Source organism: Rhodococcus sp. 06-235-1A (genome assembly GCF_002258785.1).
Classification (GTDB): domain Bacteria; phylum Actinomycetota; class Actinomycetes; order Mycobacteriales; family Mycobacteriaceae; genus Rhodococcoides.
The window spans coordinates 401,802-459,472 of record NZ_NOYI01000013.1; the positions used below are offsets into that span (position 1 = coordinate 401,802).

Annotated in this window: 53 protein-coding genes and 1 riboswitch (2 of these 54 cut by a window edge); of the genes, 34 read left to right on the top strand and 19 right to left on the bottom strand. The window is 65.5% G+C overall.

From position 1 onward, the window contains the following. A protein-coding gene (gene ctaC / locus CH275_RS14965; protein WP_179276165.1) for an aa3-type cytochrome oxidase subunit II crosses the window boundary here: on the top strand, nt 1-477 show its 3' portion. The gene continues 603 nt to the left of window position 1, outside the view; 477 of the gene's 1,080 nt are visible here — the last part of the coding sequence; its start codon lies off the left edge, out of view; the stop codon is at nt 475-477. Between the two features lie 18 nt (nt 478-495). Further along, entirely contained in the window at nt 496-912 is a 417-nt protein-coding gene (locus CH275_RS14970) for a cytochrome c oxidase subunit 4 (protein ID WP_094679096.1), read from the top strand. 289 nt (nt 913-1,201) lie between these two features. Here the strand turns inward: CH275_RS14970 and CH275_RS14975 are convergent, their stop codons facing one another. From CH275_RS14975 to ctaE, 5 genes are all read right to left on the bottom strand, one after another. Next, nucleotides 1,202-1,477: a helix-turn-helix domain-containing protein gene (locus tag CH275_RS14975; RefSeq protein ID WP_094679097.1), complete on the bottom strand. Its 276-nt coding sequence runs from the start codon at nt 1,475-1,477 to the stop codon at nt 1,202-1,204. 215 nt (nt 1,478-1,692) lie between these two features. After that, the gene (gene qcrB, locus CH275_RS14980) at nt 1,693-3,468 is read right to left on the bottom strand and encodes a cytochrome bc1 complex cytochrome b subunit (protein ID WP_094679098.1); all 1,776 of its coding nucleotides are present in this window, start codon (nt 3,466-3,468) and stop codon (nt 1,693-1,695) included. Continuing rightward, nucleotides 3,465-4,676, bottom strand: coding sequence for a cytochrome bc1 complex Rieske iron-sulfur subunit (gene qcrA / locus CH275_RS14985; RefSeq protein WP_256991033.1), 1,212 nt, complete (start codon nt 4,674-4,676; stop codon nt 3,465-3,467). Before qcrA ends, qcrB begins: the two co-directional genes overlap by 4 nt. Next, nucleotides 4,673-5,521, bottom strand: a complete 849-nt coding sequence (gene qcrC, locus CH275_RS14990) for a cytochrome bc1 complex diheme cytochrome c subunit (RefSeq protein ID WP_094679099.1) — start codon at nt 5,519-5,521, stop codon at nt 4,673-4,675. Before qcrC ends, qcrA begins: the two co-directional genes overlap by 4 nt. 83 nt (nt 5,522-5,604) lie before the next feature. Further along, entirely contained in the window at nt 5,605-6,216 is a 612-nt protein-coding gene (ctaE, locus tag CH275_RS14995; protein ID WP_032379071.1) for an aa3-type cytochrome oxidase subunit III, read from the bottom strand. Nucleotides 6,217-6,367: 151 nt separating this feature from the next. Between ctaE and CH275_RS15000 the strand changes: the two genes are divergently transcribed. After that, the gene (locus CH275_RS15000; RefSeq protein ID WP_094679292.1) at nt 6,368-6,844 is read left to right on the top strand and encodes a hypothetical protein; all 477 of its coding nucleotides are present in this window, start codon (nt 6,368-6,370) and stop codon (nt 6,842-6,844) included. Between the two features lie 50 nt (nt 6,845-6,894). Next, nucleotides 6,895-7,956, top strand: coding sequence for an anthranilate phosphoribosyltransferase (gene trpD, locus CH275_RS15005; protein ID WP_094679100.1), 1,062 nt, complete (start codon nt 6,895-6,897; stop codon nt 7,954-7,956). A 9-nt stretch (nt 7,957-7,965) separates the two neighbouring features. On the opposite strand, the gene CH275_RS15010 is transcribed toward trpD, so the two are convergent. Both CH275_RS15010 and CH275_RS15015 read right to left on the bottom strand, forming a co-directional pair. Continuing rightward, complete coding sequence (locus CH275_RS15010; RefSeq protein ID WP_008715704.1) at nt 7,966-8,241, bottom strand: Lrp/AsnC family transcriptional regulator; 276 nt, start codon at nt 8,239-8,241, stop codon at nt 7,966-7,968. Between the two features lie 89 nt (nt 8,242-8,330). Continuing rightward, complete coding sequence (locus tag CH275_RS15015) at nt 8,331-10,046, bottom strand: DEDD exonuclease domain-containing protein (protein ID WP_094679101.1); 1,716 nt, start codon at nt 10,044-10,046, stop codon at nt 8,331-8,333. Between the two features lie 147 nt (nt 10,047-10,193). Here CH275_RS15015 and CH275_RS15020 point away from each other — a divergent pair, with 147 nt between their 5' ends. The 5 genes from CH275_RS15020 (at nt 10,194) to CH275_RS15040 (ending at nt 15,234) form a co-directional block, all read left to right on the top strand. Further along, on the top strand, nt 10,194-10,475 hold the full coding sequence (locus tag CH275_RS15020; protein WP_094679102.1) for a hypothetical protein: 282 nt from the start codon (nt 10,194-10,196) through the stop codon (nt 10,473-10,475). 115 nt (nt 10,476-10,590) lie between these two features. Next, nucleotides 10,591-10,753: riboswitch (cyclic di-AMP (ydaO/yuaA leader) on the top strand. Nucleotides 10,754-10,769: 16 nt separating this feature from the next. Continuing rightward, entirely contained in the window at nt 10,770-11,324 is a 555-nt protein-coding gene (locus tag CH275_RS15025; RefSeq protein WP_179276154.1) for a C40 family peptidase, read from the top strand. Nucleotides 11,325-11,605: 281 nt separating this feature from the next. Beyond that, entirely contained in the window at nt 11,606-12,694 is a 1,089-nt protein-coding gene (locus tag CH275_RS15030; RefSeq protein ID WP_218828791.1) for an NlpC/P60 family protein, read from the top strand. 28 nt (nt 12,695-12,722) lie between these two features. After that, a complete protein-coding gene (locus CH275_RS15035; protein ID WP_179276155.1) occupies nt 12,723-14,087 on the top strand; it encodes a hypothetical protein in 1,365 nt (454 codons plus the stop codon). Between the two features lie 22 nt (nt 14,088-14,109). Next, nucleotides 14,110-15,234, top strand: coding sequence for a glycosyltransferase family 4 protein (locus tag CH275_RS15040; protein WP_094679104.1), 1,125 nt, complete (start codon nt 14,110-14,112; stop codon nt 15,232-15,234). A gap of 25 nt (nt 15,235-15,259) precedes the next feature. Here the strand turns inward: CH275_RS15040 and CH275_RS15045 are convergent, their stop codons facing one another. Further along, nucleotides 15,260-17,065, bottom strand: a complete 1,806-nt coding sequence (locus tag CH275_RS15045; RefSeq protein WP_094679105.1) for an AMP-dependent synthetase/ligase — start codon at nt 17,063-17,065, stop codon at nt 15,260-15,262. A gap of 236 nt (nt 17,066-17,301) precedes the next feature. On the opposite strand from CH275_RS15045, the gene CH275_RS15050 reads away from it, so the two are divergent. The 6 genes from CH275_RS15050 (at nt 17,302) to CH275_RS15075 (ending at nt 21,966) form a co-directional block, all read left to right on the top strand. After that, nucleotides 17,302-17,694 carry a polyketide cyclase / dehydrase and lipid transport gene (locus CH275_RS15050; RefSeq protein ID WP_094679295.1) on the top strand — a complete coding sequence of 131 codons (393 nt, stop codon included), beginning with the start codon at nt 17,302-17,304 and terminating at the stop codon, nt 17,692-17,694. A 130-nt stretch (nt 17,695-17,824) separates the two neighbouring features. Further along, nucleotides 17,825-18,259, top strand: a complete 435-nt coding sequence (locus CH275_RS15055) for an SRPBCC family protein (RefSeq protein ID WP_094679106.1) — start codon at nt 17,825-17,827, stop codon at nt 18,257-18,259. A 35-nt stretch (nt 18,260-18,294) separates the two neighbouring features. Continuing rightward, nucleotides 18,295-19,515: an ArsA family ATPase gene (locus tag CH275_RS15060; protein ID WP_179276167.1), complete on the top strand. Its 1,221-nt coding sequence runs from the start codon at nt 18,295-18,297 to the stop codon at nt 19,513-19,515. Nucleotides 19,516-19,573: 58 nt separating this feature from the next. Then, nucleotides 19,574-20,026, top strand: a complete 453-nt coding sequence (locus CH275_RS15065; RefSeq protein WP_094679107.1) for a hypothetical protein — start codon at nt 19,574-19,576, stop codon at nt 20,024-20,026. A gap of 58 nt (nt 20,027-20,084) precedes the next feature. Then, entirely contained in the window at nt 20,085-21,059 is a 975-nt protein-coding gene (locus tag CH275_RS15070) for an ROK family protein (protein WP_094679108.1), read from the top strand. Nucleotides 21,060-21,237: 178 nt separating this feature from the next. Then, nucleotides 21,238-21,966 (top strand): lysophospholipid acyltransferase family protein, encoded by a 729-nt coding sequence (locus tag CH275_RS15075; RefSeq protein ID WP_094679109.1) that lies wholly within the window; start codon nt 21,238-21,240, stop codon nt 21,964-21,966. 21 nt (nt 21,967-21,987) lie between these two features. On the opposite strand, the gene CH275_RS15080 is transcribed toward CH275_RS15075, so the two are convergent. Then, the gene (locus tag CH275_RS15080) at nt 21,988-23,280 is read right to left on the bottom strand and encodes a glycosyltransferase 87 family protein (protein WP_094679110.1); all 1,293 of its coding nucleotides are present in this window, start codon (nt 23,278-23,280) and stop codon (nt 21,988-21,990) included. 80 nt (nt 23,281-23,360) lie between these two features. Here CH275_RS15080 and CH275_RS15085 point away from each other — a divergent pair, with 80 nt between their 5' ends. Beyond that, nucleotides 23,361-23,852 carry a polyadenylate-specific 3'-exoribonuclease AS gene (locus CH275_RS15085; protein ID WP_094679111.1) on the top strand — a complete coding sequence of 164 codons (492 nt, stop codon included), beginning with the start codon at nt 23,361-23,363 and terminating at the stop codon, nt 23,850-23,852. Nucleotides 23,853-23,897: 45 nt separating this feature from the next. Beyond that, the gene (locus CH275_RS15090; RefSeq protein WP_094679112.1) at nt 23,898-25,283 is read left to right on the top strand and encodes a class II 3-deoxy-7-phosphoheptulonate synthase; all 1,386 of its coding nucleotides are present in this window, start codon (nt 23,898-23,900) and stop codon (nt 25,281-25,283) included. Between the two features lie 49 nt (nt 25,284-25,332). On the opposite strand, the gene pknB is transcribed toward CH275_RS15090, so the two are convergent. Next, the gene (gene pknB, locus CH275_RS15095) at nt 25,333-27,315 is read right to left on the bottom strand and encodes a Stk1 family PASTA domain-containing Ser/Thr kinase (RefSeq protein ID WP_094679113.1); all 1,983 of its coding nucleotides are present in this window, start codon (nt 27,313-27,315) and stop codon (nt 25,333-25,335) included. Nucleotides 27,316-27,510: 195 nt separating this feature from the next. On the opposite strand from pknB, the gene CH275_RS15100 reads away from it, so the two are divergent. Continuing rightward, nucleotides 27,511-27,882 (top strand): Rv2175c family DNA-binding protein, encoded by a 372-nt coding sequence (locus tag CH275_RS15100; RefSeq protein WP_094679114.1) that lies wholly within the window; start codon nt 27,511-27,513, stop codon nt 27,880-27,882. A gap of 9 nt (nt 27,883-27,891) precedes the next feature. Here the strand turns inward: CH275_RS15100 and CH275_RS15105 are convergent, their stop codons facing one another. The 4 genes from CH275_RS15105 to CH275_RS15120 form a co-directional block, all read right to left on the bottom strand. Continuing rightward, entirely contained in the window at nt 27,892-28,860 is a 969-nt protein-coding gene (locus CH275_RS15105) for a phytoene/squalene synthase family protein (RefSeq protein WP_094679115.1), read from the bottom strand. Between the two features lie 7 nt (nt 28,861-28,867). Then, a complete protein-coding gene (locus CH275_RS15110; protein WP_094679297.1) occupies nt 28,868-30,511 on the bottom strand; it encodes an alpha-(1->6)-mannopyranosyltransferase A in 1,644 nt (547 codons plus the stop codon). Nucleotides 30,512-30,669: 158 nt separating this feature from the next. Continuing rightward, nucleotides 30,670-32,253, bottom strand: a complete 1,584-nt coding sequence (gene crtI / locus CH275_RS15115) for a phytoene desaturase family protein (RefSeq protein WP_256991034.1) — start codon at nt 32,251-32,253, stop codon at nt 30,670-30,672. A gap of 11 nt (nt 32,254-32,264) precedes the next feature. After that, the gene (locus CH275_RS15120) at nt 32,265-33,374 is read right to left on the bottom strand and encodes a polyprenyl synthetase family protein (RefSeq protein WP_094679116.1); all 1,110 of its coding nucleotides are present in this window, start codon (nt 33,372-33,374) and stop codon (nt 32,265-32,267) included. A gap of 198 nt (nt 33,375-33,572) precedes the next feature. On the opposite strand from CH275_RS15120, the gene metF reads away from it, so the two are divergent. Beyond that, on the top strand, nt 33,573-34,499 hold the full coding sequence (gene metF, locus CH275_RS15125) for a methylenetetrahydrofolate reductase [NAD(P)H] (protein ID WP_256991035.1): 927 nt from the start codon (nt 33,573-33,575) through the stop codon (nt 34,497-34,499). A gap of 6 nt (nt 34,500-34,505) precedes the next feature. Here the strand turns inward: metF and CH275_RS15130 are convergent, their stop codons facing one another. From CH275_RS15130 to CH275_RS15150, 5 genes are read right to left on the bottom strand one after another with little or no spacing between them, the layout of a single operon-like run. After that, nucleotides 34,506-35,702 (bottom strand): glycosyltransferase, encoded by a 1,197-nt coding sequence (locus CH275_RS15130; protein WP_094679118.1) that lies wholly within the window; start codon nt 35,700-35,702, stop codon nt 34,506-34,508. Then, a complete protein-coding gene (locus CH275_RS15135) occupies nt 35,699-36,433 on the bottom strand; it encodes an LppM family (lipo)protein (protein ID WP_094679119.1) in 735 nt (244 codons plus the stop codon). Before CH275_RS15135 ends, CH275_RS15130 begins: the two co-directional genes overlap by 4 nt. A 48-nt stretch (nt 36,434-36,481) precedes the next feature. Continuing rightward, on the bottom strand, nt 36,482-37,345 hold the full coding sequence (locus CH275_RS15140; RefSeq protein ID WP_094679120.1) for a carotenoid biosynthesis protein: 864 nt from the start codon (nt 37,343-37,345) through the stop codon (nt 36,482-36,484). Further along, entirely contained in the window at nt 37,342-38,949 is a 1,608-nt protein-coding gene (locus CH275_RS15145; protein WP_094679121.1) for a phytoene desaturase family protein, read from the bottom strand. Before CH275_RS15145 ends, CH275_RS15140 begins: the two co-directional genes overlap by 4 nt. A gap of 4 nt (nt 38,950-38,953) precedes the next feature. Continuing rightward, nucleotides 38,954-39,571 carry a GNAT family N-acetyltransferase gene (locus tag CH275_RS15150; protein ID WP_094679122.1) on the bottom strand — a complete coding sequence of 206 codons (618 nt, stop codon included), beginning with the start codon at nt 39,569-39,571 and terminating at the stop codon, nt 38,954-38,956. 195 nt (nt 39,572-39,766) lie between these two features. Between CH275_RS15150 and CH275_RS15155 the strand changes: the two genes are divergently transcribed. The 15 genes from CH275_RS15155 to ftsZ all read left to right on the top strand — a co-directional run. Then, nucleotides 39,767-40,222: an SAV_6107 family HEPN domain-containing protein gene (locus CH275_RS15155; protein WP_094679123.1), complete on the top strand. Its 456-nt coding sequence runs from the start codon at nt 39,767-39,769 to the stop codon at nt 40,220-40,222. A gap of 228 nt (nt 40,223-40,450) precedes the next feature. After that, the gene (locus tag CH275_RS15160; RefSeq protein ID WP_094679299.1) at nt 40,451-40,888 is read left to right on the top strand and encodes a DUF3040 domain-containing protein; all 438 of its coding nucleotides are present in this window, start codon (nt 40,451-40,453) and stop codon (nt 40,886-40,888) included. Nucleotides 40,889-41,438: 550 nt separating this feature from the next. Next, nucleotides 41,439-41,870, top strand: a complete 432-nt coding sequence (gene mraZ, locus CH275_RS15165; protein WP_094679124.1) for a division/cell wall cluster transcriptional repressor MraZ — start codon at nt 41,439-41,441, stop codon at nt 41,868-41,870. Between the two features lie 219 nt (nt 41,871-42,089). After that, nucleotides 42,090-43,121 carry a 16S rRNA (cytosine(1402)-N(4))-methyltransferase RsmH gene (gene rsmH / locus CH275_RS15170; protein ID WP_094679125.1) on the top strand — a complete coding sequence of 344 codons (1,032 nt, stop codon included), beginning with the start codon at nt 42,090-42,092 and terminating at the stop codon, nt 43,119-43,121. After that, nucleotides 43,118-43,921: a hypothetical protein gene (locus CH275_RS15175; RefSeq protein WP_256991036.1), complete on the top strand. Its 804-nt coding sequence runs from the start codon at nt 43,118-43,120 to the stop codon at nt 43,919-43,921. The genes rsmH and CH275_RS15175 overlap by 4 nt, the downstream gene beginning before the upstream one ends. Next, entirely contained in the window at nt 43,918-45,774 is a 1,857-nt protein-coding gene (locus CH275_RS15180; protein ID WP_094679126.1) for a peptidoglycan D,D-transpeptidase FtsI family protein, read from the top strand. Before CH275_RS15175 ends, CH275_RS15180 begins: the two co-directional genes overlap by 4 nt. 173 nt (nt 45,775-45,947) lie before the next feature. After that, nucleotides 45,948-47,549: a UDP-N-acetylmuramoyl-L-alanyl-D-glutamate--2,6-diaminopimelate ligase gene (locus CH275_RS15185; RefSeq protein ID WP_094679127.1), complete on the top strand. Its 1,602-nt coding sequence runs from the start codon at nt 45,948-45,950 to the stop codon at nt 47,547-47,549. Next, nucleotides 47,546-49,063: a UDP-N-acetylmuramoyl-tripeptide--D-alanyl-D-alanine ligase gene (locus CH275_RS15190; protein WP_094679128.1), complete on the top strand. Its 1,518-nt coding sequence runs from the start codon at nt 47,546-47,548 to the stop codon at nt 49,061-49,063. Before CH275_RS15185 ends, CH275_RS15190 begins: the two co-directional genes overlap by 4 nt. Then, nucleotides 49,060-50,145: a phospho-N-acetylmuramoyl-pentapeptide-transferase gene (gene mraY, locus CH275_RS15195; protein WP_032394385.1), complete on the top strand. Its 1,086-nt coding sequence runs from the start codon at nt 49,060-49,062 to the stop codon at nt 50,143-50,145. Before CH275_RS15190 ends, mraY begins: the two co-directional genes overlap by 4 nt. Before the next feature lie 3 nt (nt 50,146-50,148). Then, a complete protein-coding gene (gene murD / locus CH275_RS15200) occupies nt 50,149-51,621 on the top strand; it encodes a UDP-N-acetylmuramoyl-L-alanine--D-glutamate ligase (RefSeq protein ID WP_094679129.1) in 1,473 nt (490 codons plus the stop codon). Beyond that, the gene (gene ftsW / locus CH275_RS15205) at nt 51,606-53,198 is read left to right on the top strand and encodes a putative lipid II flippase FtsW (protein ID WP_373453717.1); all 1,593 of its coding nucleotides are present in this window, start codon (nt 51,606-51,608) and stop codon (nt 53,196-53,198) included. The genes murD and ftsW overlap by 16 nt, the downstream gene beginning before the upstream one ends. After that, nucleotides 53,195-54,337, top strand: a complete 1,143-nt coding sequence (murG, locus tag CH275_RS15210; RefSeq protein WP_218828792.1) for an undecaprenyldiphospho-muramoylpentapeptide beta-N-acetylglucosaminyltransferase — start codon at nt 53,195-53,197, stop codon at nt 54,335-54,337. The genes ftsW and murG overlap by 4 nt, the downstream gene beginning before the upstream one ends. Before the next feature lie 102 nt (nt 54,338-54,439). Then, nucleotides 54,440-55,894, top strand: coding sequence for a UDP-N-acetylmuramate--L-alanine ligase (murC, locus tag CH275_RS15215; protein WP_179276168.1), 1,455 nt, complete (start codon nt 54,440-54,442; stop codon nt 55,892-55,894). Next, nucleotides 55,891-56,685, top strand: coding sequence for a cell division protein FtsQ/DivIB (locus CH275_RS15220; protein WP_094679132.1), 795 nt, complete (start codon nt 55,891-55,893; stop codon nt 56,683-56,685). Before murC ends, CH275_RS15220 begins: the two co-directional genes overlap by 4 nt. Before the next feature lie 172 nt (nt 56,686-56,857). Continuing rightward, on the top strand, nt 56,858-57,671 hold the 5' portion of the coding sequence (ftsZ, locus tag CH275_RS15225) for a cell division protein FtsZ (protein WP_094679133.1). The gene runs 461 nt beyond the window's last position; only the first 814 of its 1,275 coding nucleotides appear in the window; it begins with the start codon at nt 56,858-56,860; its stop codon lies beyond the right edge, outside the window.

Sequence of the window (57,671 nt, forward strand, 5' to 3'; positions counted from 1 at the left end):
GACCTGTCGTACCTGCACTACAACAAGATCGAGACTGTCGGATCGAGTGACGAGATCCCGGTCCTGGTATTGCCGACCGGCAAGCGAATCGAGTTCGTGCTTGCGTCCTCGGACGTCATCCACGGGTTCTGGGTTCCGGAGTTCCTGTTCAAGCGTGACGTTCTCCCCAACCCGGAAGAGAACCATTCCGACAACGTCTTCCAGATCAGCGAGATCGAACGCGAGGGGTCCTTCGTCGGCCGGTGCACCGAAATGTGTGGCACCTTCCACTCGATGATGAACTTCGAGGTTCGCGCAGTCTCTCCCGAGCGTTTCGAGCAGTACATCGAACTGCGCAAGCCGCTGTCCGAAGGCGGCGAAGCTCTGACCAACGCGCAGGCACTCGAGGCCATAGGCGAGAGCCCTCTGGCTACGAGCACCTCACCGTTCGAGACCGACCGCACCCTCCGTACCGCCGCTGTCGCCGAAGGCAACTGACCAAGGAAGCATGCTGATATGAAAATCGAAGCCAAGATCTTCGAGATCCTCACGGTGTTCTTCCTGCTGGTCGGCATCGTGTACGCATTGTTCACAGGGCTGAGCCGTACCGGAGTGGAGTGGGCCGGAGTCACCGCGATCTTCCTGTCGGTAGGCCTGACGTTGATCGTCGGTACCTACTTCCGGTTCGTCGCTCGACGCCTCGACACCCGTCCCGAGGACTTCGATGATGCCGAGGTCAGCGACGGCGCAGGCGATCTGGGCTTCTTCAGCCCCGGCAGCTTCTGGCCGATCGTGCTCGCAGGTGCCGCGTCCATCACGGCCCTCGGATTCGCCTTCTTCCAGCCGTGGCTGATCGCAGTGGGTGTCGTCTGCGTCATTCTCGCGGCCGCAGGTTTGGTCTTCGAGTACCACGTCGGTGCCGAGCGCCACTGATCCGGACTCGAGACCCGACCCGACTAGGGCCCCGACCCGTTCTCACGAACGGTCGGGGCCCTTTTCTGTGCCATCGGGACGGTCGGATGCATATCTGCGACCACAGCACGGGGGATCGTGGCTTACGGGGGTCAGGGGACCGGGTTCAAGCGACCGGGTTCAGGCGACGGGCATCGGGCGACGGGGATCGGGCGGAGACCACAGCACGGTGATCGACCAGCGAGGTCATAGAACAGCGCGGTCATAGGACACCAGAACGTTGATCCAGCCGAGTTGGGTGTCGCGGTCGTCAGGACGCGTCTGCCTCGGAATGCCTCGGCGTCGAGTCCGAGGCCAGGTGGGCCACTGTGTCCAACGAGATGTTCAATGCCCCGCACAGTGCCGCGACGGTGAAGAAGGCAGGGGTCGGGATTCGACCGGTCTCGATCTTCCGGAGAGTCTCGACGGAGATGCCGGCGGACTCGGCGACATCGGCCATGGTTCGGCTTCCTCGGTAACGCCGTAGAGCTGCACCGAGCCTGGCGCCGCGGGCGAGTTCACTGGGTGTGAGGGGAATGCGGACCATGTATCGATAGTAATACCGGTGGACGTACCCACGGAACCTCGTCGTCGAGGCGACCGGGGCCGACGTGCGGAGTCGTCGTGATCGGTGCGGTGCCCATACTCCAACGGGGGAGGGGAGTGGCCGTCGAGTGGCGCGCCCGCGTTCGTTGACTCGGACCGGATACACGAAGAAGGGCGGCACCGTTGCCGGTGCCGCCCTTCTTGGATACTCAGGTGTCAGCGATCGCTGTCGCTGTCCTGTCGACCCGAAGCAATTGCCGTGTCTTCGTGGCCGTTGCCGTTCGAGTGACCATTGCCATTGGAGTGGCCGTTCGAGTGCCCGTTGCCATTGCCATTGGAATGGCCGTTGCCATTCGAGTGGCCGTTCGAGCCGTTGCCGAGAATTCCCGCCTGGTAGTTGCGGAGCATCGCGAGCTGCTCGTGTTCACCCTTGTGCAGTGCCTCTTCGAGAGCCTTGCTCTGCGCCACCGGGTCCGGCGTGAACAGCGATCCCGAGCCGGGCTTGCCGGCCGAGCCGAGCTTGTTCATCTTCTTGGGTACCGGCGCGCCCTGGTAGTCGAGGGGAATCGGGTGTCCGTGATCGTCGACCGGTCCGAGCGGCTGGTGGATTTCCACGTACTGGCCGTGCGGGAGTCGCTTGATGATTCCGGTTTCGATTCCGTGTTCGAGTACCGCTCGATCGCTGCGCTGCAGACCGATGCAGAACCGGTAGGCAACGAAGTAGGCGATTGGAGGCAGAATCAGCACGCCGATTCGTCCGATCCAGGTCATGGCGTTGAGCGAGATGTCGAACTTGTACGCGATCAGGTCGTTGACGCAGGAGAGCGTCAACACGACGTAGAACGCGATGGACATTGCGCCGATTGCCGTACGGACCGGAACGTCGCGGGGACGCTGCAGCAGGTTGTGGTGTGCAGTGTCACCGGTGAGACGCTTCTCGATCCATGGGTAGGCGATCATGACCGTGAACACGAGGCCCATGATCACGGCGACCCAGAACACGGCCGGGATGGTGTAGCGACCGGCGATGTAGATCTCCCACGCCGGCCACAGTCGGGCCAGACCGTCGGTCCACATCATGTAGAAGTCGGGCTGCGAGCCTGCGGAGACCTGTGACGGGTTGTACGGACCGAGGTTCCAGATCGGGTTGACCTGAATCAATCCGCCCATAGCAGCGATGACACCGAAGGTGACGGCGAAGAATGCACCGGACTTGACGGCGAACACCGGGAGGATGCGAACGCCCACGACGTTCTTCTCCGTGCGGCCGGGTCCGGGGAACTGCGTGTGCTTCTGGTACCAGACCAACGCCAGGTGAGCGGCGATCAGAGCCAGGATGATGGCGGGCAACAGCAGCACGTGAGCGACGTACAGACGCGGGATGATGATCGTGCCGGGGAAGTCGCCGTCGAAGATCAACCAGTGCATCCAGGTACCGATGATCGGGATGCTCATCGTGATGCCGCCGAAGGCCGCCCGCAGGCCGGTGCCCGAGAGCAGGTCGTCGGGAAGCGAGTATCCGAAGAAGCCCTCGAACATCGCCAGGATGAGCAGCAGGCAACCGATGACCCAGTTGGCCTCGCGGGGACGACGGAACGCACCGGTGAAGAAGATGCGTGCCATGTGCACGATGATCGACGCCGCGAACATCAGCGCTGCCCAGTGGTGAATCTGTCGCATGAACAGACCACCGCGCACCTCGAACGAGATGTCGAGGGCCGTGGCGTACGCACGCGACATCGTCACACCGTTGAGCGGGGTGTACGCGCCGTCGTAGACGACCTCGCTCAGTGACGGATCGAAGAACAGGGTGAGGAAGACACCGGAGATCAGCAGAATCACGAAGCTGTACAACGCGATCTCGCCGAGAAGGAACGACCAGTGGGTGGGGAACACCTTGTTGATCTGTCGGCGTAGACCCGGTGCCAGGTGATAGCGGCTGTCTACGTCGTCAGCCTGCTTGGCTGCGAGGGTTTGCAATGAAGGACTCATGAATCACGCTCCGGTCGACGTTCCCAGAAGGCGGGGCCCAGTGCTTCGTGGAAATCGGCTCTGGCCACTAGGTATCCCTCCTCGTTGACTGTGATGGGAAGCTGAGGCAGCGCGCGCGCGGCCGGTCCGAAGATCGGCTTGGCGTACTCGAGCGCGTTGAACTGCGACTGATGGCAAGGGCACAGAATGCGGTTGGTCTGCTGCTCGAACAACGATGTCGGGCAACCCAGGTGCGTGCAGATCTTGGAGTAGGCGTAGTAGTCGCCGTAGTTGTAGCTCTCCTGGCCCTTGCGCTTGACGACCGTGCTGGCGGCGTCGGGACGGAGGCGGATGAGCATCACGGCGTTGCGAATGCCGCGCAGGGACACGAGCAGATCGTGCTCGCTCTCGCGGTCCGCTTCGCGGAACGGGAAGACGGTCTCCATGGCACCAGCGTCCAAGTCTTCTGGCCGAACGAGAACGACATCTTCCGGTCGCCCGGTGTCTCGTCGGAGGTAGATGGTCTCTCCATCGTAGCGAGGAGTCCAGCCGGATACCCACAACGGAGAATCTTCGCCCTTGGCCCACGGGTTCTTGATCAGACCACCGAGGGGGAGCAGAGCCATCACGCCGAGTGCGCCACCGCCGAAGAGCAACGATCGCTTGATCACCTTGCGTCGAGCGATCGTCGAGGTGTCGAACGAGTCGCCCAACTCGGCCACCAACGTCTTGCGGTCCGTCTCGGAAGAACTGCCGTCGTGGCGGTCCTGGATGGAGACCTCTTCGGGGATGAACTTCTTGGTGAACTGCACCGCACCGACGCCGACCGCGAGAATCGCCAGACCCATCGTTGCGCCGATCAGCGGGGTGTACAGCGAGTACGCCACGTAGTTCTCGTCACCGATCCCGGCGTACTGCCAGGGCCAGAAGAGATAGATGCCGATGAAGGCGACTGCGGACAGACCGGCGATCGCGAACCAGATCGCAACGCTGCGCTCGGCTCGCTTCTCCGCGCGAGTACCTTCCACAGCCCAACGGTTACGACGGAAGGCGACGTCGACACCGTCGAGATTGGTGCCGAGCGCGACCAGTTCGTCGCGGCTCATCGCGGCGAGTTCCTCGTCGGTGTACTTCTTGTCCGCGTTCACGCCTTCGGCACCGGATGCATCCTTGCGTCCGGACTCGTCGTCGTTGTTCGCGTCCTTACGGCCGGAATCGCCGTCGGTCATGATCTAGCTCCGATCCACAATGTTGCGCCGACGACTGCGGCAATTCCGACGACCCACAGGGCGATCATCTCGGTACCGGGACCGAAACTTCCGATGCTCCAACCGCCTGCGGGAAGCGTTTCCTGGGCCGACTTGACGTACGCGATGATGTCCGACTTCTCCTCGATCGTCAGCTGACGATCGGAGAACTTCGGCATGTTCTGCGGTCCGGTGACCATGGCGGTGTAGATCTCCTGCTCGTTGGCAGGGCCGAGGGACGGTGCGAACTTGCCCGAAGACAGCGCGCCGCCCTCACCGGTGAAGTTGTGGCAGGAGGCGCAGTTGAGCCGGAACAGCTCGCTTCCGCGTCCGATGTCGTCACCGCGCAGAGATTCCTGAGCGACCTCGCCGTTGTCGTCGAGGATCACCGTGGGTCCGCCGCCGTTGGCCTGGATGTAAGCACCGAGAGCGTCGATCTGCTTGTCGTCGAACTTCGGTGGCTTGCGCAGTGCCTGTGCCTCGTTGCGCACGGCGGGCATACGGCCACTCGACACCTGGAAGTAGACAGCCGCTTCGCCGACGCCGATCAGGCTCGGTCCGCGATCCTGGACGCCCTGCAAGTTCGCTCCATGGCACGTCACGCAGGACGTGTCGTAGAGCTGCTTGCCCTCACGGATCAACGCAGCCGAGTCCGTATCGGCGGTAGCGACCTGCGGGGTTGGGGTCAGGGCCGAAGCGAGGAATCCCGCGCTCAGGAGGCCCATCATCAGAACGAGAGCACCTGTGATGCGTCGGCGCGTCTTACGCTGCCGTCGCGTCTTGGAGGCGGCCTTGTCGACGGATGCTGCTGGGGGAGATGTGCTCATCTTCTATCCCTTGTCGTGTCGGGACGGACCGAACGTCGGGGGCTGAATCCGTTCGCTCGTTATCTTTGGCGTGCTGACTGTCACTAGCGGATGAAGTAGATCGTCGCGAAGAGGGCAATCCAGACGATGTCGACGAAGTGCCAGTAATACGAAACGACGATGGCGGCCGTGGCCTGCGCGGGCGTGAATTTGCTGACAAGAGTCCTGGTGATCAGGAAGACGAACGCGATCAATCCGCCGATCACGTGCAATCCGTGGAAGCCGGTGGTGATGTAGAAGACCGAGCCGTACACACTGCTCGACAGCGTCGTGCCCTCGTGCACCAGGTGGTAGTACTCGTACGCCTGGCCGGACACGAAGAACGCGCCCATGGCCAGCGTGATGATGTACCACCGTCGAAGGCCGAAGACGTCTCCACGCTCAGCGGCGAACACGCCCAGCTGGCACGTGAACGACGACGCGATCAGCACGGCCGTCACCGGAACGGCCAGAGTGAGGTTCAACTCGGTCGGTTCCGGCGGCCAATTTCCGTTCGCCTGGGCGCGCGCGACGAAGTACATCGCAAACAGCCCGGCGAAGAACATGAGTTCACTCGACAGCCACACGATCGTGCCGACGCTGACCATATTGGGACGGTTCAGCGAGTGCACGCGTTGGGTGATTGCCGATCCTTGAGTCCCTACAGCGCTCGTCACAAAGAGAAGTATGACCCGTCGTAGTACGGAAGGCATATCCGGGTCCGCTGTTGGCGCGTCGCGTGTCAACGAATCCGCGAGCGATGTTGTTCCCGTGCAGGTCGAGGGCCCCGTACGGGCCGGTAGGGTCCAGTCGTGCAAGGCTGGCCTCATGGCAAAGAGCACCGAAGGCGGGTGGTTTCGGCGGCTGTTCTCGCGGGCAGCCGCAGAACGTCTGGACCCCACGCGCGACGATCTGGTGATAGTGGCGAGTTGCTTCGACGATGCGCAGGCATGTTCGGCTGTGCTCGAGGACGCGGCTCGAACACAGCCGGTGTGGACGGCGGCGTCGGACGTGCTGCTCCGGCATCATTTGCTGCTACCCGCACATGAAGTGGAGGACGCCGCGTCCGTCGCGGCGCAGGACGGCTACGAAGTCGGCCCGAACGTCGAACTGCCGAACAGTCCCGGCTATCGCCCTACGGTCGACGACGGCGTCCCACTCGTCCTTCAACGTGTGCAGGTGCTCGACGCACTGCACTGCTCGCAGGAGCGTTCGCGTATGGCCGGCCTCGCCCAGCGTCGAGCAGGAGCCGTGTTGGGGTGGGATGCATTGCAGCCTGCGCCGACCGACGCAGCGTCTGGCTAAGCTTCCACCGCACCAAGGCCGCCGCCACGGACCGACGAACGGAACCAGCCATGAACGCACCGACCGCAGACGATCAGCCGCGAACCTGGCGTCGAATTCTCGGCGCGTTGACCACGCACACCGACCTGTCCAGCGCCGACACGGGGTGGGCCATGGACGAGATCATGGCCGACAATGCGACGGCCGCACAGATCGCAGCATTCGGAGTCGCACTCAGGATGAAAGGGCCGACTCCGGCGGAGGTGAGTGGGCTGGCCGAGTCCATGCTCGCGCACGCGGTGCTGGTGGATACCGACACCGACGCCGTCGACGTCGTGGGCACCGGAGGTGACGGAGCCGACACCGTCAACATCTCGACGATGGCCGCGATCGTCGTTGCCGCCAGTGGAATCCGAGTGGTCAAGCACGGCAACCGCGCGGCGTCGTCCAAGAGCGGCACGACCGATGTGCTCGAGGCGCTCGGTGTCCGGGTGACGCTGGGAGCCGACGCGGTCGCGTCGAGCGTCGAACAGGTAGGTATCGGATTCTGCTTCGCGCCGATCCACCACCCGGCACTGCGCTTCGCCGCGGCACCGCGCAAGGAGATCGGCATCCCGACGGTGTTCAACGTGCTGGGGCCACTGACCAACCCGGGCCGCCCGCGCGCAGGCCTGATCGGCTGCGCCTTCGAGAGTCTGGCTCCCGTGATGGCCGACGTGTTCGCCGGCCGCGGTAGCTCGGTGCTGGTCGTGCGCGGCAACGACGGACTGGACGAGATCACCCTCTCCACCACCACGACCGTGCACGTGGTGTCCGACGGCTCGGTGACCGTCGAAACCATCGATCCACCCGACTACGGAATCGACCGAGCACCCATCGAGGCACTCCGAGGCGGCGACGCCGAGTTCAACGCAGCCGTGGCGCACCGAGTCTTCGCCGGTGAACGAGGACCGGTTCGTGACGCAGTACTACTCAACGCAGCGGCGGCCATGGCGGCACATCACGGGGTGTCGGATGACCTCACCGCCCGAATGAAAGCCGGATTGGCAACCGCTGCAACGACTCTCGACTCAGGAGCCGCCGCGAGGCTACTCGCCGACTGGGCGCGCTGCACCACGGCGTTGGCCGACTGACGAACGGGCCTACTCGCCGATCGAGAACCCGGCATCGACGTCGGCACTCGAATAGGACTGAAACGCGATGTGGGTCGTGGTGTTTCGCACACCCCGCACCCGGTTGATGTGCTTGGTGATGACCTCGGCGATCGAGGCGTGATCACGTACCTTGACGATGGCGATCAGATCGACATCTCCTGCACACGAATAGACCTCCGACACGCCATCGACATCGGCAACAGCCTGCGCGGCCTCCGGAATCAAGTCTGCCTCGGCGTCGATCAAGACGATGGCATTGATCATCTGTGCTCCTCATGCGTCCCGAACTCGATGTGCGACGAGCTCCACCCAACCCTAGTTCCACGACTCGTTCCGCGGGCTCCACTCCTGCCTCAACGGTCGTTCCGCGGGCTCCACTCCTGCCGCGCGGCTTCTCTCGCCGTTCGACACCACCCTTCCCACGAACCCGCAGACCGCGCGGGGCTGCAGTAGCCACTGCTGGTGCGGACGATACGAACTCCATCGGTGCGCAGCCACGACGCGATGAGTCCGACCTCCTCAGGCGGCGCACCTCGCAGCGGCGTCGTATCGGGGAGCACCGTTTCGGCGGATGCGGTGATGGCGTCGACGACGGGCATCGGGTGTACCCCACGCGGTGCGACCGCAGCGCCTGCCAGGCGACCGAAGCGGACCACGATCAACTCCCATCCACCGTCTGCCGTCCGCCGTGCCGCAACGAGTTCGGCAATGGCGGCCACCGCCGACGATCGGTGCATCCTGCGTAGCGCGTCGACGGTGATCGTGATCCGGTCTCGCAGGCGTGCGGCAGTCTCGTAGAGCTCGCGGTCCGCGAGTTCGCCTACTCGCCGGCGCATGGAATAGAGGATCGCGTCGTCCTGGCCGCACACGAGCGCCAGAAACTGTGTCGGTGCGGCGGAGTACTCGTCCGCCGTCAACGGCCCGGACAACGCCGCTGGGCAGCCGCCGACATCGGTCGACGGGCAGCTGTCGCCGTGCCGAACCGAACGAGCCAGACGACGAGTACACGTGCGCAGACGACAGAACTCCGCCACCAGCGCGGCCGCCTCCGCGGCATCACCACGAACCGAGAACGGTCCGAGACTGTTGGGTGTCGGCGAGCGGACGATCGACAGACGCGGGAACGCCTCGTCGGTCAGGGTGATCCACCACCCCTTCTTCGGAAACTTCGAGCGACGGTTGTACGGCGGAATGTGAGCAGACAGCAAGCGCAGTTCTCGGACGCCGGCTTCGAGCGCGTGTGCACATTCGACATGATCGACTCGAGTGGCCAGGGAGACCATCTCCTTCATCCGACCCCTGGTCTCCGAACCGGTGAAGTAGTTGCGTACCCGGCGCTTGAGATTGTTCGAGGTACCGACGTACAACACCTCGTCGGACGGACCGCGAAACAGATAGACGCCGGGTGCGCCGGGCAGGTGCGCGGCCAACCCCCGTTTGGCCCGCTGGCCGGCAGACACGGCCGGAAGGTAGTCGACCAACTCGGCGTAGCTGTGGACTCCCTGATTGCCCACGCGTTCGATCAGGCCGTGCAGAACGTCGACGGTGGCGCGAGCGTCGTCGAGCGCTCGGTGCGTCGGCCGAGTGCCGGACCTGAACAGTGTCGACAGCGCCGAGAGTTTCACCGACGGTGCCTCGTCGCGCGTGAGCACTCGGCGAGCCAGCTTGACGGTGCACAGCACCTGGAACCGAGGCCACGCTATGTCGAGGCGACTGGCGGCGGCCTTGAGGAACCCAGTGTCGAACCCAGCGTTGTGGGCCACCAACACCGAGCCTCGTGCGAATTCGAGGAAGCCCGGCAGCACCCGTTCGATCCGAGGCGCGCCGATGAGCATGGCCGAGGTGATGCCGGTGAGTTCGACGATGTACGGCGGTATCGATCGACCCGGGTCGATGAGCGTCGCGAACTCACCGAGTATCACGCCACCTCGAACTTTGACTGCCCCGATCTCGGTGATGGCCTCGGTGTCTGCGCTGCCGCCTGTGGTCTCGAGGTCGACGACGACGAACGTGGTCTCGTGCAGTGGGGTGTCCAGTTCGTCGAACGTCAGCTGGATGGGCAGGCTCACCCGAACAACGTTAGGGCCGACGTCCGACAAGAACGTTCATCACGCCGACGAACGACGTCGTGTCACGAAACCTGTCGGTGGTCGTCGCTATCTTTCGTTCGATCGGCTGATTCGGCGGCCGGAAACAGCAAAGAGACAAGGATCACAATGATCATCGACTGCAGTGACTGCCTGGTCCGTGACATCGCCTGCGCGGACTGTGTCGTGACGGTCCTTCTCGGGGCACCGGGGATGCCGGCGAGGTCGGATGGACGGTGGGTGGGACCACCCTCTCGTATCACCCTCGAGCAGGAGGAACTCGGCGCGATGGGGGTGCTTGCAGATGTCGGTCTCGTGCCCACGCTCAAGCTCGTGGTGAACGACGACGGCACCACCGAGGTTCCGTTGTTACCGACTCGTGACACACCGGGAGATCAACGCGCCGGCTAGTGAGAATCCGGCCGAATTCGCCCGCTTCGGCGAGTTGGGGTCGACACGGGGGTATGCCATTTCGTAACCTTCCTGAGACCTTGCGGAGTCTCGCCAGTCCAAACCGGAGTGGCGTCGCAAGTCACCGCCTAATCGTTCACTCGCGAGAGTGTTCGTACCGGGAACCCGATATCTACTGGGGTGAATCCCACTGAGCCACCGACGGTGGCCTGTGGGTAGGGCTGCTCTTCCCAGCCCGAACCCGTCAGCTAACTCGGTCGGCGGACGATAGGAAGAAACGGAGCACCATCTTTCGTGGCGTCACAACTTTCCAACCGATCATTGCGTCGAGTTCTCGTAGCCGGAGCGCTCACGGCAGGCGTGGTCATCCTTCCCGCTGCACCCGCAATGGCGGCCCCCCTCACCATTCCCGGCGTCGGAACCTTCGAGATTCCCGACATCCCGGGCCTTCCTCCCCTCAACATTCCGGGTGTGCCCGCACCGGGCGCTCCGTTGGCTCCCCAGGTCACCCCGGCAGCGAAGGCCGTTCAGGCTGCTGAGTCCAAGATCGGAGCTCCGTACGTGTACGGCGCTTCGGGCCCGGATTCGTTCGACTGCTCGGGCCTCGTTCAGTGGGCCTACAAGCAGGCCGGCATCAGCCTGCCCCGTACGAGCTACGACCAGGCAGCCGCGGGTACACCGGTCTCGCAGGCCAACCTGGCTCCCGGCGACGTCGTTTCGTTCTACGGCGGCTCGCACTCGGGCATCTACATCGGCGACGGCAACGTCGTGCACGCATCCACGTCCGGCGTCCCGGTCAAGGTTGCTCCGCTTGCCTCGATGCCGTTCGACGGCGCTCGTCGTTACTGATTCGAGCGAGCAACGTTCGCTGTGAACGTCCGACAGGGTCGAACCGGGTAATCGGTTCGACCCTGTTGTCGTATCCGGAGCCGGATGCGTGCGACACGCCGGTCCGGTGGACAGCGGGGCGTCCAGTTCGTAATCTGATCGAGACCTGGCCGATGTTTACTTTGTGACCTGTCACCTAGAACCTCCATCGATTTCGGGCCGTGTTCACGTCCGCGCCCGAACGAGCATGAGTAGGGTTCGCTATCGGTCTACTTTTCCAACCGTTGCCTCGCCGAGGCGGCATGTGTGAGGACGGAGAGTCGCTTTCCGTGGCGATATCGAGATCTACCCGAGTGTTGCGGCTGGCCCGTAACGCGGTTGTTGCTGTCACGTTGGCCGCATGCCTCGCCGTGGTGCCGGCGACGACGGCCCTCGCACAGCCGGGATTCGACTCGGCGTCCGACGCACAGACCAAGCTGTCCGAGCTCTCACGTGAATCCGAGCAGACCAACGAATCTCTGCACAACGCTCAGATCGATCTCGACGCCAAGAATCAGCAGCAACTCGACGCGCAGGTCGTCGTCGACCAGAGCCGCGCAGCACTCGATGCAGCGCAGGCGCAGTTGGCGCAGCTGAAGCCGGCCATGGACAAGGTCGCCAACGTCAACTATCAGGGTGCGCGAACCAATCGACTGTTTGCCGTCATGGTCAGTGACTCGCCACAGCAGCTGCTCGACCAGATGTCGGCTCTGGACGTGATCTCGGCGGAGACCGCCGACCAGGTCGCTCGGTTCAAGCAAGCGAGTTCCGATGCCGTGGCGGCCGAGCAGGCCGCGACGACGGCCGCCGATCAGGCACGTGTCGCCGCAGAACAGGCCAAGGTCGTCAGCGACGATCTTCAGGCCAAGCAGAGTGAACTTCAGGGGCAGATCGCCGAGGTGATGGCCGCATACAGTGCACTCACGTCCTCGGAGCAGCTCGCTCTCGCCGGATCGGCCCTACCCGAGGGCTTCGATCCCACGACGATTCTGCAGAGTCTGACTCCCGGGTCCGGTGCCAGCGCGCTACAAGCCGGCCTGACCCAGATCGGCAAGCCGTACGTGTGGGGCGGAACCGGACCGGACGGCTTCGACTGCTCCGGACTGGTCGTATGGGCATACAAGCAGGTGGGCAAGACGCTCCCGCGGTCGAGCCAGGCACAGGCCGAAGGCGGAACGCCGGTGGACCAGAAGGATCTGCAGCCGGGAGATGTCGTGTTGTTCTATCCGGACGCGTCGCACGTCGGTATCTACGCCGGCAACGGCAACGTTCTGCACGCCTCCACGTTCGGAGTCCCCGTCAAGGTGCAGTCGATGGCATCGTTCCCGTACTACGGGGCGCGTCGATACTGAGGTGCCTCCACGATCGACGAAAACCTGCATGAAACCCTTGTCCGGGATTCGCGTCCTGGTCCGATCCGCGCGAACTCGCTGGATCGCAGTCGTGCTCGTCGCAGTGGTCGCACTCTCGGTCGTTCTCGTTCTCGGCGACGACAGCGCTGACGGTACATCCGACGCTGCACCCAGCGATGTTTTCGTCGGCGAGGCCCCACCGACCTACGATCAGCAGCGTCGTGTCGACGTGTCCGTTCTCCTCGACCAGTGGGCCGGTGCAGTTCGCTCCGGCGACGTCGACACTCTGCGTGAGCTGATGGATCCGCAGGCCGATCCGAGCTTCGTCGAGGCTCAGGTGCGCCGGGCAGCGGTGGTTCCGGCCGTCCCGTTCGCCGACTTCGGCTACGACCTGGGCGACGAACCGGAAACTCCGGTACCTGCCTCGATTGCGGAACCGCTCCGAGCCGCCGACGTCTGGGCACCCTCGGTGTACTTGCGCTACGCCGTGACGGGACCGGACGCATCGCCGACGCGTCGGCCGGTCTCGCTGGTCGTTGCCGAGCGGGACGGCCGATGGCGTCTGGTAGACGACGCGGACCTGCCGCAGTATCGACGCCACACCTGGCGTGGGCCGTGGGATTTCGGACCGCTGACCGTGCGCTCGGTGCCTACCACTGCCGGTACCTCGGTGGTGGTTGGTCATCCCGACCGGGAACAGTTCGTCGCGGACCTGGCCGCAGAGCTCCCGTCGGCTACCGCTGCAGTCACCGACTTCTGGGGGGACGACTGGGCGCGAGACGGTCTCGTCTTCGTTGCGTCCTCCACCGAGGAGTTCGCCGAGCTGACGGGGTCGGATCCATCAGCCGACGTGGCCGCGGTGACTGTGTCCGACGCGATTGCGGGCGACGGCTCGCGACCGACCGGTCAGCGAGTGGTGTTCGGTCCGGCTGCCGCGTCGCGGTTGACGCCGTTCACCGTCCGGTCGGTGCTGCGGCACGAGTTGACCCATGTGGCGGCACGGGCCCGGACGGTGGACGGCACACCGTTGTGGGTCTCGGAGGGGTTCGCCGACTACTCCGGGTACCGCAGTTCCGGTGCCGATTTCGGGCAGCTGGCTCCCACGCTCGCCGCAATCGTGGCGTCGGGAGGGCCGCCGACCGTACTGCCGAGGGACGAGGACTTCGGTGCCGGTGGTGCCCGGTCGAGTGTGGCCTACGAGTCGGCGTGGTCGGTGTTCGCGTTCGTCGCCGATCGGTTCGGCGAGTCGTCGCTGCGCAGGCTGTACGAGGCATTGGCGTCGGGACCTGCGTCGGACAGCTCGATCGATGTCGGCCTGACGTCGGTGCTGGGAATCGGCCGTGCCCAGTTCATCGTGTCGTGGGGCGACTGGGTGGCTGCTCGGTCGCGCTGAAGCCGGGCGCTACGGTTGACCCATGCGTCGTACTTTGCTCGTGACGAACGACTTTCCACCTCGCCCGGGTGGAATCCAGTCCTATCTACACAGCTTCGCCTCGCAGCTGCCCGCCGACGAGCTCGTGGTCTATGCACCGCGGTGGCGCGGCGACTCGCACGAGAAGTTCGACGCTCGACAGCCGTTCGAGGTGATCAGGCATCCGACGACGCTGATGTTGCCGACCCCGCTCGTTGCGCGTCGAGCAGCTCGAATTCTGAAGTCGCGAGAGTGCGACTCGGTGTGGTTCGGGGCGTCGGCTCCGTTGGCGGTGATGTCGTCGTACCTACGCAGGGCCGGGGCGGATCGGATCGTGGCGAGCACACACGGTCACGAGGTCGGATGGTCCATGGTGCCGGGCGGGCGTGCGACACTGCGCACGATCGGCGAAAACACGGACGTGGTGACCTACGTCAGCAAGTACACCCGGGGGCGGTTCAGCTCCGCATTCGGTCGGACCGCGGCCCTCGAACATCTGCCGCCCGGGGTCGACACCGATCGCTTCGTCCCGGACGAGGCGGCACGGGCGGAACTTCGCGCGCGCTACGGCCTCGGTGATCGCCCCACCGTTCTGTGCCTGTCCCGGCTCGTGCCGCGTAAGGGACAGGATTTCCTGATCCGAGCGCTTCCGGGGATACGGCGGGCCGTCGACGGTGCCGTTCTGGTGATCGTCGGCGGCGGGCCGTACGAGAAGACTCTTCGCGAGCTCGTCCGATCCACCGGAATGGAGCAGCACGTGGTGTTCACCGGCACCGTGCCCTCTGCGGAGCTGGCCGCCCACCACACCATCGCGGATGTTTTTGCGATGCCGAGCCGCACTCGGGGTGCCGGGCTGGATGTGGAGGGCCTCGGCATCGTCTATCTCGAAGCGTCCTCGTGCGGTGTGCCCGTCGTTGCCGGTATGTCCGGCGGAGCGCCGGAGGCAGTGCAGCACAACAAGACCGGGCTTGTCGTCGACGGTACGTCGGTCGCGGACATCACCGACGCGATCGTGAAGATCCTCTCCGATCGCACGCTCGCCGCTCAGATGGGCAACGCCGGACGCGCGTGGGTGGATGCAGAGTGGCGCTGGGACGTGCTGACGGAGAAGCTGCGGTCGTTGATCTGATGCTCGTCGCCGCGAGCCGGGCCGCCTACCGGGAGTAGATCGACTCGATCTCGTCGGCATACGCCGCGGTGATGACGTTGCGCTTGAGCTTCATCGTGGGCGTCAGCTCGCCGCTCTCCTCGGAGAAGTCGTGTGGGAGCAGGCGATACTTCTTGATCGACTCCGCATGCGAGACGGACTTGTTCGCGTCGGCGACGGCAGCATCGATCTCCGCGACGAGATCGGGGTCTTGCTGCAGATCCACCGCGGTGGCCTCGGAAGCCTTGCCGTGGGCGGACTTCCAGCGATCGAACGCCTCCGGGTCGAGGGTGATGAGCGCGCCGATGAAGGGCTTCTGATCGCCCACGACGACGGCCTGACTGATCAGTGCGCCTGCCCGAAGTCGGTCTTCGAGACCTGCCGGTGAGACGTTCTTGCCGCCTGCGGTGACGATCAGTTCCTTCTTGCGACCCGAGATCGTGATGTATCCGTCCTCGTCGACGCTGCCGAGATCTCCGGTGCGGAACCAGCCGTCGTCGAGCGACTCCGCGGTCGCGTCCTCGTTGCGCCAGTAGCCGTCGAACACCACGGGACCGCGAAGCTGGATCTCTCCGTCCTCGGCGATTCGCACCGTGTTGCCCGGCAACGGACGCCCGACGCTGCCCACGCGTTGGAATCCGATGGTGTTGACGGCGAAGGCTGCGGTGGTTTCGGTCAAGCCGTAGCCCTCGTAGATCGTCACGCCGATGCCCCGGTAGAAGTGGCCGAGACGGGCACCGAGAGGCGCTCCGCCCGAAATAGCCAGCTCGCACTTGCCACCGAGCGCTGCACGCAACTTGCCGTAGACCAACTTGTCGAAGACAGTGTGCTTGGCGCGCAACACGATTCCGGGTCCGCCGGTGTCCTGTGCTTCACTCCAGGCCACTGCGCATTCGGTGGCGAGGTCGAAGATCTTGCCTTTGCCGTCGGAGTGCGCCTTCTGCTTTGCGGTGTTGAAGACTTTCTCGAACACTCGGGGCACCGAGAGGATGAAGTCCGGTTGGAACGTACCGAACGTCGCAACGAGGTTCGGTATGTCGTTCGTGTGGCCGAGTGTGACTCCGGCATCGAACGACGCGATGCTCACGGCGCGGGCGAGGACATGCGCGAGCGGAAGGAACATCAGGGTGCTGCGGCCCTGCCTCATCAGCGATTTCAGCGACGTCTCACGAATTCCGAGTGATTCGGCGAGCAGGTTGGCATGGGTCAGCTGGACGCCCTTGGGGCGACCGGTGGTACCGGAGGTGTAGATCAACGTGGCCGGGTCGGACGAGACGAGTGTCGAAACACGTTGATGGACCCGATCTTCGGTGACCTCGGATCCGCCGTCGGTCAACGCCTGGACAGCGTCGGGACCGGCCGAGTTCTCGATCACGAACGTCTGTCGCACCGACGGTGCAGCTGCCACAACGGATTTCGTCTCCTGCACGTGTGCATCGTTCTCGAGGATCAGCAGAACCGGTTCGGCGTCTTCGAGGATCCACTCCACCTGCCCGGCCGAGGACGTCTCGTAGATCGGTACCGTCACGCCACCCGCGGCCCAGATCGCGTAGTCGACCACCGACCATTCGAATCGCGTAGACGACATCAGTGCGACCCGATCGCCCTGCTCGATGCCCGCGGCGATCAGTCCCTGGGCCACGCCCACCACCAGGCGCTCGAACTCTGCGGCGGTGACGTCGACCCAGCGCTGGTCGACCAGGCGGCGGAACACCACGGCGTCCGGTGAGGTGCTGGCACGACGGAAGACGGTATCGACAGCCGAGTCGGTGTCCGCGATTGCGTATGTGGCGGCGACGGTGAACTCGCGCACGGGATTACCTCCGGATAGAACGGGGAGAACGAAAGTCGATGTCTCGGCTTCACAGACACTCTAGACCCGGGCTCACGGCGTAGAAATGCGCCTCGAGTGGAGCCTGCGGGAACGGCCAGGAAGACGCGAGTGGAGCCTGCGGGAACGGCCAGGAAGACGCGAGTGGAGCCTGCAGGACCGACTCATGAGAGAGGGGGATGCGCACTGTCTCGGCCCGGATATGTGAAGCTCTGTCGATGAGCAGTATTCAAGTTGCGGATCAGACATTCGTGGCCGCACCCGGCGAGCGGGTGGCGCAGGCTTTCGCCTCGCCCGAGCGGTGGCGTCGGTGGTGGCCGGATCTGAACCTGACGATCACCGAAGACCGTGGTGAGAAGGGGATTCGCTGGGCCGTGCGCGGCGGTGTCGTCGGAACGATGGAGCTGTGGCTCGAGCCTGCGCTCGACGGTGTGATCGTGCACTACTTCTTGCATGCCGAACCCACCGGTGACGTCGAGGTGGCGGCGCACCAGCACACGCGGCGGGTTGCCGGACGGGCCATGACGTTCGAGCTCAAGGCAGAGCTGGAGGCCGGGCGGTCTGCAGGTGAGGCACCTCGCCACGTAGCGTCGAGTTCAGCCGGCGAATGAACCGCGCGGTACGGTCGGCCGGTTCACATTGTGCAGCGGTGGATCGATCGTGTGAGATAGATCTGCCATCGGTTCCACGACACAGCGAACGAAGCGAACGAAGTACCCGAGAGGAAGCGGACGAGAAGTCATGGCGGAGAAAACCCAGAGGTCGATCGTCGTCGAAGCCCCACCGAGCCGGGTCATGGACGTCATCGCCGATTTCGACGCATATCCCACATGGGTGTCGGCCGCGAAGTCCGTCGAGGTCCTCGAAGTCGGTGCGGACGGACGCGGTAAGCGGGTGAAGTTCGTGCTGGACGCGGGGATGGTGAAGGACACCTACGAGCTCGAGTACGACTGGGCGGCCGACGGTAACTCGGTGTCGTGGAATCTCGTGTCGGGAGAAATGCAGAAGTCGCAGAACGGGTCTTACTCACTGCGCGAGACCGGCAGTGGCACCGATGTGACATACGAGCTCACCGTCGACTTGAACATTCCGATGATCGGCCTGTTCAAGCGCAAGGCAGAGAAGGTCATCACCGACACTGCACTCAAGGAATTGAAGAAGCGGGTCGAAGGCTGAGCGAAGCTCGCACCGAGCCCCGCACCACGGTATCGCTGTTTCTCGGCAAAGGTGGTGCGGGTAGAACCACGCTGGCGGCTGCGTCGGGTCTTCAGCTCGCTCAGGCCGGTGAGCGCGTCCTGATCGCCTCCGTCGACCAGGCGCACTCGCTCGCCGATGCATTCGCGGGGGACGCCGGGTCCGTGGACGAGTCCGGTGTTCGTTCCGTCACGCAGAGCCTCGACATCGTCGAGATCGACACGTTCGCGCTACTCGAAGCGCGGTACCGGGGACTCGGCTCGCTGATGGCCGTGGCGTCCGCAGGACACGAGCACGGAGTGAGTTTCGGGGCGATCGAGCCCGAGGAACTGCTGGGTCTTCCGGGAATCGAAGAGTTGCTCGGTATGTACGAGATCCACCTGCTGGCCGACGAGAATCGTTGGGACACAATCGTAGTGGATCTACCCGCGTCGGCCGACGCGCTCCGCATGTTGCAGTTGCCCGATACCGTTGCCGCGTACGTCGAGCGGATTTGGCCTCTGCACGCTCGGATGGTCGCCGGCACCGGTTCCGATGTCCGGCTCACCCTCGTGGTGGCGATGATCGAGCGGGTTCTGGCGCAGATCGACTCGGTGCGATCGTTGATCGTCGATTCCGCACGCACCTGTGCAACCGTGGTCGTCACCGCCGAACAACTCTCGGTCCGCGACGCCGAACGGACGCTGTCGGCCGCCGCCCTGCTCGGAATCGGAATCGATCGGGTTCTCGTCAACAAGATTCTGCCGAGCCTCAATTCGTCGTCGATCGGTTTGGTCGGTGCTCATCCGGCTGTGTTCTGGTTCGAGCGTTGGCGGGCCGCGCAGCTCGACGTGGTTGCCGAGCTGCGCCGACGCATCGGCACTGTGCCGATCGTGGAGGTGGAGCACGCCCCAGGTGAACCGGTAGGGTTGGGGCCCTTGCAGGAAGTGGCCGATCGCCTGGAACCGAGCTCCCCCGAACGGCGCGCGCCGGGCTGGGGTGAGCAACCTTCGGTGGTACTCGAATCGGGGGGCGGACTCGAATCCGTGTATGCGATGAGAATGCTGCTCCCGGTGGTGGATTCGACAACCTTGGGCTTGGGGCGAGTGGAGGACGACTTGATAGTGAGTGCCGACGGGAGGCGACGGCGCATCACGTTGGCGTCGGTGCTGCGTCGGTGCGTCGCCGATTCCGCGGAACTCGACGGACCGTTCCTGGTGGTGCGTTTTCGTCCGAACCCCGACATGTGGCCGCTGTGACGACGGTGACCCCGAAAATCGGCGCAACCCCTCCGATCGAGCGATCCGGGGTGCTGCGATGACGTCGGACCATTCCGAGTTGGGGGCGGACCTGCTCGCCCTGGCCGACACCGTGCTCACGCGTCTCGCACCCATTCTCGAGCGTGTCGGCGAGACGCAGCAGGATCGTGATCAGCAGGGTTGTGGGTGGTGCCCGGTCTGCGCACTCGCCGCCTTGGTGCGCGGCGAGAGACACGATCTCGTCGAGCTGGTGGCCTCGGAGGGTGCGGTGCTGATCGCACTGCTGCGTCAGTTGCTCGCCGATCACACGAGTGCGGGGACGCCGCACGCCGCGCCGCACGCCGCGCCGCACGCTGCAGCGACCTCGCCGACATCGGAGGCCGCCGGCGACTCGACCGACGCCGCAGACGTGTCGATGGACACGAAAGTCCCGGGCGATCGCCACGCTGCATTCGTTCCGATTACCGTTCACGTGAACGACTCGCGCGCGGACGAGCAGAAACGTCCGTGATCGGCCGAAAGATGTGGGCAGTTGCCGTGTGGGGGACGGCCGAGGAAGGCATGGACGAATGAAGCGGCACCACCGTAGACTGACCGTCGGAATCGATGTGGGCGGGACCAGCCTGCGCGCATCCGTCGTCGACGCGGACGGTCAGGTGCTCGACTCGGCTGCGGCCCCCACTCCGCATACAGCCCGCGCTCTCGAACGCGGGCTCGACCGAGCTGTGCAGGAGCTGGCCGGCCGTCACGACATCGCGGCCGTCGGGCTCGCCGTCGCAGGGTTCATCGATTCCGAGCGCACGACGGTTCTCTTCGCTCCGCATCTGCCATGGGTGAACACTCCCGTCGCGACGGAGATGAGCAAGCGCATCGGCCTGCCGGTGTTGCTCGAGCACGACGCCAACTCGGCGGCGTGGGCCGAATATCGCTTCGGTGCTGCATCGGGGGGCCGCAACGTGGTGATGGTCGCCATCGGCACCGGAATCGGCGCGGCGCTCCTGATCGACGGCAGGATCTATCGGGGGAGCCACGGCGTGGCACCGGAACTGGGTCACATCCAGGTCGTGCCGGACGGGCGGGCGTGCCCCTGCGGCAAACGCGGCTGCTGGGAGCGCTACTGCAGCGGCACCGCGCTGGTGGACACCGCGGTCGAGTTCCTCGCCGCGGACCCGTCGTCGTCGACGACTCTGGCACGAGAGGTGTTTCTCGATCCTGGTTCGTTGACCGGCCGTCGGATTGCCGGTGCCGCGCAGGACGGTGACCCGATCGCCCAACGCACCATGGAAGACTTCGCGCAGTGGCTCGGCGTGGGACTGTCCATGGTCAGCGACGTGTACGACCCCGACCTGATCGTGTTGGCCGGGGGAGTCGCCACGTCGTCCAGTCAGTTTCTCGCCCGCGCGACCGACAAGTACGCGGAGTTGGTCACCGGTGCGAGCCATCGACCCTTGGCTCGTATCCGCAGCACTCAACTCGGCGAGGCAGCGGGCATGATCGGGGCCGCGGAGCTGGCACGAGCGCAGTTCCTCACCGGAGTTCGCTGACCGTTTCGGTCTGCATCGTGTGAGCTCTGTCCCGGTGTGCTCGATGATGTGGCTGGTGTCATAAACCGTGGGTACAGTTCCTTACGCGGCACGGTTCGAGGGTGCACGACCGCGGTCGGTTCGCTCCAGGGCGAGGCGGCGTCAACGATTTTCCCGACCATCATCAGGGAGCACGTCAATGTGGTACTGGCTGTTCAAATTCATCATCGTCGGGCCGCTTCTCGTCGCCCTGGGTCGGCCGACGATCGAGGGTGCGGAGAACATCCCGACGCAGGGTCCGGTCATCCTGGCCAGTAATCACAAAGCAGTTCTCGATTCTTTCTACCTCCCGCTCAAGACGCCTCGGCGGATCACCTTCCTCGCCAAGAGCGAATACTTCACCGGGTCCGGTCTCAAGGGTGCGTTCCAGAAGTGGTTCTTCACCGCAGTGGGGCAGGTGCCGATCGATCGCACCGGAGCCGACGCGGCGCAGGACGCTCTCAATGCCGGAGTCCGAGTGATCGAAGCGGGCAAGGTCCTCGGTATCTACCCCGAGGGCACGCGGTCTCCCGATGGCCGGTTGTACAAGGGCAAGACGGGGATGGCCCGGCTTGCACTGCAGACCGGAGTGCAGGTTGTGCCGGTGGCGATGATCGGCACCGAGAAGATGAACCCGATCGGTTCGCGCGTCTGGCGTCCGGCCAAGGTCACCATCCGCATCGGAAAGCCCATCGATTTCTCTCGCTTCGAGGGCATGGCGGGCAATCGATTCGTCGAGCGCGCGGTCACCGACGAGGTGATGTACGACCTGATGTTGCTGTCCGGGCAGGAGTACGTGGACGTCTACGCCGCATCCCTGAAAAAGGCTGCACCGGTTGCCGATTCGGCGCCGGCAGCGAGGCGCATTCCCGACTCCAAGGCCAGCTGAATCAGCCCTCGGTCACCGCGGTCAACCGATCGCTGTGGTGGTGCTCGCGTCCTTCGAGCGGTTGGAGAAGCGGATCGTCGCGAGGGCGACGATCGACACCAGGGCCCACCACACGTACGCCGATGTAGCGAACTGGTCGATCAGCGGCCAGCCGAGTCCGCTCCACCGACCCTCGCCGAGCTTCCACTGCGGCGCGTACACCATCAGTGCCAGTCCGACGGCGACCAGAGTCAGCAGCAGAGCACTGCGGCGGCGATAACCGAGGACGGCGAGCACGATGACGAACGGAACCGCCCACACCCAGTGATGCGACCAGGAAACCGGCGAGACCAGCAGCCCGAACATGGCGTTGACAGTCAGGGCGAGGGCACTCTCCCCGGCCGCGAACGCTTTGCGCATCGCCACTGCCGCGACGGCGAGCACCACCACCGACAATGCGAGCCACAGGACCGACCGCGGTAGCTCGTCCATTCCGAGGCGCGCGAGCACTCCGGTGATCGACTGATTCGCTGGGTAGGCAGGGCCGCCGATGCGGTCGGAGTCGACGATGGTCTCGGTCCAGTACTTCACCGAGTCCGACCACGTCAGCGCGAAACCGATGGCAGTGAACACCGCAAAGCTGAGCCCCGAGACCACGGCCGAACGAAAGTCCTTCCGCAGCAGAAAGAACAACACGAACACAGCGGGAGTGAGCTTGACGGCTGCGACGAGGCCGATCAGCATTCCTCGGGGCCAGGGCGTCTTCTTCGGCAGGCAGTCGAGGGCAACGAAGGCCATCAGCACGATGTTGATCTGCCCGTAGTTCAGCGTCGAGGTGACCGGCTCCAGTACGAGCACGGCCACCGCGAACGCGGCACCGGCAGACCACCACATCAGTGCGCGAGGGCGTACCCCGAGCGAGGTGAGTGTGGCCACGACGGTCACCAGCAGCAGGAGCATCGATGCCGCCGTCACCGCGATCGACGCGGCATACAGCGATACCGACGACAGCGGGCTGAAGATCGCCGCGGCGATCGGGGGATAGGTGAACGGCAGCGTGGTACCGGTTGCGATCGGCGGTAGCTGGCCGTACAGATCGCCGCCCTCTGCGAACACCTGACCGCCCAGTCGATACACGTCCAGGTCGAGTCGGTAGTACTCACCGATCGCACGAAGACCCGGGAAGCCGTTGAGGTGATACAGGACGCCGACAGCGGCGGCGATCAGGACGACCACCCTGCTCGACGCGACCGCCCACCTCGGCCATCGGCGTGGCGTCGGCCCGGCCGGCTCCGATGCCTCGGCGACCGGGCGGTTGGTGTCGGGCGAAGTCACAACATTCCCTTTCAGGGCTGTTCGGATCGAGGCTGCCGGTAGGTGTGGGGCGGGTCGGGACACGCGCTAGTGTGAGCCGCGTGCGCTACTTCTACGACACAGAGTTCATCGAGGATGGTCGCACAATCGAGTTGGTATCGATCGGTGTGGTGTCGGAGGACGGTCGCGAATTCTATGCGGTGTCCTCCGAGTTCGATCCCGAGCGCGCGGGCCGTTGGGTTCGACGCAACGTGCTGCCCAAGCTGCCACCGTACTCGTCGCCGCTGTGGATGAGCCGGTCTCGGATCCGAGACGAACTGCTCGAGTTCCTGGTTCCGCACTACGGTGCCGAGGTCGAGCTGTGGGCGTGGGTTGCGGCATACGACCACGTTGCGCTGTGCCAGCTGTGGGGCTCGATGACCGAATTGCCGCGTTCGTTGCCGCGGTTCACCCGGGAGTTGCGCCAGCACTGGGAGGATCGCGGTAGTCCCGAGCTGCCGTCGGTGCCCGACGACGCTCACGACGCCCTCGCCGATGCCCGGCACAATCTGGCGAAGTTCCAGGCGATAGAGGAGTACGCGCACCGCGGGTGAACACCCGTTGTCCTGCAGCTACGGCGGTGCGAATATCCTGTACCGGTGAACTGGACTGTCGACGTACCCATCGATCGCTTGCCCGACCTGCCGCCGCTGTCTCCGACGCTGCGCACTCGATTGGACGATGCGTTGGCCAAGCCGGCTGCGCAGCAACCTCAGTGGGATCCCGAGCATGCCGCCGACATGCGCAAGGTGCTCGAAAGCGTTCCCCCGATCACCGTCGCCGGTGAGGTGGAGGCGTTGTCGGACAAGCTCGCTGCCGTCGCACGTGGCGAGGCGTTCCTGCTCCAGGGTGGAGACTGCGCCGAGACGTTCGTCGACAACACCGAGCCACACATCAAGGGCAACATCCGCACGCTGCTGCAGATGGCGGTGGTGCTCACCTACGGCGCGAGCATGCCGGTGGTCAAGGTCGCCCGCATTGCCGGGCAGTATGCCAAGCCGCGTTCGTCGAACATCGACGCGCTCGGACTGCAGTCCTACCGCGGCGACATGATCAACTCGCTCGTCGCCGACGAAAGCGTCCGTGGCCACGATCCGTCGCGCCTGGTGCGCGCCTACGCCAACGCCAGCGCCGCGATGAACCTGGTTCGCGCACTCACCGGTGCGGGGATGGCCGATCTGCACAAGGTGCACGACTGGAACCGTGAGTTCGTCGCGCAGTCGCCTGCCGGTGCCCGCTACGAGGCGCTCGCGGGTGAGATCGACCGCGGACTGCGCTTCATGGACGCCTGCGGCGTCTCGGACCCCAACCTGCACACCGCGCAGATATTCGCCAGCCACGAAGCCCTCGTTCTCGATTACGAGCGCGCGATGCTGCGTCTGGACAACACCGACGATCACCCGAAGCTCTACGACCTGTCCGCACACTTCCTGTGGATCGGCGATCGCACCCGTCAGCTCGACGGGGCCCACATCGCACTGGCCGAGTTGATCTCCAACCCGATCGGTCTCAAGATCGGACCCACGACCACACCCGAGATGGCCGTCGAATACGTCGAGCGCCTCGACCCGACCAACAAGCCGGGTCGTCTGACACTGATCTCACGCATGGGCAACGGCAAGGTGCGCGACATCCTGCCCGCCATCATCGAGAAGGTGCAGGCCACCGGCCACCAGGTCATCTGGCAGTGCGATCCGATGCACGGAAACACCCACGAGGCGTCGACCGGTTACAAGACGCGGCACTTCGATCGAATCGTCGACGAGGTGCAGGGGTTCTTCGAGGTGCACAACGGCCTGGGCACCCATCCGGGCGGAATCCACGTCGAACTGACCGGCGACGACGTCACCGAATGCCTCGGCGGTGCTCAGGACATCTCGGATCTGGACCTCGCCGGTCGATACGAGACCGCCTGCGACCCGCGTCTGAACACGCAGCAGAGCATCGAGCTGGCCTTCCTCGTAGCCGAGATGCTCCGCGACTGATCTGCTTCGAAGCAGAACAGTCGGTGGCCCTCGGCGCGGGAAAGTCCGCTCAGGGCAGTGACACCACCATGACCTCGGAGCCCGGTTCCACCCGTGAACCGGCTCCGGGGCTCTGCGTGATCACCAGCGACCCGTTGGTGTCGACCACCTGACGCACGTCGATCGTCAGGCCCAGAGTCTCGAGAGTCGTCCGTGCCGACCCGACCGAACGCCCGAGCAGCGACGGCACGGTGACGGCGTTGGACACCTCGAGCACCGCGGTGGATCCGGATTTCACCGTCTGGCCGGCTTCGGGTGTCGTTCCGATCGCTTTGCCGCCGTCGGTCTCCTTGTCGAACGTCTCCCGAACCTCGCCGACGGTGATGCCCACCGATTCCAGCGTCGTCCGGGCTTGGTCGACGCTCTGCCCGCGTACGTCGGGCACCTCGACCGGCGGTGCTCCCTTGCTGCGCAGCACCGTGACCGAGGTTCCCGTGGTCAACACCGTGCCCGGCGGCGGGTCCAGTGCTGCGACCCCGCCGATCGGAGCGGTCGTGCTGAAGGCTTCTCCACCGTCGACGGGCGTGAACGTCCTGTCTCGAAGTTGCTGTTCCATGTCTGCCACCGATGCGCTCGCATCGATGGAGGGGACGGTCGGGCGACCGAGCGACACCAGGAGATACACGGTGTCGCCCTTGGCGATTCGTGATCCGCCGGTGGGGTCGGTACCGATGAGAAGATCGGTGTCCACCGAGTCGGAGTAGGTTCCGCGTACCGCGGCCTCGAGTCCTGCGGCCTCGACGGCGCTGGTGGCACCGGTGGTGTCGAGGCCGTCGACCATCGGAACGGCGGTGTAGCGGCCCGATCCCATCCACCAGCCACCGAAGCCGACCAGCACGGCGAGAAGGGCGACCACGAGCAGCCAGACGACGATGGCTCGACGTGAGCGCTGTCTGTCGGCCTCGAAGTCCGGGAATCGGTACTGCCCACGGCCGGTCGCCGGTGGCTCGGCGGGCGGCACATCGGCGTGTTCCTGGCCGTACTCGACACCTCGGGAGGTCGGCGAGGTGACGACTCGGGTGTGCTGCACCCCCTGTTGCGGGGTCGGCGGCGGAGCATCCCGCACCACCTGGGTGCGAGCGGACGGCGGACGATCACCGGCGGCCGTTGTCGGTGCCCCAGCGGCCGCGGAGCTCAGATGCTCGGCCGAGCGCTTGGGCGCAGGCACACGGTAATCGGGTAACGCCAGCGCCGATGCGGCGCCGCGCAACGCACGGGCCATCTCGTCGGCGTTGCGGTACCGGTGTTCCGGGTCGCGAACAGTGGCCCGCTGCACCACCTCGTCGAACTGCGGGGGCACGCCCGCGATGACGGAGGAGGGGCGCGGTACGTCGTTGTCGATGCGCTGGTATGCGATGGACAGCGAGGTGTCACCGGTGAACGGCGTGCGTCCGGTCAGTAGCTCGAACAGCACGACACCGACCCCGTAGACGTCGCTGCTCGCGGACGCCGAGCCGGTGGTGACCTGCTCGGGAGACAGATAGGCGGCGGTGCCCAGAATCACACTGCTCGACGTCACGGTCGACGCCGCGATGGCTCGGACGAGTCCGAAATCGGCGATCTTGACGTCGCCGTCGTCGCTGATCAAGATGTTCTCGGGTTTGATATCGCGGTGTACCAAGCCTGCCCGGTGGGCGACTGCGAGCGCCTCGAGTACCGGCCGGACGACGGCCACTGCGGCGTGCGGTGGCATCGGACCACGCTCACGGAGCAGCTCACGCAGAGTCCCGCCCTCGACGAGTTCCATGACGAGGAACGCGTGTTCGCCGTCCCGCCCATGGTCGTACACGGCGACGAGCCCCGGGTGACTGAGCCTGGCCACGGCCCGCGCCTCGAATTCGAATCGCTGAACGAACTGCGGATCCTCGGCGAATTTCGGATCCATGATCTTCACCGCGACAGGACGGTCGAGCCTGGTGTCGAGTCCGCGGTAGACCGTCGACATACCGCCCCGCGCGATCGGTCCGTCTATTCGATATCGACGGTCGAGCATCGAACCCGGTATCACCGAACCTCCTCTCGTCGTCCACTCTTTCCGTCCGCTGAATGTGCCGGACGCCTGACGAAGATCGTATCGGTGCCGCGGGCGGCGACCGCCGATCCTGGTTCGTGTTCGGCCCCACAGCAGCTGGCCGGCCGTGCCCGCCGCTTTTGAAGTCTGGACGCCGGACCCGTTAACGTTACCTGCGTGAGTGCCATTCCCTATGCCGACGACGTGCTCGATCCGTCGGTGTCATTGCTGCAGTTCGCCGACGTCGCGAAGATCCTCGACGTTCCCAAGACCCGCGTCGAACAGCTCGTTCGAGACCGCCAACTGTTGGCTCTGAAGCGTTCACGGGTGCCCGGTGTGCCGGAGCTGTTCCTCGACGCGAGCAAGGGCACCATCGTCAAGGGTCTGCCCGGCCTGTTGGCTGTGCTGCACGACGGCGGCTACGAGGACGAGGAAATCCTGCGGTGGCTGTTCACCGAGGACGAGAGCTTGCCCGGCGCGCCTGTCGCCGCATTGCACGGCGACCTGATGCGTGAAGTGATCAGACGTGCACAGGCGATGGCCTTCTAACGCACGGTCCTAACGCACGGTCGCGCGTTTGAAGCCGGTGACGGCGAACTGGGGTAGCGCGATGCGGGCGCGGGTCCATTGCGGCACCGTTGCTCGTTGGGAGAGAACGCGGTAGCCCTGCGCTTCGACCTCGTCCAGAATCCGGCCGTACAGGATCGATGCCGTGCGCATGGACGGCCGCACGCGCGGATCCAGCATGCCGATCCCGGCGTCGGAGGTGCGATAGATCGAACGCGTGACGGCGATCAGGTGGGCCAGGGCCCGGCTGACCCTGGCATCGACATTTCCTGTCGTGCGGCACCACCGCAACAGTTCTTCGTCGACACCGAAGACGGCGAGTTCGTCGGTGGGGAGATAGATCCGATCGCGATCGAGGTCCTCGCCCATGTCCCGGATGAAGTTCGTCAGTTGGAACGCCTCACCCAGGGCGGCGGCGGGAGGCTCGGCCTCGGACCGTTCGACGACGGTTCCCAGAATCGGCAACATCTGCAGTCCGATGACGGCAGCGGAGCCGTACATGTATTCGCGCAGCTGCTCCATCGTCCGGTAGCGCGAGACGAACACATCGCTGCCCGGGATGTCCATGCGCATCGAGTGCATGAATGCGAAGAAGTAGTCGTGTGGAATGTCGTATCGCGCCACCGTGTCGCACAGGGCGCTCAATACCTGATCGGTCACGCTGTGCGGCAACGGTTTTCCGGCCAGGGCGTCGCGCACTCGGGATTCGATCACGTCGAGTTCGACGATGCGGCGCGCGTTGAGCTCGTCCGATCCGACGGCGATGTCGGTGCCTTCGAGATCGACGATGTCGTCGACCATCCGGGCGAATCCGTACAGCGCGTGCACCGCTGCGCGCTTGTCGGTGGGCAGCAGACGGGTGGCCAGGAAATAGGTCTTCCCGTGCTGGGCGTTGAGTTCGCGGCAGATCCGATACGCGTCGTGCAGCGCCGGATCGATGTTGTCGAGTTCTTTGGTCATGGAGTTCTCATGACGTGGACTCGTCACCGGTGGGTTCGGCTGCGGAGGTCTTCGGAGCATTCGGCACGGCACGGTGTTCCCTGGATCGCTCCGACCGTAAACGCAGCGGGTCGACGCGTGTCAACGCGAGGGCGGCCACCACCGCGGCGACGACGGCCAGCGCCACGTGTACGACGTTGTACAGGCCGATCGCACCGTCGGGTTGGAAGACAAGCATGAGCCACGTCGACAGACCGGTCAGAACCATCAGCGTCGTTCGCGACAGTGCGAATCCGGCGGCGATGGCCAGCGGCCACGAGTAGTACCAGGGCAGCGCGGCGGGGGAGAGGACAACGGTGGCGACCAGGGCGATCAGGATGCCCTTGACGGCGTTGCGCTCGGACTTTCGGCCCCACCACCAGGCTGCGGCAAGAATCACCACCAGCGCGATCGAGCAGAGCAGGCGCATGACGTAGAGAACGGGGTCGAGCCGCAGATCGAGGAACCACGAGGTACCGACGGTGACCAGATGAGCGAGAATCGTGGGGAGCGAGAGCCAGTTGATGATCTTGGCCGATCCCGAGAGTGCGGTCAGCCACCCGATGCCGACACCGGCGACCAGGGACGAGACGGCGAACACCGCAACGAAGACGGCGGCTCCGATTCCTGCAGTCCTGGTGAACACCAGTAACGGCGAGGGCGGCGTTCGGCCGTCGGCACGCGCTTTGTCCCGTACGTGCAACATCCAGATCCAGACCAGGAAGGGCAGTGCCAGGCCTGCGGTTGCTTTGATGGCCACCGCGATCGCGACCAGCGCGATACCGGCCACGTGGCGATGTTCGAGGGCCAACACGATGCCGGCCGTCATGAGTCCCACCATGAGCAACTCGTTGTGCACGCCGCCGATCAGGTGGATCAGGACCAGGGGGTTGAGCACTGCGAGCCACACGGCAGTGGTCGCTCGACCGCCGAGGTGCTTGGCGAGCCGCGGAACCGCCCACATCATCAGCGTCAGACCGGGCAGCATGGTCAGGCGCAGGAGCATGGTGCCCGCGATGACGTTGTCACCCGTCACCGTGGTGATGCCGCGTCCCAGCAGTAGGAACAAGGGTCCGTAGGGGGCTGTCGTCGTGGTCCAGACGTTGCTGACGTTGTCCAGCAGAACTCCTGGATTGGCAACGGGGCCAACGCCGTACGGATCGAAACCGTCACGGAGCAGGGCACCCTGAGCCAAATAGGAGTAGGCGTCGCGGCTGAACATCGGTACCGACAGCAGCAACGGTGCCGTCCAGGCCGGAACGATCCAGCGCAGTTCGCCGACGGTGGTGCGGCCGTGCAGCGTCGCGCGCCCGAGCCGGACCCAGGCGGTGATCATCAGCAGTACGCCGACCCAGACGATGATGGTCGACAGTACGAATCCGTGGCCGAATCGCAGCCAGGACAGGTGCATTTCCTCGAGCAGTGGATCGCGTCGACGCACGCTTCCCGCGCCGAACCCGCCGAACGTGATGCAGACGGCACCGACGACGCCGAGGATCGCGGCTTTGCCCTCGGGGCTGCGCAAGAAGTTTCCCGTCGCGGTCAGTCTCGACGGGCGACGCGTGCCGGACGATGCGGAGGTGCCGTCCGAGGACCGGTCCTCGGAGGTGGAGTGCGACGAAATCGATGACATAGTCGCCTGCTCCTCCTCTGCCAAGAATTGTGGTTCCAGCTCTACACGTGAGCCGATGCGTTCTCGCCGGTCGTCGAACGATCATGGTCGCAGCATCGAGCGCGACCGGCAAACGATCGCGCTCAGCTTAGTTGGTCGGTACAGCGAATCGAACGAAGCTACCGCCCCCGGTGTCCTGTCACCCGCTGGGCGGCGAGTTTTCCCGACACCAGCACCGTCGGAACGCCCACACCCGGCGTCGTGCCCGAGCCGGCGAGAACCACGTTGTCGAGCCCGGCGACCACGTTCTTGCGCCGGAACGGCCCGGTCTGCCGGAACACGTGAGCGGACGAGAACGGCGACCCCTCGATCATGCCCTTCTGAGCCCAGGTCTCGGGTGTGTCGATGTGGTCGAGTACGAACTCGTCCAGGAGTCCGGCGTATCCACGACCCTCCATCGTCGTCAGGATTTCGCGGAGGTAGGGCTGCGCCAACTCGGCCCATGCCAGCGGAGCGCTGTCCAGATTGGGACACGGTGCCAGTATCGACACCGGTTCGCTGCGTACACCGCCGCGCACCACCTCGAGGTTCGGATCGCTGACCGACGGCCGGGTGATGAGCAACGACGGATCGGCCATCAACGATCCCTTGCCCGCCTTGGCGGTGATCCGGCGGAAGGTCTCGGCCCATTCGTCGCCGAAGTCGATGGTGTGATGTGCGCGGGCGGGCCACTTCGCGGTCAGTTCCACGGGAACGGTTCCGTGCGCGACGACCGCCGACGGTGAGACGACGCCGTAGCCGTTCCGCCTGCCCTTCTTCGACACCGACGCCCGGTCGAGGAGTCGATCGACGACAGGGAGATCGGCGGTGAGAACGAGTGCGTCGCAGGCGATTCGGTGGCCGGTGGCGGTCAGTACCGAGTCGGCCCTGCCGCGGTCGACGGTGATGTCCACGATCTCGGTTCCGAGTTCGAGAGTTCCGCCTGCGGTGACGAACGCGTCGGCCATGGCCCTGGCGATCGCGGCCATGCCACCCTCGGGGAAGAACACGCCGAGAGAGGTGTCCATGTGTGCGATGGCTCCGTAGACCGCGAGAGCTTTCTGCGGTGCCATGCCGGCGTAGAGCGCCTGGAACGTGAACACGCGGCGCAGTCGGACGTCCTTCAGGAACGTGTCGACGCGCGGTCCGAGTCGGCCGAAGCCGCCCAGCTTGGTCAACGTGGCGGTGTCGCGGATCGCAGCCTTCGAACCCACGAGATCGAGCGGGGAATCGAAGTTCGAGTCGATGTATCGATCGAATTCGGCATCGAAGATGTCGGCGAGCCAACGCCGCAGATCCCGATACCCCTGAGCCTCGGCGGGCCCGCACGTCCGTTCGACCTCGGCCGTCATCGCCTCGGGGTCGGAATAGACGTCGATCGACGTGCCGTCCGCGTACCGCGTGTGGTACGACGGTGACAGCGCTTTGAGTCGAATCGGCGGCGTCGTCGACTCGAAATCGGCACCCACGGCGGCCAGCGCCTCGAGCACCAGATTCGGCATGGTCAATACGCTTGCGCCGTTGTCGATGTCGTAGAGGTGTGAGCCGTCGGTGTCGGACACCGGGTACACGCCGACTCGGCCGCCCACGGTCTCGTCTCTCTCGACGATGGTGACCTTCTTGCCTGCGCCCAGAAGATGCAGGCCGGCAGCCAATCCGGCCAATCCGGCTCCTACTACGACGACGGTGTCGGTGGGGCCTGCGACGGTGCGGATGGAGGACATGACGCTCTCTTTCAGTACTGCCGCACGATGGCGGCGGTCGCCATGGCGCGCAGGTGCGCGGCGGCGTCCGGTTCGATCGAACTGTTGTCGAGTACTGCGACCGCCCGGGTACCGAGTTCGTCGATCTGTCGCTCGACGGCGTCCACCGCTCCGAGTTCGACCAGGATCGAACGGATGTCGGCCACCGCCTCGGCGTCGAGCTCGGTACCGAGGCTGTTGCGGAGCAGGGCTGCACGATCGGGCCGGATCTCGTCCGCCTTCTGCAGTGCCAGCGCGATCAGCACGGTCCGTTTGCCCTCGGTGATGTCGTCGCCCGACGGTTTGCCGGTCACCTCGGGATCGCCGAACACTCCGAGTAGGTCGTCGCGCAGCTGGAACGCGATTCCGATGTCGGCCCCGAAGCTGCGGTACGCAGCGATCAGGTCCTCGTCTGCATCCGCCAGCACTGCGCCGAGGTGCAGCGGGCGCTCGACGGTGTACGCGGCCGTCTTGTAGCGGTTGACCCGCATCGCAGCCGCCACACTCTCGTCGGTTCCGGCCTCGGCCTCGATGTCGAGTAGCTGGCCACCGAGGACCTCGGTCCGCATGGCCGACCACACCGGCTGAGCTCGGCGCGCGGCGTCGGCGTCGATACCCGATTCGCGGAGTAGATCGTCGGCCCAGCACAGGGCGAGATCGCCGACGAGAATCGCAGCCGATTCGCCGAAGTGATCCGAGGAGCCGGACCAGCCGGCGTCCCGATGCCGCCGGGCGAAACCGACGTGCACGGTCGGGAAGCCGCGCCGGGTGCTCGACGAATCGATGATGTCGTCGTGGATCAGGGCGCAGGCCTGGATGAGTTCGAGCGCCGAGCAGGCGCGAAGTACGGCGTCGGCGCGCACACCGGTGGATTCGCCACCGGCACCGAGCCACGCCGTCCAGGCGAAGGCGGGTCGCATGCGTTTGCCGCCACGCAGCACGAATGCCTCGAGATCGGCCACGGCTGCGGGATAGCCACCACCGACGGTGTCGACGACTGCGCGGCGCGAGGCGAAGAACTCGGCGAGCTTCGCGTCCACAGCCGTGCGCAAGGCCTTCGGTCCGGTTGCAGCGGTTGGGGTGTCGACGACGGGCGAAGACAAGTCTCCGGACAGGGCGATCCTCCAAGGTTGCTGTGTGTTGCGTGAGTACCGATCACCACAGTAATGGCCGCAGAACGACTGCACCGACGGGCAGCGAACATCTTTCGTCAGGGATGCCCGACGGGCGTCGCGCGGGCAGCAACCTATGATCTTCGGGTGAGCGAAGAATCCGTCAGGGGGCGGTCCAGTCGAGGATTCGTGACGAGAACTCCGTCCATCGTCGACCGACTGCGGACAGAACCCGAGGCCAGGATCCCGTTCTCGGTGGAGTTCTCGCCGCCGCGCGATGCCGCCGCCGAGGCCAGACTGTGGCGCGCAGTTCGTGAATTCGAGCAACTGCAGCCTGCGTTCGTGTCGATGACGTATGGAGCCGGAGGCTCCACCCGCGATCGGACGGTGCGCGTCACCGGGCAGATCGCCGAGGAGACCACGCTGCTACCGGTGGCGCACCTCACCGCTGTCTCGCACAGCGTGGACGAGCTGCGATCGATGGTGGGTTCCTATGCCGACCGCGGCATCACCAACATCCTCGTGCTGCGTGGCGATCCACCGGGGGACCCTCTCGGTGACTGGGAGAAGCATCCCGAGGGAGTCGAATACGCGGAGGAACTCGTTCGGCTCGTGCGCGATCTGGGCGACTTCCACGTCGGAGTTGCGTCGTTCCCCGAGGGGCACCACCGCGCCGACGACCTCGAGCAGGACACCAAGTGCTTGGTCGGCAAGCTTCGCGCCGGGGCCGAGTACTCGATCACCCAGATGTTCTTCGACGTGGACGACTACCTGCGCCTGCGCGATCGTGTGTCTGCGTACGACGCCGAGCAGGGAAGCAAGCCGATCATCCCCGAGATCATGCCCATCACCTCGCTTCGATCGGTTCGTCGGATGCTCGAGCTCTCGGGTACGACGCTCCCGTCGACCCTGGACGAGAAATTCACTCGCGCAGCCGGTTCCGGGCCGGAAGAGGATCGAGCGGCTGTCCGAGAGGTGGGCATCGAACTCGCCACGAACATCGGCGAGCGGCTCATCTCCGAGGGTGCGCCGGGACTGCACTTCATCACGTTGAACTTCGCCCGTGCCACCCGGGAAGTGTTGAGCAACCTGGGACTCGCGCCTGCTCGGGTGTAGGGACCCTCAGCGCTGCGGCGCGGGCATGGGGCGCGACTTCCATGTCAGTGAGCCGCGCTGCCTGCGCACGTGGGATTCGGCGACGAGTCCGGCGAACGCGAGAATCGACATCGGATGCAGCGCAGCGTCGATGACGTCGCCGGTACCGAAACGCGGTCCCGATTCGCGTCGTCTCGCGGCGGTTCGGGACACCGTGCCTGCCAGGTAGCCGGCCCAGCCGAGCCGGCGCGTCGAGCCCGAGGCGGTGAGCGCAGCGATCGGGGGCATCACGTAGATCGTTGCCAGCGCAAGCGTTGCGACGACCGAACCGACCGGGCCGCCGAACTCGTTCCACAGCCATCGACCGTATCCGGCTCTGAGGTCCGCAGCCGAGTCGTACATGCGGCAGCTGACGAACCCCGCACCGGACGCCACCGCCGTCCGCATACCCTGTCGCCGCAGTGCGCGAGCCAGATCGAGATCCTCGGTCGCGCTGGCGGCCACGCAGTGATGGCCCCCGATGGCGCGATAGGCAGCGGCGTCGAAGGCCATGAACTGACCACAGGCAACCGCCATCGAGGGCAGAAGCGTCGAGTTTGCCACCGACACAGGGAGGGTCGACATCCACGACCACGCCAGAAGGGGTTGGACGAGTCGTTCGGCCGCACTGCCGGCCAGCTGCTCGGGCCACGGACACAGCAGCGACGTGTCGCGCCGACGCAACAGCGCGGCAGCAGCCGCGATCGCATCGGGAGCGAGTCGAACGTCGGCGTCGACGAACACGATCAGCGATGCTTGCCCGTCGATCCCGTCGATCCCGTCGATCCCGTCGATCCCGTCGGCCAGTCTCGCCAGCTCGGCACAGGCGGCGGCCTTGCCGGTCCAGCCGGTCGGGGGAGCGGTATCGGAGGTCACGACGCGAACTCTTCGATCTCCGTCCGCTGCCGCACGGGCCGCTGCTGCCGTTCCGTCGGTCGAGTCGTCGTCGAGGACGATCACCTGCATGTCGGTGCACGATCGTTGACGGGTGAGGTCGCTGATCAGCAACGGAAGCGTTGTCGCCTCGTTGCGGGCGGGAATGCAGACGACGATGCGTTCGGCGACGTCCTGTCTCGGAGCACGCAAGCGCGGCAGGAATCGAGAATTGACCAGGGAGATCGCCGCCGACGCCGTTGCCAGGGTGGCCGCGACGGCCGTCGTTCGTGCCAGGAGTCGGCCGGTCACACCGACGTTCTGTCGGTAGAACTGTCCGCTTCTGGATGTCGCGACCGTCGATTGCGCAGTGGGGGGTTACGCGACACCCATGCCATGGCACCGACTATGGCGGCGACGCCGACTGTCACTCCGCCGACGATGCCGGCCCAGCCGGCGAAGCTTCGGGTGTTGGGATCGGGATAGTTCACCTCGGCGCGCAGCGACGTGACTTCACCTGCAGGCAATTTCCAGGAGATCGAGTTGTCGCTCTCTCTGGTGCCGTTCGTGGTTCCGATGCGGGCGGGAAACGCGATGGTGAACTGGACGTCGGAACCCTGAGCGGGGACCGAGGACAGATCGGCGTTGCCCGAGAGGCTGACTGTGTCACCGGAACGCTGTAGTTCCAGTTGGAACGAACCCGCGGCGTTCTGGAATATGGAACCGAGCGTCTGGACATCGCCGAACGAGAGGTCGTCGAACATGGCCTGTGACCCGACGTAGCCGTCCTGGTTGTAGGGCTCCACGCGCACCTTGTCCTGAATCGTGGACGGAATCACCAGTTCCGGTCCGGTGTCGGAGTCGGAGGTCGGCACGCTGGCAGCCACGATCTGACCCGCAACCCGGTCGTTGGCCGAGACCCCCATCGTGACCTGCACCCGCAGACACCCGGCCAGCATCGGCGCGACCAGCAGCGCCAGTGCGACCACCGAGAGAACTCGGTGTCGGTGGGTTCGATGAGAGGTTCGCGATGTCGACTGCACAGCGACATCGTGCCAGGGGATCGAGCCGGTGTCAGTCGGCAGGGGTTGTCAGCGAGGCGTGTCGGTACCGAGACGGTCGACAGCCGCGCGCGATCGCGGCCGAAGCGACCGATCGCGACCGGCCATCCATACCAGGGGTATGCCGACGGTTCCCATCACCACGAACCCGTACACGGCCGAGAATCGAAGCTCAGGACCGTCGAGGAACACCGCATGTGCCAGCGCCGACCCGAGCCACGTCCACAGGAACAGCCCGATGGGTACCGCGTCGGCCGAAGGCCGGCTCCGGACGTCGGACAGGTGTGTCCCGGAGACGGACCGGTCCAACAACTCCATGACGGCGGCCATCGACGTGGCCACCACGAGCCAGCCGAGGTAGTTGGTCAGCGGAATCGACGGCACACCCGGCAGTCCGACGGCACCGGACGTCCAGGTCCACTGGCCGTCGGTGACCATTTGCGGGTCGAGGTACAGGTCCCACCCGACCATGCCCACCGCCACCGCCGCGATCCGTAGCGCCGCGGCGCGCGGGTGCGTCGTGTCGAGACGACGGACGACGAAGGTCACTGCGCACCAGATCGGGTAGAACCCGGCCGTCCAGGCCAGCGGGACGACCACCGGTACCTCGAACAGGCTGGGGCCGAGACGATCCTGAGCGTAGAAGTACTCGCCGAACGGTATTCCGGTGGCCGTGCCCACGAGTTCGGAGGCGAATCCGGTGCCTGCCGTCACGATGACCAGCACTGTCGTCCACACCGCACCCCGGTGCAGCGCAGCGTGCAGGATCGACGCGAGCGCGAGGAAACCGACCACGGCCACGGTCACCGTGTCTCGGGTCGATCCCGACACCAGTGGGTAGACGATCTGGCAGCCGACGGCTGCCGCCGCAACTACGATCGGCGCAACCCTCATGGCCTTCCTCTCCTGAAGAACTCGCGCCGGCGTCCGGCCCTGGCGTCGGCTATCGCGATCCGCGCAGCGGACCGACCGCTGGCCGCAGTGACTCCGCCGCCGGGGTGGGTGGACGCACCGGTGAGGTAGAGGCCGGCGGCCCCAGGGACTCGGTGACCGGCCAGCTGGGGATGCGGTCGCCACATCATCATCTGATCCAACGACATGTCGAGGTGCATGATGTTGCCGCCTACGAGACCGAGCTCACGCTCGATGTCCGGCGGCGACTGGACGTGTCGATCCAACACCGCTGCGGCGAAGCCGGGTGCGTAGCGATCCATCTCGGCCACGATCCGATCCGCCTCGAATTCGGCCAGTGAGCGCTCACCAGGAACGTCCGAGCGCCACCGCCTGCCGTCGGCGAGAGTGTGTGGATGCCACTGCGACCACAGCGAGATCTGATGCTGGCCCGGCGGCGCGATGGTGGGGTCGATCGCACTGAACGACATCCCCAGTACGGCCGGGGTCGGCGGCAGGTCGCCGGCCAGCGCATGGCCGTGGGCCAGGCGCAACTGGCCGCGGTCTCGAACCAGCAGAGCAAGACCGTGGGTACCGTCCTCGATTCGGTCGGCACTCGGATATATCGGAAGGGAGTCGGTCGCCAGCCGGACCGCCGTACCGATTCCCGGTCCCACTCGAATCGTGCTGCGCCACCGGGCAATCTGCGCCGCATCGTGTCCGCCGTCGGCGAGCAGGTCGAGGGTGGTCAGGATATGGCAGCCTGCCACGACGATCCGGCTGTCGACCTCCCGGCCCGACGCGGTCCTGGTGGTCCAGCCGTGTGGGCGACGCGCCAGGGTCGTGACGGCGTCGTCGAGGGTCAGGGCCGCGCCGTCCCGCTGCAACCGGGCGATTATCGCCTCGGTCAGTGCGCCACTGCCGCCGACGGCGCGACCGGGCGGGAGGGTGTGCATGAGGGCGGCGAAGCCGACCATCGGTGCGGTACCTGGCTCGGACATCGGTGGTCCGGACTGTGCGCCGAACCATGCCAGTGCGGCCTTGAGGCGTTCGCTCGAGAACATCTCGTCCAGTAGGGAATCGCCGGTGGCGAGGAATTCGCGCGAGAGCATGCTGCCGCCGTCGGGCGCGCCGAGTCCCCAGAAGGATCGGAGCAGCTTCGGGCCGGTGGGTGGCCCGCCGAATGCGCGCATGGTGCGTTCGCTGCGCGGACCCCAGACCGAGACGAAGGTGCGGTAGGCGCGGGCGTCCGCAACCCCGCACGCGGCGGCGATCGAATCGCAGGTTCGGTCGAGGCTGCGATGGAAGACGATTGCACGCTCGTTCGTGCCGACGGCTCCCGGCGCGAACGCCCAGGGATCGCAGTCGATGTAGCGCAGTCCGAACTCGGCGAGTTCGAGTTCCTCGATGATGCCGGTGTGGCGGATCATGATGTGCGCCGACGAACCCCGGTCCACTCGATGGCCGGGAAATCGCTCCACCGTCGAGACCGCACCTCCTGCGACGGAGTCGCGCTCGAGGATCTCCACCGACAACCCGGCATCGGTCAGATAGCAGGCAGAGGTCAGGGCATTGTGGCCGGAGCCCACCACCACAGCGTCGATCACATCTTCAGGCTACGGGCCCGTCCAACGGCAACCGTCGGCCCAGGACGGCGAAGGGACGTCGATCGCCGGCGAACGTGAAGTTCCTCAGCACATCCTCGAAGCCCAGCCGCCGGTACAGCCGCCACGCCCGGTTCTTCTCCTCGGCCACTTCGGGAGTGGACAACATCACACTGTCGGCACCGACGCCGTCGAGCAGCCGCCTGCACAGACGTGCTCCGAGTCCGTGCCCCTGGGCGCTCGGGTGGACGTGCAACTCGGTCAGCTCGAAATAGTCGCCCAGAGCGGCGTCGACGTTCTGCGGGGACTGCCCCGTACGCCGCAACCCGTCACGAACCTGCTGATGCCACCACTGGTGCGGCGCGCCGTGGTAGCCGTAGGCGACGGCGACCAACGGATCGGGCCGTGTGGGGTCGGAGTTCGGGAGCAGGGCACCGACTGCTCGCCAGCCCGGCCGGTGCAGATGCTCGCTCCACATCGGAGCCCGGCTCTGCTCGGTTCCGCGTGGGTAACCCATGGCCTCGACGTAGATCGACAGTGCCTCCAGCAGCCGCTGGCGGAATTCCGGGGGCGTCAGATCGACCAGGTAGGGCGTTGTCCGCGCATCGGTGACGACTGTTCTCAACCTTTCTTCGGCAACTTGTCGGTGGGCACGGCTATATTGAAAGTGTCGAACGGGTGTTCGATGATCGGGGCCGAGTGCGCCGGTGGCTTCGACTCGGATCCGCGAGTCGGATTCTCCGGAGTTCGACTGTAAGGCTTCATCACGGTTCCGGGTGCGTCAGGTACGCGCCGGAGATCGAACTGGAGGTGTTCGAGTATGACGATCACGAGGGCATTCGATGCCGGCGTTCGTTCGCCGGTGCCGCGTCAGGCCCACGTTCTGCTCGGTCGGGCCGACGCGCTGCTGTCCGAGTCCATCGGGGAGAGCGATGCGGGGGACCGGTTTCTGGGCAGCTACGCCGCAGCGCTCAAAGGCGCGGCAGCAGTGCTGGCGTCGTTGCCGAACTCGATCGGGGCGCGTCCTCGCTCGCGTAGCGCCTGGGTGCTGATGGCCAAGGCGGCACCCGAACTCGCCGTGTGGGCAGACTACTTCGCGTCGTTCTCGGCCATCCGCGCTGCGGTCGAGGCGGGCGCATCGAGCACCATCGCAGACCTCGACGCCGACGATTTCTATCGACACGTCAGTCGATTCCTGAACTCGGTCGAGGACAGACTCGGTGGGCAGTCGCGGTTCGCGTCCGTCGATCCGATGGCAGCGCCTCTGTCGGCTTAGCTCGCGAAGCCGGGTCGCGGAGCGTGAACTGCCACGTCACACCGTGTTCAGCCGTCGTTTCCGGGACGCGCGTCTCGAAAACTTCGGGGTTTCTCAGGAACACATCGTGCGAGTAGGTGGTAACCAGCGGATTCAGCTCGTATCATCGACAGCAGGTAGCCGCCAAGGTCAGCTTCCCGTCATTTCGCAACCGAAATGACCTTCAATATCTGTGCAGGGGGAGGTACCGTGCCACTCTCCGAGCACGAGCAGCGCATGCTCGATCAGATCGAGAGCGCTCTCTACGCCGAGGATCCTAAATTCGCGTCTCACGTGAGGGGCGGTCGCGTTCGCGCGGCGTCGAGCAGGAAGCGTTTTCAGGCTGCTGCGCTGTTCGTCGTAGGACTCGTGTTGCTCGTCGCCGGTGTTGCGCTGTCGACGAACAGTTTGGCTTTTCTCGTCGTCAGTCTCGTCGGCTTTTTGTTCATGTTCGGTGCCGGGGCACTCTTCCTGTTCGGTGGCTCCAAAAAAGCTGCCGCAGCGTCGCAGGGCGAGAACAGTTCGGCCGGCAATGCCGCCGAGCCTTCCGGACGTGGTGCCGGGCCGAAATCGAAGGGTGGTCGCAAGGGCGGCAGCTTCACCTCTCGCATGGAGGACCGTTTCCGAAAGCGGTTCGAGCAGGACTGAGTCGAACAGGTTTTCACCGATCCTGACCGCCGAGGATCCTCTCCACAACTTCGCGTCATGCGTTCTGCAGCACCTCACCTTCGGGTGAGGTGCTGTTGTCGTATCTGCCCCTGATTCGACGGTGCCGGCAGCGCCCCTGATTCGACGCCCGCCGAACTCGCCGCACAGTCTCGCTGCTGCTCCTCGGTTCTTGTGTCTCGTCCAGCCGTGGACCAATGGTTGCGGGCTGTCTCCCCACTTCCCCCCCACGATCAGCTCAATTCCCCACTTTTCCCCACCTAGGTGTCGTTTCCCGCTGTCTGACGGTGGCGCCCCGCCACCGTCTTGCGAAATTGCCTGGTCAGATCGCTGGGCCATGGATTCCGAGCGCTCGCCAACTGACATCCGGTTCCTGTCTTCTTTTGAGCCCCGGTTGCATTTACGGTCGATACCATGGGCTCGAGCTGGGGAAATAGGCGTTGTGAAAAAAATTTCCGGCTCTGGATGGTTCGAAGTGGGGGAGAGTGGGGTAAAGTGGTCCGCAGCGGAGAGTCGAGGCTGGAGGTGGCGAGTGTTTCTCGGTACCTACACGCCGAAGCTCGACGACAAGGGTCGACTCACGTTGCCGGCCAAGTTTCGGGACGCGCTTGCAGGAGGTGTCATGGTGAGCAAGGGGCAGGATTTCAGCCTCGCTGTCTACACCGCGGCAGACTTCGCGGAGCGTTCTCGGAAGTTGACGGCAGCTTCTCGCGCCAACCCCAAAGCCCGTGCCTACGTTCGTCAGTTCTTCTCGGGAACGGACGAGCAGAGGCCGGACGGACAGGGCCGCATCACCATCAGTGCCGAGCATCGCCGCTACGCGGGGCTCGAACGCAACTGTGTGGTGATCGGTTCGATGGACTTCATCGAGATCTGGAACGACGAAGCATGGGCTCGCTACTCCGCTGAGAACGAGCAGGATTTCTCCGACGCTTTCGACGAGTCCCTCGGAGGGATCTTGTAATCCGCCCAGGTCGCCTGCGAGTGCAGCGAGGCCTCTGCCCGATCAGAACCCTGACGTTCTTCCCCAACGCCAGGTTTCGCAGATCAGGACCCTGACGTTCTTCCCCAACGCCAGGTTCCCTATCGGACAGGGACCTCGAAGCATTCGCATCGGCTTCCGTGGGCGCCCCGCACGGCCCGGACCCGGGCGAGAAGTACGAACGCACGACCGGGAGGAACCATGACGGAGGGCACCGGACCGGACGAGAACGAGTCGTCCGCCGACCGAACCCACCGTCGACCCGCAGGCCCCGTCCACGTTCCGGTCAGACTCGAACGAGCCGACGAATTACTCGGTCCCGCACTCGATTCCGCTGACGACACCCGCGTCATGATCGACGCGACACTCGGGCTCGGCGGTCACGCCGAGCACTTCCTGCAGACCTATCCGAACCTGCACCTCGTCGGACTCGACCGTGACCCCGCGGCGCTCGAACTCGCCGGAGCCCGGCTGGCTCCATTCGCCGACCGAATCACGTTGGTGCACACCACCTACGACGGAATAGCCGATGCGCTCGACGAGGCAGGCCTGTCGCCCGTCGGCTCGGTGCATGCCATTCTGTTCGATCTCGGAGTGTCGTCCATGCAGTTGGACGAGTCCGACCGCGGATTCGCCTATTCCGTCGATGCCCCACTGGACATGCGAATGAATCCGACGGTGGGAATCACCGCCGCCGACGTACTCAACACCTACTCGCACGGCGAGATCGCGCGGGTGCTCAGCACCTACGGCGAGGAACGTTTCGCAGGCAAGATCGCCTCCGCTGTTCTGCGTCGACGTGAGCACACACCGTTCACCACGAGCGCTGCACTGGTGGAAATTCTCTATGCCGCAATCCCAGCCGCGACGCGTCGTACCGGTGGACACCCGGCCAAGCGCACCTTCCAGGCCTTGCGTATCGAGGTCAACGGTGAGCTGGACTCGCTCGAGGCTGCAGTCCCTGCCGGGCTCGACGCGTTGGCTGTCGGTGGTCGGGTGGTCTTCATGTCCTACCAATCGCTCGAAGACCGGGTTGTCAAACAGGAGTTGGCTCCTCGGATCAAGTCCCGCAGCCCCGAGGGGCTGCCGGTCGAGCTTCCCGGAATGGGTCCGGAGTTTCGGCTCCTAACCAGAGGTGCCGAGCGTGCCTCGGATGCAGAGATCGACGTCAACCCACGTTCGGCTCCGGTGAGATTGCGCGCCGCCGAACGGATTGCAAGGAGAGCGGAATGACGGTTCCAGGAACAGCCGTTGGAACACAGCGCAATCGGGTTCCAGTGACGCGACCGGAGCGACCCGGTCGGGGCGGTGGGAGATCCGGTGCCGCCCTCCGTGCTTACGAACGCAGGCAGCAGCGTGCATCGATTCACACCTCGGATTCCGCCCGTGGTTCCGGAGCTCGCCCGTCGATCGACGGAAGCGCCATAGCGGCGCGGATTCCGTTCGTGGCCTTGATCATCGGTCTGCTCGCCATCGGTCTCGGCCTGACGTTGTTGCTGACGACACGGTCTGCCGGTGACTCCTACGATCTCAGTGCCGCCAAGGCCGCCAACACCGAATTGGCACAGCAACGAGCGTCCCTGCAGCGCGACGTCGAGCTGGCCGAATCGGCTCCCGAGCTCGCGCGCAAGGCCGCTGGCCTCGGCATGGTTCCGGCCAAGAACCCCGCCCGCCTGATCGTCGCGCCGGACGGCGGTGTGCAGGTTGTCGGTACGCCGGCTCCCGCCGACGGTGCACCGGTGGCACCGCTCGATCCGGCAGCAGCTGCAGGCGAGGGCACGGTCCCGAGTACGGGAGCGCAGTCGCCGCAGCAGCAGACGCCGCGCAGCGCATCGCAGCCCAACCGGACCACGGGCACCGTCGATACTCGGGCCGCCACGCCGAATACAAGCAATGGGGCTGGAAACGTTGCTCTTCCTGAACAATTGGTTCCCATGAGCATTCCCTCGGTCGAAACATCTTCGGTCGAAGCCCCGTCGTCCGCTTCATCCTCGGCCCCAGCCACCGGCGAAGCTACGGGTGACGGGCAGTGACCAGGCCTTCGCCTGATCCGCGCCGCCGGCCACCGAGCCGAAAGCGTCTCGACTCGTCCAGTTTTCGGTTCCGTCACGGGACCGGCAGGGTGCTGATGTACGTGGCGCTGGCAGTCGCCGCGGCGCAGTTGCTGTGGATTCAAGGTTTCGACGGTCCGAGGTTGTCGGCCGAGTCGGCGTCACAGCGCACCACCACACTCGTCGATCCCGCTCTGCGCGGCTCGATTCTCGATCGCAACGGAAATCCGATCGCGTTCACCATGGAAGCGAAAGCACTGACGTTCCAGCCGGTTCGGGTTCGCAAGGAGCTCGACGAGGCCAGGGCGAAGGATCCCACCGAGCCGGAGACGGAGCAGTACCTCGAGGATATCGCTGCGCGCATTCACGGCGACCTCGGCGATGTGATCAGTGAGAAGGATCTGCTCGCGAAGTTGAAGAGCAACGACGAATTCACGTATCTGGCACGTGGTGTGGATGCCACCGTGGCATCGAAGATCAGTGCGGATTTCAAGCAGGTCGGGCTCGAGCGTCAGGACATCCGCGAGTACCCGGGTGGGTCCTTGGCCGCGAACATCGTCGGTGCCACAGGATGGGACGGTCACGGCCTGCTCGGACTGGAGGATTCGCTCGACGCGACCCTGGCCGGAACCGATGGATCGCAGACGTACGACCGCGGCTCGGACGGTGCCGTCATTCCCGGTAGCTGGCGGGACAAGCAGCCTGCTGTGAACGGCTCCAGCGTCGAGCTGACGATCGATGCGGACTTGCAGTACTACGTACAACAGCAGGTGCAGCTGGCGAAGGACCTGTCCGGAGCGAAGAACGCGTCTGCGTACGTGCAGGATTCGCGGACCGGTGAAGTGCTGGCCATGTCGAACGACAACACATTCAATGCCGGTATCGGCGTCGGCAACAACGAGCGCACCAAGGAGATGGGCAACCTGCCCGTCACCACGCCGTTCGAGCCGGGGTCGGTGAACAAGATCATCACCGCGGCCGCGGCCATCGAATACGGACTCACCACGCCGGACGAGGTGCTTCAGGTTCCGGGCAGCATTTTCATGTCCGGTGTGTCGGTCAAGGATGCATGGGACCACGGTGTCGCGCCCTACACCACGACCGGCGTGTTCGGTAAGTCCTCCAATGTCGGCACTCTGATGCTGGCGCAACGCGTCGGCGAGAATCGATACGCAGACATGCTGACCAAGTTCGGCCTCGGCCAACGCAGCGATGTCGGTCTCCCCAACGAGAGCGCAGGCAGCGTTCCGAGTCGCGATCAGTGGTCGGGCGGTACGTTCGCCAACCTCCCCATCGGACAGGGCCTGTCGATGACGCTGCTGCAGATGACCGGGATGTACCAGGCCATCGCCAACGACGGTGTGCGCATCCCGCCGCGGATCGTCGAGGCGACGGTGGACGCCAACGGTCAGCGGACCGAGACCCAGCGGCCGGACGGTGTCTACGTGGTCAGTCCCGATACTGCGAAGACTGTTCGCAACATGTTCCGATCGGTCACCCAGGACGACACGGGTAATCAGCGCGGAACGGGAGTTGCCGCAGGCGTGGAGGGGTACCAGATCAGCGGCAAGACCGGCACGGCTCAGCAGGTCGACCCGGAGTGCAAGTGCTACTCGAACTCGAACTACTGGATCACCTTCGCGGGTATCGCTCCCGCCGACGATCCCCGCTACGTGATCGGAATCATGCTCGACGCCCCGACGCGCAGCGCCGACGGTTCGGGCGGCCAGTCGGCAGCACCGCTGTTCCACAACATCGCCAGCTGGATGCTGCAGCGGGACAGCGTGCCCATGTCCGCCGACCCGGGACCCAAGCTGGTTCTGCAGGCGGACTGACATCCGATCCCGCCGTTCCTTCGAGTCGGGGTGGCGACATCTCGGTCACGGTCGCCGGTAACCTGACACATCGGTTCGCGCATGTTCGTTCGGTGCCGCTGCGGCGTGACCGAGCCGGGGCAGGTGCGCGGCCGGCATCACAGCGGCCGGCATCAGAGAGGAAGGGAGCAGGAGTGACTGTCTCATCGGATTCACAACCGGCTCCGGGTTCACGTCCGGCGCATCCACCGCACACCGCAGTTCGCGATGTTGCGGTAGCGGCCGGTGCCACGATCGGTGCCGGGGACCCCGAGGGCGTGAGCGTGACCGGCATCGATCTGAGAGCACAGTCCGTCCTACCCGGGGACCTCTTCGCCGCTCTGCCCGGATCCAGCCGTCACGGTGCCGACTTCGCGGCGGACGCGATAGATCGTGGTGCGGTGGCAGTGCTCACCGATTCCGCCGGACTCGAGATCGTCCTGCGAGCTCTCGCAGGCACCGATCGGCCGGTGCCGGTGCTCGTCCACGATCGTCCACGTCAGGTGTTGGGAGCTGTGTCCGCGCTGGTCTACGGCAATCCGTCGTCGAAGATGACCGTCATCGGGATCACCGGTACGTCGGGCAAGACGACGACGTCGTATCTGGTCGAGGCCGGCCTGACGGCTGCCGGTCGTCGCTGCGGGTTGATCGGCACCATAGAGACACGCGTGGCAGGTCGGCACGTTCCGAGCGCGCTCACCACACCCGAGGCACCACAGTTGCACGCGCTGTTCGCAGTCATGGTGGAGGACGGTGTCGACACCGTGGTGATGGAGGTGTCGTCCCATGCGCTGTCTCTGGGTCGCGTCGACGGCACTCGCTTCGCCGTCGGTGCGTTCACCAATCTCTCTCAGGACCATCTCGATTTTCACGATTCTCTCGAGGACTACTTCCTGGCCAAGAGTCGCTTGTTCGCGGCCGACTCCGCAGTTCGCGCCGACACCGCTGTGGTGTGTGTCGACGACGCCTGGGGTGTGCGAATGGCAGACATCGCCCGTGCGGCGGGCTCGACGGTGGTGACCGCGTCCACCGGTGACGACTCGCAATGGACGGTCTCGGACTGGGCCAAGCACGAGGACGGCACACAGTCGTTCGTCGTTGCCGATCCGAACGGTGTGTCGCTGCCGGTCTCGGTCCGCCTCCCGGGTCGCTACAACGTGGCGAACACCGTGCTCGCGTTGGCCACCTGCGCGGCGGCAGGCGTGGACGTACCGACTGCGGCAGCCGGGCTGGCGACGGTCGACGTGCCGGGACGAGTGCAACGAATCGACAGGGGACAGAACTTTCTGGCGGTTGTCGATTATGCGCACAAGCCTGCGGCAGTGGAGGCCGTGCTGGCAACGCTGCGTGAATCGTCCCGTGGACGGATCGCGGTGGTACTCGGAGCGGGTGGAGACCGGGACACCGCCAAGCGTCCGCTGATGGGTGCGGCCGGGGCACGCGGCGCGGATCTACTGGTGGTGACCGATGACAACCCGCGAAGCGAGGATCCGGCCACCATACGACAGGCAGTGCAGGACGGTGCGCTCTCGGTGCCGGAGGATGCTCGTGGTGAAGTACGCAATGTGGCAGGCCGGGCGGCGGCGATCGAGCAGGCCGTGGTGTGGGCGCGCGAAGGGGATGTTGTGTTGATTGCAGGTAAAGGGCACGAGACCGGCCAGGAGGTGGCAGGGGTGAAGCATCCGTTCGACGATCGAGTGGTGTTGGCCTCGGCGATCGACGCGCGGTTGGTCGGTACGAGCGCGGGCGCACGATGATTCCGTTGTCGATCGGCCGTATCGCCGAAGTGGTCGGCGGCACGGTGCACGATGTGTCGGATCCGACGGTCGTGGTGCCGGGACCGGTGGAGTTCGATTCCCGCAAGGTGACCCCCGGCAGTATCTTTCTCGCGCTTCCCGGGGCCAAGGTCGACGGCCACGAACACGCCGCCGATGCGGTCGCCGCAGGTGCGGCGCTGGTCCTGGCCGCGCGTCCCGTCGGTGTGCCGGCCGTGGTCGTCAGTCCGGTTCCGCACGAGAGCCGCGCGATGGCCCTCGAGCACGATCCGGACGGCTCGGGCGCGGCGGTGTTGGCTGCACTCGGTGGACTGGCCAGGGAGTCGGTGCTCGCACTGACTGCCCAGCACGGTTTGACGGTCGTCGGCGTGACGGGGTCCTCGGGGAAGACTTCGACCAAAGATCTGATCTCGGCGGTACTCGAGCCACTCGGCTCGGTGGTGGCACCGCCCGGATCGTTCAACAACGAACTCGGCCATCCGTGGACGGCTCTGCGCGCGGACGCCGATACCGATTTCCTGTGTCTCGAGTTGTCCGCCAGAGGAATCGGCCACATCGCGGAACTCGCCGCACTGGCACCGCCGAGGATCGGAGTGGTGCTGAACGTGGGTACCGCACACCTGGGCGAGTTCGGTTCGCGTGCGGCCATTGCCTTGGCGAAGGGCGAACTCGTCGAAGCGCTGCCGAGTGCTGCCGACGGGGGAGTCGCGATTCTCAACATCGACGATCGTCTCGTCGCCGAGATGGCAACGCGTACAACGGCATCGGTCGTCACCGTCGGACGGAACGCCGACGCGGACATCAGGGCGGTCGACGTGCAGGTCGACACCGACGCCCGGGCGTCGTTCACACTCGAATGCGCTGCAGGCACAGTGCCGGTCACCCTCGCGGTGCACGGTGAACATCAGGTCGGCAACGCGCTCGCCGCAGCGGCTGTCGCACTCGAATGCGGGGCAACGCTGGCGCAGGTGGCCGACGCACTCGGGGCCGCCGCACCGACATCGATCCGTCGGATGGACGTGCGCACCCGAGCCGACGGCGTCACCGTCGTCAACGATTCGTACAACGCCAACCCCGATTCGATGCGGGCCGCACTCAAGGCGCTGGTCTCGATGTCACGCCGCGACGACGGCCCGAAGCGCCGCAGTTGGGCGGTACTGGGGGAGATGGGCGAACTGGGTTCGGACTCGGTGGTCGAGCACGACGCGATCGGCAGGCTGGCCGTTCGGCTCGACGTCGATCGGTTGATCATCGTCGACTCGGGACGCCCCACGCGGGCACTGCATCAAGGTGCGGTCATGGAAGGTTCGTGGGGCGAGGAATCGATGCTGGTACCCGATCGCGAAGCGGCGATTGCAGTGCTGCGCGAGGAAGTGCTCCCCGGCGACATCGTGCTGGTGAAAGCCTCGCAGTCCGGAGCCATGTGGACCGTCGCAGACGCTCTGCTGGCCGATGGATCGAGTGTCGTCGCAGCCGGTGCGGAGGGCGAGCAGTGAGACAGATCCTGTTCGCCGGTGGCATCGCACTCGCTGTTGCGATCCTGCTGACCCCGGTCTTGATCAAGACCTTCTCGAAACAGGGCTTCGGCCAGGAGATCCGAGTGGAAGGTCCGGCAAGTCACCAGTCCAAGCGCGGGACGCCCACGATGGGCGGCGTCGCGATTCTGGTGGGGATCTGGGCCGGCTACTGGGGCTCGCACCTGATCGGCATCGGATACGACGCCGATGGTCCGTCGGCCTCGGCTCTGCTCGTTCTCGGCCTGACCACGGTGCTCGGTCTGGTCGGGTTCCTCGACGACTTCATCAAGATCCGCAAGCAGCGCAACCTGGGTCTCAACGCCACCGGCAAGTACGTCGGTCAGATAACGGCGGCCGTGCTGTTCGCGATCCTGGTACTGCAGTTCCGCAGCGAGAGCGGACTCACTCCGGGGAGTACCCAACTGTCGTACGTTCGCGACATCGCGACGTGGTCGATGTCCGCGGTGGTCTTCGTGTTCTTCGTCTGCCTGTTGGTGATCGCGTGGTCCAACTCGGTCAACCTGACCGATGGTCTCGACGGCCTCGCCGCCGGGTCGATGACGCTGGTGCTAGGTGCGTACACCGTCATCACCTTCTGGCAGTACCGCCAGGCGTGCGCAGGCCCCGCCGGGCCTGCCCCCGGCTGCTACGACGTGCGAGATCCCCTCGACCTCGCGCTGGTCTGCGCCTCTGCTGCGGGTGCCTGCATCGGCTTCCTGTGGTGGAACGCCGCGCCGGCGAAGATCTTCATGGGCGATACCGGATCCTTGGCGCTCGGTGGCCTGATCGCGGGCCTGTCGGTGGTCACCAAGACCGAACTGATCATGGTCGTCATCGGTGCGCTGTTCGTCGCCGAGGCCGCATCGGTCGTCATCCAGGTCGCGGTGTTCCGATCCAGTCGCCGACGCGTGTTCCGCATGGCTCCGTTCCATCATCACTTCGAGTTGGCGGGATGGGCCGAGACGACGGTGATCATCCGGTTCTGGTTGCTGGCCGCCATTGCGTCGGCCGTCGGACTCGCCCTGTTCTACAGCGAGTACCTCGCTGCCGTCGGCGGATAGGTCATGGACGAATCCGTGGACGGCTCTCGGACCGATCTGACCTGGTTGCGTGGCAGTTCGGTCCTGGTGACCGGTGCCCGGGTCTCCGGACTGGCTGTCGTGCAACCGTTGCTCGACCTCGGAGCGGCGGTCACCGTCACCGACTCGAATCGCGGCGCACTCGACGAGGCAGCGAACATCGGTGCCGCCGTGGTGCTGCAGGAAGACCTGCTCGGCGATCCCGCGGTGCTCGCCGAGTTCTCCCTCGTCGTCACCAGTCCCGGCTTCCGTCCCGACTCACCGGTGTTGGCCGCTGCTACCGAGCGCGGCATCCCGGTGTGGGGCGATGTGGAGCTGTGCTGGCACATCGACCGGGCCGAGCTGTACGGCCCCAGAACTCGCTGGCTCGTGGTCACCGGAACCAACGGAAAGACCACCACCACCTCGATGCTGGCCTCGATTCTCGAGGCGGCCGACATCGAGTCGGTGGCCTGCGGAAACATCGGACTCCCCATCGCCGACGCCTTGCGCCGTACCCCGCATCCGAGCGTGCTCGCCGTCGAGCTGTCGTCGTTCCAGTTGTTCTGGGCTCCGTCGGTGCGTCCGGCGGCAGGAGTGGTTCTCAACATCGCCGAGGATCATCTCGATTGGCACGGCGGCATGGACGGGTACGTCCAGGCCAAGGCTCGGGCGTTGACCGGTGACGTTGCGGTCGTCGGCCTGGACGACGCCCGGGCAGCGAGTCTGGCCGCAGGCTCGCCGGCTCCCGGTGTCGTCGGCTTTCGGTTGGGAGAGCCCGCATCCGGTGAATTGGGCGTGCGTGCAGGGGTGCTCGTGGACAACGCGTTCGGCGAGAACGTCGAACTCCTCGCTGCCGACGATGTCGAGCCGAGCGGGCCGTCCGGCATTCTCGATGCGCTCGCGGCCGGTGCGCTTGCGCGCTCCGTCGGGGTGCAGGCCGCCGCAGTTCGGGCGGGTCTGCTGAGCTACCGGGTCGGGCCGCATCGGGCGGCGGTGGTGCGGGAGCTCGGCGGGGTGACGTTCGTCGACGATTCGAAGGCGACGAATCCGCATGCAGCTCGTTCCTCGATCCTGGCGCACGAGAGGGTGGTGTGGATCGCGGGCGGTCTGTTGAAGGGCGCGGTGATCGACGATCTGGTCGTCGAGATCGCCGATCGACTCGTCGCTGCCGTGGTTCTCGGGCGCGATGGGATGCAGATCGCACAGGCTTTGGCGCGACACGCCCCCGATGTTCCGGTCGTCAGGCTCCCTTCGGGAGACGATGCTGGTGTGACTCATGGTGCTGAAGATGCTGATGCGGTGATGCGGGTCGTGGTTGCCCAGGCGGCCGGACACGCTGCGCCAGGGGATACCGTTCTACTGGCCCCTGCGGCCGCATCGCTGGACATGTTCGCCGATTACGGCCACCGGGGTCGCAGCTTCGCCGAGTCGGTGCAGCGCCTCGGCGTCGACGACATCGGATCGTCGCGCTCGTGACCGGGCCCGGTCAGCCGTCCCGTCCACCTCGCCGCACCAGCGCGCCGCGCACCCGAATCGGCCTGTGGTTCGGCCGTCCGCTCGCGTCGTTCCACCTCATCGTCACCATCGCAGTACTGCTCACCGTGCTGGGCCTGGTCATGGTCCTGTCGGCGTCGTCCGCCGAGTCCTACGCGGCCGACGAATCCGGGTACGCACTGTTCACTCAGCAGTTGATCGGTGTCGCGCTGGGAGTCGTCGCTTTCTACGTGGCTCTCCGGTTGCCGGTCAGGTACCTCAGGAAGCTGTCGTTCCCGCTGTTCCTCGTCTCGATCACCATGCTGATGCTCGTGCTGATCCCCGGTATCGGTGCCGAACGTCAGGGTGCGCGGCGTTGGTTCGACTTCGGTGTGGTGTCGTTCCAGCCGTCCGAGCTGGCCAAGGTCGCGCTCGTTCTGTGGGGCGCGCACCTGTTGGCCTCGCGCCGCAGCGAACACGGCAACATCAAGTCTCTGTTGGTGCCGTTGCTGCCTGCAGGCCTGTTGATGTGCCTGCTGGTCGTGCTTCAGCCGAACCTGAGTACCGCGATCGCCCTCGGCATCATTCTGGTGGCCCTGCTGTGGTTCGCCGGACTCAACGCCAAGCTCTTCCTCGCCGTGTTGATGACAGGTCTGGCGCTGGCGACAGTGCTCGCCTTCACCGCCGGATACCGGTCCAATCGCGTCAAGGCCTGGCTCAACCCGGGAGAAGACACCTCGGGCCTGTCGTATCAGTCCACCCAGGCGAAATATTCTCTCGCCGACGGCGGCTGGTTCGGCCGTGGGCTGGGGCAGAGTCGCGCGAAGTGGAGCTATCTACCCAACGCGCACAACGACTTCATCTTCGCCATCATCGGCGAGGAACTCGGAATGATCGGCTGCCTGGCGGTCATCGGCTTGTTCGGTCTCTTCGTCTACACGGGCCTGCGCATCGCCATGCGCTCGGTCGATCCGTTCCTGCGCCTGCTGACCGCCGGTGCCACGTGCTGGGTGTTCGGCCAGGCGATGATCAACATCAGCTATGTCGTGGGACTGCTTCCGGTGACCGGTCTGCAGCTGCCGCTGGTGTCCTACGGAGGCACGTCGACGGCGATCACCCTGCTGATGTTCGGCATCATCGCGAGCGCGGCCCGCCACGAGCCGGAGGCGATCGCGGCTTTGCATGCCGGACAGGAGGGGCGTATCGCCCGCGCCCTCAAGCTTCCGCTGCCCGCGGTGTTCTCGCCGAAGCGCGCCGCGATGGCCCGATCGAAGTCCACTCGTCCGACGTTGGCAGCACAGGATCGTCAGCGCCTCGAGTCACGCAAGGGCAAGGACGGCCGATCGGCACGGGCACCCGAGCCGGGGCGTACCCGCACCAGGGTGTCGAGTTCGCGCGCGGCGTCTCCGACCAACCATCGGACGGATCTGCCCCGCGGCACCGGCCGTAGAGCCGAACCGCAGCGGCGCGATCCTGCGGCGGGACATCCCACAGGATCCCGATCGGCGTACCGTCCGCGACCGGAACCGCAACCCGGTCGCCCACCCGTTCGCTCGGGTGAGCGAGGATATCGACGGTGAAGCAGACATCTCGACCGATTTCCGTAGTGGTCGCCGGGGGCGGAACGGCCGGGCACATCGAGCCTGCGCTCGCCGTGGCCGACGCTCTACGCGTCCTCGACCCCACGGTCACCGTCACGGCCCTCGGTAGCAGCCGCGGTCTGGAGACGACGCTCGTTCCTGCCCGCGGCTACGCACTCGAACTCATCCCGCCCGTTCCGTTGCCACGTAAGCCCACAGTCGATCTGCTGAAGCTGCCGGTTCGCGTCGTCCGATCGGTGCGTCGAACCAGGGAGATCTTCGCGGCCGTCGAGGCCGACGTGCTCGTCGGATTCGGCGGTTACGTCGCGCTGCCCGCCTATCTCGCGGCGCGCGGCCGGTTGCTCGGCCGTGGTGGCCGAATCCCGGTTGTCATCCACGAGGCCAATGCCCGAGCAGGGATCGCCAACAAGGTCGGTGCACGGTCCGCCCAGCGGGTGCTCGCGGCTGTCGCTGGATCGGGTATCGCCGCGCGCGGCGGTGCGGACGCGGAGGTGATCGGAATCCCGGTGCGCCCCACCATCACCGAACTGGACCGTGCCGCTGTTCGCGCGGAAGCCCGCGCACACTTCGGTCTGCCCGAGCACGGACCCGTGCTGCTGGTGTTCGGCGGTTCGCAAGGAGCCCGTTCCCTCAACGAGGCGGTCTCCTCGGCCGCGCCTGCCCTGGCCGGTGCCGGCATTTCCGTCCTGCACGCGCACGGACCGAAGAACTCGCTCGACGTCGAACAGAGCAACCCGGATGCCCCGTACGTGGCGTTGCCGTACATCGACCGCATGGATCTCGCGTACGCGGCAGCCGATCTGGCCATCTGTCGGTCCGGGGCCATGACGGTCGCCGAGGTGTCCGCGACCGGCCTGCCCGCCGTCTACGTACCGCTGCCGCACGGCAACGGCGAGCAGGAGCTCAATGCCCGACCGGTCGTCGACGCCGGAGGTGGCATCCTGGTGTCCGATGCGACACTGACCGAGCGCTACGTGACCGACACGGTGATTGCGCTCGTGGCCGACACCGAACGGATCGCCGCCATGTCGCGTGCCGCAGCCGGTGCCGGACACAAGGGAGCAGCAGCTGCCGTTGCCCGGATCGTGCTCGACACTGCACACGCGGCGAGACGCTGATCCGGGCGGCGTCGAGCATGCGAAGAGAACGAGGGAGAAGTCCGCGTGACAACTGAGGGTGCGGCGACGTCGGAACTGCCGACCGAGCTCGAACGAGTACACATGGTGGGTATCGGTGGTGCCGGAATGTCCGGCATCGCTCGCATCCTGCTGGCCCGCGGCGGGCAGGTATCGGGTTCGGACGCCAAGGAATCGCGGGGTGTGCTCGCGCTGCGCGCACGCGGAGCCCAGGTTCGTATCGGTCACGACGCCAGTGCGCTCGACATGATCGACGGCGGCCCCACAGTGGTCGTGACGACTCACGCCGCGATCCCCAAGACCAACCCCGAGCTGGTCGAAGCCCGCGAAAGAGGAATCCCGGTGGTACTGCGGCCTGCGGTGCTGTCCTCGTTGATGCAGGGTTACCGGACGCTGTTGGTCTCGGGCACTCACGGAAAGACGTCGACGACCTCGATGCTGGTCGTTGCGCTCCAGCACTGTGGGTTCGATCCATCGTTCGCCGTCGGGGGAGAGCTCAACGAGGCCGGGACCAACGCCCACCACGGCAGCGGAGACGTGTTCGTTGCCGAGGCGGACGAGAGCGACGGCTCGCTGCTGCAGTACTCGGCAAACGTCATCATCGTGACCAACATCGAAGCCGATCACCTGGACTACTTCGGCACCACCGAGGCCTACGTACAGGTCTTCGACGACTTCGCCGCGCTGCTCGGTCCCGGCGGTGTTCTCGTGGCCTGCATGGACGACCCCGGTTCGGCGGCTCTTGCCCGACGTGTGGTGGACAGGAACATGCCGGGAGTGACCGTTCTGGGCTACGGGTCCGCGGACGCCGACGCGGGGCCCGTCGAGATGGCCGTGCGTTTGTTGGCGTGGGAGCCCGAGGACATCGGTGGCGTCGCACAGTTGCAGATCGCCGGTGAGGACGCAGCGCGCACCGTTCGGCTCGGTGTTCCTGGACGGCACACGGCACTCAATGCACTGGCAGCGTTCGTGGCGGCGCGTCAGGTCGGGGCCGGGATCGAGGAGCTGCTGGCCGGCCTCACCGGATTCGGCGGAGTCCATCGACGATTCCAGTTCACCGGGCGCGAGCACGGCGTCCGAGTGTTCGACGACTACGCCCACCATCCAACCGAGGTGCGTGCGGTGTTGACCGCGGCACAGGCTCTGGTGGCGGGTCAGGACCACGGCCGAGTCGTCGTCGTGTTCCAGCCGCACCTGTATTCGCGGACCGCGACGTTCGCAGAGGAGTTCGGTGCAGCGCTGTCGTTGGCCGACGAGATCGTGGTGCTCGACGTCTACGGTGCTCGGGAGGAGCCGCTCCCGGGCGTCACGGGCGCTCTGGTCGCGGCCGCGGTCACCAAGCCGGTGAACTACCAGCCGGATCTGTCGTTGGTGGCCAAGCAGGTCGCTCATCTCAGTGTGCCCGGCGACGTGGTGATCACCATGGGTGCCGGTGATGTGACGATGCTCGGCGGCCCGATTCTCGATGCACTTCGCTCGAAGACCGATTTCGGTGCTGCAACCGGCCGCGGGGTATCGAAGGATCGGCCGTCGACGTGACCCGCCGCTCCGATCGAGCTCGTTCTTCGAGGTCGGGAAAAGCTGCAGGAGAACATGATTCGCCGACGGTGTCGACCGACAAGCAGGCCCGCGCTCGGGCGCGAGAAGAAGAACGCCTTCGGGTCAAGCGGTCCCGGCGCAAGGCCGCGCTCATCGTGCTGGCCGTCGTCGTGGTCGCGGTGGGATCGGCTGCGCTGGTGTACTTCACCCCGCTGATGTCGGTTCGGACCATTGCGGTCTCGGGTGCGTCCTCGGTATCCGAGCAGGAAATTCTCGAGCGGCTCGACGTTCCCACCGGTCTTCCGCTCGCTCGCGTGGATACCGCTGCGGCGGCGCAGCGTGTGGCGACCATTCCGGCTCTGGCCACGGTGCGTGTGCAGCGGAAGTACCCGTCGACGGTGCAGGTGACGGTGGAGGAGCGAATTCCGGTGGCGTTCTTCGATTCTCCGGACGGCACCCATCTTCTCGACTCGACGGGGGTCGACTTCGCGATCGCACCGCCGCCGCCCGGTGTCGTGCGGCTGGTGACCCAGAATCCGGTGTACGGCGATCCGGTGACGAAAGATGCTCTGGCGGTACTCGATACGTTGCCACCGCTGCTCCGTGATCAGGTCGGAGAGCTGCGAGCGAGCACTCTGTCCGACATCTCGATTCTGCTGCTCGACGGGCGCACCGTGGTGTGGGGCAGCACGGACAACTCGGATCGGAAGGCCGCGGTGGCGATCGCTCTGTTGTCGCAGCCCGGGCAGATTTTCGACGTGTCGAGTCCGGATCTGCCCACCACGAAATAGTTTCGGAGCGCGTGACGCATATTTCTGGCGTGGCGTCGGCGCGCCTAATGGCGATAGCCGTCGGCGATGAATAGCGTTCCGACCAGATCAGTACTTGACATAACTCTAAGCCTGTGGTTTAGGTTGAGAGTTTTCCACATTTCACGCAACACTCCACGGAAGGCGAGAGCCCATGACGCCCCCGCACAACTACCTCGCCGTAATCAAGGTCGTCGGCATCGGCGGCGGCGGCGTGAACGCGGTCAACCGCATGATCGAACAGGGACTCAAGGGAGTCGAGTTCATCGCGGTCAACACCGACGCTCAGGCCTTGCTGATGAGTGACGCAGACGTCAAGCTCGACGTCGGACGCGAACTGACCCGCGGCCTCGGCGCAGGTGCCGATCCCGAGGTCGGCCGCCGCGCGGCGGACGATCACAAGGACGAGATCGAAGAGGTACTCAAGGGTGCCGACATGGTCTTCGTCACTGCAGGTGAGGGTGGCGGCACCGGTACCGGCGGTGCCCCCGTGGTCGCCAACATCGCTCGCAAGCTCGGTGCGCTCACCGTCGGTGTCGTCACCCGGCCGTTCTCGTTCGAGGGCAAGCGTCGCGGCGGGCAGGCCGATACCGGCATCCAGCAGCTCCGTGAGTCCTGCGACACGCTCATCGTCATCCCCAACGATCGCCTGCTCCAGCTGGGCGATGCCGCAGTCAGCCTGATGGATGCATTCCGCAGCGCCGACGAAGTCCTGCTCAACGGCGTCCAGGGCATCACCGACCTCATCACCACCCCGGGCCTGATCAACGTCGACTTCGCCGACGTCAAGGGCGTCATGTCCGGTGCAGGCAGTGCACTCATGGGCATCGGCTCCTCCCGCGGCGAAGGTCGCGCGATCAAGGCGGCCGAGTCGGCGATCAACTCGCCTCTGCTCGAGGCCTCGATGGAAGGAGCACGCGGAGTGCTGCTGTCCATCGCCGGCGGTTCGGACCTCGGCCTGTTCGAGA

Bases quoted from the DNA above. Each gene is read 5' to 3' on its own strand.
- crtI (WP_256991034.1), bottom strand. From the start codon at position 32,253: ATGTCCTCCATCCGCACCGTCGCAGGCCCCACCGACACCGTCGTCGTA.
- CH275_RS15110 (WP_094679297.1), bottom strand. From the start codon at position 30,511: ATGTCATCGATTTCGTCGCACTCCACCTCCGAGGACCGGTCCTCGGAC.
- qcrC (WP_094679099.1), bottom strand. From the start codon at position 5,521: ATGAGCACATCTCCCCCAGCAGCATCCGTCGACAAGGCCGCCTCCAAG.
- CH275_RS15190 (WP_094679128.1), top strand. From the start codon at position 47,546: ATGATTCCGTTGTCGATCGGCCGTATCGCCGAAGTGGTCGGCGGCACG.
- CH275_RS15030 (WP_218828791.1), top strand. From the start codon at position 11,606: ATGTGTGAGGACGGAGAGTCGCTTTCCGTGGCGATATCGAGATCTACC.
- CH275_RS14975 (WP_094679097.1), bottom strand. From the start codon at position 1,477: ATGGTCCGCATTCCCCTCACACCCAGTGAACTCGCCCGCGGCGCCAGG.
- CH275_RS15000 (WP_094679292.1), top strand. From the start codon at position 6,368: ATGGCAAAGAGCACCGAAGGCGGGTGGTTTCGGCGGCTGTTCTCGCGG.
- CH275_RS15075 (WP_094679109.1), top strand. From the start codon at position 21,238: ATGTGGTACTGGCTGTTCAAATTCATCATCGTCGGGCCGCTTCTCGTC.
- CH275_RS15040 (WP_094679104.1), top strand. From the start codon at position 14,110: ATGCGTCGTACTTTGCTCGTGACGAACGACTTTCCACCTCGCCCGGGT.
- CH275_RS15020 (WP_094679102.1), top strand. From the start codon at position 10,194: ATGATCATCGACTGCAGTGACTGCCTGGTCCGTGACATCGCCTGCGCG.
- murD (WP_094679129.1), top strand. From the start codon at position 50,149: ATGGACGAATCCGTGGACGGCTCTCGGACCGATCTGACCTGGTTGCGT.
- qcrA (WP_256991033.1), bottom strand. From the start codon at position 4,676: ATGACCGACGGCGATTCCGGCCGTAAGGACGCGAACAACGACGACGAG.
- CH275_RS15050 (WP_094679295.1), top strand. From the start codon at position 17,302: ATGAGCAGTATTCAAGTTGCGGATCAGACATTCGTGGCCGCACCCGGC.
- pknB (WP_094679113.1), bottom strand. From the start codon at position 27,315: ATGCTCGACCGTCGATATCGAATAGACGGACCGATCGCGCGGGGCGGT.
- CH275_RS14970 (WP_094679096.1), top strand. From the start codon at position 496: ATGAAAATCGAAGCCAAGATCTTCGAGATCCTCACGGTGTTCTTCCTG.
- CH275_RS15105 (WP_094679115.1), bottom strand. From the start codon at position 28,860: ATGACCAAAGAACTCGACAACATCGATCCGGCGCTGCACGACGCGTAT.
- trpD (WP_094679100.1), top strand. From the start codon at position 6,895: ATGAACGCACCGACCGCAGACGATCAGCCGCGAACCTGGCGTCGAATT.
- rsmH (WP_094679125.1), top strand. From the start codon at position 42,090: ATGACGGAGGGCACCGGACCGGACGAGAACGAGTCGTCCGCCGACCGA.
- CH275_RS15155 (WP_094679123.1), top strand. From the start codon at position 39,767: ATGACGATCACGAGGGCATTCGATGCCGGCGTTCGTTCGCCGGTGCCG.
- CH275_RS15070 (WP_094679108.1), top strand. From the start codon at position 20,085: ATGAAGCGGCACCACCGTAGACTGACCGTCGGAATCGATGTGGGCGGG.
- CH275_RS15035 (WP_179276155.1), top strand. From the start codon at position 12,723: ATGAAACCCTTGTCCGGGATTCGCGTCCTGGTCCGATCCGCGCGAACT.
- CH275_RS15055 (WP_094679106.1), top strand. From the start codon at position 17,825: ATGGCGGAGAAAACCCAGAGGTCGATCGTCGTCGAAGCCCCACCGAGC.
- CH275_RS15010 (WP_008715704.1), bottom strand. From the start codon at position 8,241: ATGATCAATGCCATCGTCTTGATCGACGCCGAGGCAGACTTGATTCCG.
- qcrB (WP_094679098.1), bottom strand. From the start codon at position 3,468: ATGAGTCCTTCATTGCAAACCCTCGCAGCCAAGCAGGCTGACGACGTA.
- CH275_RS15175 (WP_256991036.1), top strand. From the start codon at position 43,118: ATGACGGTTCCAGGAACAGCCGTTGGAACACAGCGCAATCGGGTTCCA.
- CH275_RS15065 (WP_094679107.1), top strand. From the start codon at position 19,574: ATGACGTCGGACCATTCCGAGTTGGGGGCGGACCTGCTCGCCCTGGCC.
- murC (WP_179276168.1), top strand. From the start codon at position 54,440: ATGGTGGGTATCGGTGGTGCCGGAATGTCCGGCATCGCTCGCATCCTG.
- CH275_RS15140 (WP_094679120.1), bottom strand. From the start codon at position 37,345: ATGAGGGTTGCGCCGATCGTAGTTGCGGCGGCAGCCGTCGGCTGCCAG.